The sequence below is a fragment of the Virgibacillus natechei genome (genome assembly GCF_026013645.1).
GTDB classification, from domain to species: Bacteria; Bacillota; Bacilli; order Bacillales; family Amphibacillaceae; genus Virgibacillus_L; species Virgibacillus_L natechei.
Window position 1 is genome coordinate 922745 of record NZ_CP110224.1, and the last position, 57671, is coordinate 980415.

The 57671-nt window shown below is 39.2% G+C and carries 52 protein-coding genes, 1 pseudogene and 2 riboswitches (1 of these 55 cut by a window edge); of the genes and pseudogenes, 44 read left to right on the forward strand and 9 right to left on the reverse strand.

Going from position 1 to position 57671, the window contains the following annotated elements:
• Positions 1 to 744: the 3' end of a glutamine-hydrolyzing GMP synthase gene (guaA, locus tag OLD84_RS05035; protein WP_209463608.1), read on the forward strand. It extends 792 nt beyond the left edge of the window; only the last 744 of its 1536 coding nucleotides appear in the window; its start codon lies off the left edge, out of view; the stop codon is at positions 742 to 744.
• Between the two features lie 96 nt (positions 745 to 840).
• Positions 841 to 942: riboswitch (purine riboswitch) on the forward strand.
• Positions 943 to 1073: 131 nt separating this feature from the next.
• Complete coding sequence (locus OLD84_RS05040; RefSeq protein WP_209463572.1) at positions 1074 to 2408, forward strand: NCS2 family permease; 1335 nt, start codon at positions 1074 to 1076, stop codon at positions 2406 to 2408.
• A 40-nt stretch (positions 2409 to 2448) separates the two neighbouring features.
• Here the strand turns inward: OLD84_RS05040 and OLD84_RS05045 are convergent, their stop codons facing one another.
• A complete protein-coding gene (locus OLD84_RS05045) occupies positions 2449 to 2892 on the reverse strand; it encodes a YndM family protein (RefSeq protein ID WP_209463571.1) in 444 nt (147 codons plus the stop codon).
• Positions 2893 to 3155: 263 nt separating this feature from the next.
• Here OLD84_RS05045 and OLD84_RS05050 point away from each other — a divergent pair, with 263 nt between their 5' ends.
• Together OLD84_RS05050 and OLD84_RS05055 are read left to right on the forward strand one after the other, a co-directional pair.
• On the forward strand, positions 3156 to 3773 hold the full coding sequence (locus OLD84_RS05050; protein ID WP_209463570.1) for an NUDIX hydrolase: 618 nt from the start codon (positions 3156 to 3158) through the stop codon (positions 3771 to 3773).
• A 78-nt stretch (positions 3774 to 3851) separates the two neighbouring features.
• Positions 3852 to 4289, forward strand: a complete 438-nt coding sequence (locus OLD84_RS05055; RefSeq protein WP_209463569.1) for a GNAT family N-acetyltransferase — start codon at positions 3852 to 3854, stop codon at positions 4287 to 4289.
• A gap of 119 nt (positions 4290 to 4408) precedes the next feature.
• Here the strand turns inward: OLD84_RS05055 and OLD84_RS05060 are convergent, their stop codons facing one another.
• A complete protein-coding gene (locus tag OLD84_RS05060; RefSeq protein ID WP_209463568.1) occupies positions 4409 to 5581 on the reverse strand; it encodes an MFS transporter in 1173 nt (390 codons plus the stop codon).
• Positions 5582 to 5759: 178 nt separating this feature from the next.
• On the opposite strand from OLD84_RS05060, the gene OLD84_RS05065 reads away from it, so the two are divergent.
• Entirely contained in the window at positions 5760 to 6470 is a 711-nt protein-coding gene (locus tag OLD84_RS05065; protein WP_209463567.1) for a gamma-glutamyl-gamma-aminobutyrate hydrolase family protein, read from the forward strand.
• 46 nt (positions 6471 to 6516) lie between these two features.
• On the opposite strand, the gene msrA is transcribed toward OLD84_RS05065, so the two are convergent.
• Positions 6517 to 7044: a peptide-methionine (S)-S-oxide reductase MsrA gene (gene msrA, locus OLD84_RS05070; protein WP_245301603.1), complete on the reverse strand. Its 528-nt coding sequence runs from the start codon at positions 7042 to 7044 to the stop codon at positions 6517 to 6519.
• Positions 7045 to 7126: 82 nt separating this feature from the next.
• Between msrA and OLD84_RS05075 the strand changes: the two genes are divergently transcribed.
• Together OLD84_RS05075 and OLD84_RS05080 are read left to right on the forward strand one after the other, a co-directional pair.
• A complete protein-coding gene (locus tag OLD84_RS05075; protein ID WP_245301602.1) occupies positions 7127 to 7726 on the forward strand; it encodes an MOSC domain-containing protein in 600 nt (199 codons plus the stop codon).
• 136 nt (positions 7727 to 7862) lie between these two features.
• Positions 7863 to 8513 carry a DUF2179 domain-containing protein gene (locus OLD84_RS05080; protein WP_209463565.1) on the forward strand — a complete coding sequence of 217 codons (651 nt, stop codon included), beginning with the start codon at positions 7863 to 7865 and terminating at the stop codon, positions 8511 to 8513.
• 144 nt (positions 8514 to 8657) lie between these two features.
• Here OLD84_RS05080 and OLD84_RS05085 read toward each other — a convergent pair whose 3' ends face one another.
• Both OLD84_RS05085 and OLD84_RS05090 read right to left on the reverse strand, forming a co-directional pair.
• Complete coding sequence (locus OLD84_RS05085) at positions 8658 to 9482, reverse strand: aldo/keto reductase (protein ID WP_209463564.1); 825 nt, start codon at positions 9480 to 9482, stop codon at positions 8658 to 8660.
• A gap of 133 nt (positions 9483 to 9615) precedes the next feature.
• A complete protein-coding gene (locus OLD84_RS05090; RefSeq protein WP_209463563.1) occupies positions 9616 to 11112 on the reverse strand; it encodes a BCCT family transporter in 1497 nt (498 codons plus the stop codon).
• Positions 11113 to 11301: 189 nt separating this feature from the next.
• Here OLD84_RS05090 and OLD84_RS05095 point away from each other — a divergent pair.
• The 34 genes and pseudogenes from OLD84_RS05095 to OLD84_RS05260 all read left to right on the forward strand — a co-directional run.
• A pseudogene (locus OLD84_RS05095) lies at positions 11302 to 11637 on the forward strand (SDR family oxidoreductase); the annotation flags it as partial.
• A gap of 108 nt (positions 11638 to 11745) precedes the next feature.
• A riboswitch (purine riboswitch) is annotated at positions 11746 to 11846 on the forward strand.
• Between the two features lie 119 nt (positions 11847 to 11965).
• Positions 11966 to 12457 carry a 5-(carboxyamino)imidazole ribonucleotide mutase gene (gene purE / locus OLD84_RS05100; protein WP_209463562.1) on the forward strand — a complete coding sequence of 164 codons (492 nt, stop codon included), beginning with the start codon at positions 11966 to 11968 and terminating at the stop codon, positions 12455 to 12457.
• Entirely contained in the window at positions 12444 to 13577 is a 1134-nt protein-coding gene (purK, locus tag OLD84_RS05105) for a 5-(carboxyamino)imidazole ribonucleotide synthase (RefSeq protein WP_245301601.1), read from the forward strand. Before purE ends, purK begins: the two co-directional genes overlap by 14 nt.
• On the forward strand, positions 13574 to 14866 hold the full coding sequence (purB, locus tag OLD84_RS05110) for an adenylosuccinate lyase (RefSeq protein ID WP_209463560.1): 1293 nt from the start codon (positions 13574 to 13576) through the stop codon (positions 14864 to 14866). Before purK ends, purB begins: the two co-directional genes overlap by 4 nt.
• 173 nt (positions 14867 to 15039) lie before the next feature.
• The gene (purC, locus tag OLD84_RS05115) at positions 15040 to 15753 is read left to right on the forward strand and encodes a phosphoribosylaminoimidazolesuccinocarboxamide synthase (protein WP_209463559.1); all 714 of its coding nucleotides are present in this window, start codon (positions 15040 to 15042) and stop codon (positions 15751 to 15753) included.
• A gap of 27 nt (positions 15754 to 15780) precedes the next feature.
• Positions 15781 to 18006, forward strand: coding sequence for a phosphoribosylformylglycinamidine synthase subunit PurL (gene purL / locus OLD84_RS05120; RefSeq protein WP_390336810.1), 2226 nt, complete (start codon positions 15781 to 15783; stop codon positions 18004 to 18006).
• Positions 18007 to 18024: 18 nt separating this feature from the next.
• Positions 18025 to 19395: an amidophosphoribosyltransferase gene (gene purF, locus OLD84_RS05125; RefSeq protein ID WP_209463558.1), complete on the forward strand. Its 1371-nt coding sequence runs from the start codon at positions 18025 to 18027 to the stop codon at positions 19393 to 19395.
• 26 nt (positions 19396 to 19421) lie between these two features.
• The gene (gene purM, locus OLD84_RS05130) at positions 19422 to 20441 is read left to right on the forward strand and encodes a phosphoribosylformylglycinamidine cyclo-ligase (protein ID WP_209463557.1); all 1020 of its coding nucleotides are present in this window, start codon (positions 19422 to 19424) and stop codon (positions 20439 to 20441) included.
• Entirely contained in the window at positions 20438 to 21007 is a 570-nt protein-coding gene (purN, locus tag OLD84_RS05135; protein ID WP_209463556.1) for a phosphoribosylglycinamide formyltransferase, read from the forward strand. The genes purM and purN overlap by 4 nt, the downstream gene beginning before the upstream one ends.
• A 33-nt stretch (positions 21008 to 21040) precedes the next feature.
• Positions 21041 to 22576 (forward strand): bifunctional phosphoribosylaminoimidazolecarboxamide formyltransferase/IMP cyclohydrolase, encoded by a 1536-nt coding sequence (gene purH / locus OLD84_RS05140; RefSeq protein WP_209463555.1) that lies wholly within the window; start codon positions 21041 to 21043, stop codon positions 22574 to 22576.
• Positions 22577 to 22593: 17 nt separating this feature from the next.
• Positions 22594 to 23841 (forward strand): phosphoribosylamine--glycine ligase, encoded by a 1248-nt coding sequence (gene purD, locus OLD84_RS05145; protein ID WP_209463554.1) that lies wholly within the window; start codon positions 22594 to 22596, stop codon positions 23839 to 23841.
• Between the two features lie 1113 nt (positions 23842 to 24954).
• Complete coding sequence (locus OLD84_RS05150; protein WP_209463553.1) at positions 24955 to 26697, forward strand: adenine deaminase C-terminal domain-containing protein; 1743 nt, start codon at positions 24955 to 24957, stop codon at positions 26695 to 26697.
• A 58-nt stretch (positions 26698 to 26755) separates the two neighbouring features.
• Positions 26756 to 27820, forward strand: a complete 1065-nt coding sequence (locus OLD84_RS05155; protein ID WP_209463552.1) for a DUF3048 domain-containing protein — start codon at positions 26756 to 26758, stop codon at positions 27818 to 27820.
• A gap of 21 nt (positions 27821 to 27841) precedes the next feature.
• Complete coding sequence (locus OLD84_RS05160; RefSeq protein ID WP_209463551.1) at positions 27842 to 28138, forward strand: YerC/YecD family TrpR-related protein; 297 nt, start codon at positions 27842 to 27844, stop codon at positions 28136 to 28138.
• 532 nt (positions 28139 to 28670) lie between these two features.
• Complete coding sequence (locus OLD84_RS05165) at positions 28671 to 29348, forward strand: heptaprenylglyceryl phosphate synthase (RefSeq protein ID WP_209463604.1); 678 nt, start codon at positions 28671 to 28673, stop codon at positions 29346 to 29348.
• Between the two features lie 18 nt (positions 29349 to 29366).
• Entirely contained in the window at positions 29367 to 31586 is a 2220-nt protein-coding gene (pcrA, locus tag OLD84_RS05170; RefSeq protein ID WP_209463550.1) for a DNA helicase PcrA, read from the forward strand.
• Positions 31587 to 31600: 14 nt separating this feature from the next.
• A complete protein-coding gene (ligA, locus tag OLD84_RS05175; RefSeq protein WP_209463549.1) occupies positions 31601 to 33595 on the forward strand; it encodes an NAD-dependent DNA ligase LigA in 1995 nt (664 codons plus the stop codon).
• 13 nt (positions 33596 to 33608) lie between these two features.
• Positions 33609 to 34844: a CamS family sex pheromone protein gene (locus OLD84_RS05180; RefSeq protein ID WP_209463548.1), complete on the forward strand. Its 1236-nt coding sequence runs from the start codon at positions 33609 to 33611 to the stop codon at positions 34842 to 34844.
• Positions 34845 to 35216: 372 nt separating this feature from the next.
• Positions 35217 to 36767: an L-glutamate gamma-semialdehyde dehydrogenase gene (gene pruA / locus OLD84_RS05185; RefSeq protein WP_209463547.1), complete on the forward strand. Its 1551-nt coding sequence runs from the start codon at positions 35217 to 35219 to the stop codon at positions 36765 to 36767.
• A gap of 212 nt (positions 36768 to 36979) precedes the next feature.
• Complete coding sequence (locus tag OLD84_RS05190; RefSeq protein WP_319961974.1) at positions 36980 to 38257, forward strand: helix-turn-helix domain-containing protein; 1278 nt, start codon at positions 36980 to 36982, stop codon at positions 38255 to 38257.
• A gap of 13 nt (positions 38258 to 38270) precedes the next feature.
• Positions 38271 to 38414 (forward strand): hypothetical protein, encoded by a 144-nt coding sequence (locus OLD84_RS05195; protein WP_264917288.1) that lies wholly within the window; start codon positions 38271 to 38273, stop codon positions 38412 to 38414.
• Between the two features lie 604 nt (positions 38415 to 39018).
• Positions 39019 to 39309, forward strand: coding sequence for an Asp-tRNA(Asn)/Glu-tRNA(Gln) amidotransferase subunit GatC (gatC, locus tag OLD84_RS05200; RefSeq protein ID WP_209463545.1), 291 nt, complete (start codon positions 39019 to 39021; stop codon positions 39307 to 39309).
• Between the two features lie 12 nt (positions 39310 to 39321).
• Entirely contained in the window at positions 39322 to 40797 is a 1476-nt protein-coding gene (gatA, locus tag OLD84_RS05205) for an Asp-tRNA(Asn)/Glu-tRNA(Gln) amidotransferase subunit GatA (protein WP_209463544.1), read from the forward strand.
• The gene (gene gatB / locus OLD84_RS05210; protein ID WP_209463543.1) at positions 40794 to 42224 is read left to right on the forward strand and encodes an Asp-tRNA(Asn)/Glu-tRNA(Gln) amidotransferase subunit GatB; all 1431 of its coding nucleotides are present in this window, start codon (positions 40794 to 40796) and stop codon (positions 42222 to 42224) included. The genes gatA and gatB overlap by 4 nt, the downstream gene beginning before the upstream one ends.
• Before the next feature lie 173 nt (positions 42225 to 42397).
• Complete coding sequence (locus OLD84_RS05215) at positions 42398 to 43315, forward strand: diacylglycerol kinase (RefSeq protein WP_209463542.1); 918 nt, start codon at positions 42398 to 42400, stop codon at positions 43313 to 43315.
• Positions 43316 to 43444: 129 nt separating this feature from the next.
• A complete protein-coding gene (gene rlmD, locus OLD84_RS05220; RefSeq protein ID WP_209463541.1) occupies positions 43445 to 44830 on the forward strand; it encodes a 23S rRNA (uracil(1939)-C(5))-methyltransferase RlmD in 1386 nt (461 codons plus the stop codon).
• Between the two features lie 227 nt (positions 44831 to 45057).
• Positions 45058 to 45489, forward strand: a complete 432-nt coding sequence (gene tnpA / locus OLD84_RS05225) for an IS200/IS605 family transposase (RefSeq protein WP_209463540.1) — start codon at positions 45058 to 45060, stop codon at positions 45487 to 45489.
• A gap of 820 nt (positions 45490 to 46309) precedes the next feature.
• Positions 46310 to 46852 (forward strand): DinB family protein, encoded by a 543-nt coding sequence (locus OLD84_RS05230; RefSeq protein WP_209463539.1) that lies wholly within the window; start codon positions 46310 to 46312, stop codon positions 46850 to 46852.
• A 152-nt stretch (positions 46853 to 47004) separates the two neighbouring features.
• Positions 47005 to 47403 (forward strand): hypothetical protein, encoded by a 399-nt coding sequence (locus OLD84_RS05235; RefSeq protein WP_209463538.1) that lies wholly within the window; start codon positions 47005 to 47007, stop codon positions 47401 to 47403.
• Positions 47404 to 47589: 186 nt separating this feature from the next.
• On the forward strand, positions 47590 to 48051 hold the full coding sequence (locus tag OLD84_RS05240) for an NUDIX hydrolase (protein ID WP_209463537.1): 462 nt from the start codon (positions 47590 to 47592) through the stop codon (positions 48049 to 48051).
• Positions 48052 to 48247: 196 nt separating this feature from the next.
• Positions 48248 to 48580 (forward strand): MazG nucleotide pyrophosphohydrolase domain-containing protein, encoded by a 333-nt coding sequence (locus tag OLD84_RS05245; RefSeq protein ID WP_209463536.1) that lies wholly within the window; start codon positions 48248 to 48250, stop codon positions 48578 to 48580.
• Positions 48581 to 49803: 1223 nt separating this feature from the next.
• On the forward strand, positions 49804 to 50031 hold the full coding sequence (locus OLD84_RS05250) for a hypothetical protein (protein ID WP_209463535.1): 228 nt from the start codon (positions 49804 to 49806) through the stop codon (positions 50029 to 50031).
• Positions 50032 to 50287: 256 nt separating this feature from the next.
• Positions 50288 to 50500, forward strand: coding sequence for a hypothetical protein (locus OLD84_RS05255; protein ID WP_209463534.1), 213 nt, complete (start codon positions 50288 to 50290; stop codon positions 50498 to 50500).
• A gap of 447 nt (positions 50501 to 50947) precedes the next feature.
• Positions 50948 to 52177, forward strand: a complete 1230-nt coding sequence (locus OLD84_RS05260) for an IS4 family transposase (protein WP_264917289.1) — start codon at positions 50948 to 50950, stop codon at positions 52175 to 52177.
• A 350-nt stretch (positions 52178 to 52527) separates the two neighbouring features.
• Here OLD84_RS05260 and OLD84_RS05265 read toward each other — a convergent pair whose 3' ends face one another.
• The 4 genes from OLD84_RS05265 to OLD84_RS05280 form a co-directional block, all read right to left on the reverse strand.
• On the reverse strand, positions 52528 to 53295 hold the full coding sequence (locus OLD84_RS05265; RefSeq protein ID WP_209463777.1) for a hypothetical protein: 768 nt from the start codon (positions 53293 to 53295) through the stop codon (positions 52528 to 52530).
• On the reverse strand, positions 53295 to 54161 hold the full coding sequence (locus tag OLD84_RS05270) for an ATP-binding cassette domain-containing protein (protein WP_209463776.1): 867 nt from the start codon (positions 54159 to 54161) through the stop codon (positions 53295 to 53297). Before OLD84_RS05270 ends, OLD84_RS05265 begins: the two co-directional genes overlap by 1 nt.
• Positions 54161 to 54535, reverse strand: coding sequence for a GntR family transcriptional regulator (locus OLD84_RS05275; protein WP_209463775.1), 375 nt, complete (start codon positions 54533 to 54535; stop codon positions 54161 to 54163). The genes OLD84_RS05270 and OLD84_RS05275 overlap by 1 nt, the downstream gene beginning before the upstream one ends.
• A 125-nt stretch (positions 54536 to 54660) precedes the next feature.
• On the reverse strand, positions 54661 to 54906 hold the full coding sequence (locus tag OLD84_RS05280) for a hypothetical protein (protein ID WP_209463774.1): 246 nt from the start codon (positions 54904 to 54906) through the stop codon (positions 54661 to 54663).
• Between the two features lie 282 nt (positions 54907 to 55188).
• Here OLD84_RS05280 and OLD84_RS05285 point away from each other — a divergent pair, with 282 nt between their 5' ends.
• The 3 genes from OLD84_RS05285 (at position 55189) to OLD84_RS05295 (ending at position 57463) form a co-directional block, all read left to right on the forward strand.
• Positions 55189 to 55443, forward strand: a complete 255-nt coding sequence (locus OLD84_RS05285) for an HI0074 family nucleotidyltransferase substrate-binding subunit (protein ID WP_245301622.1) — start codon at positions 55189 to 55191, stop codon at positions 55441 to 55443.
• A gap of 331 nt (positions 55444 to 55774) precedes the next feature.
• Positions 55775 to 57025: a TraB/GumN family protein gene (locus OLD84_RS05290; RefSeq protein WP_209463773.1), complete on the forward strand. Its 1251-nt coding sequence runs from the start codon at positions 55775 to 55777 to the stop codon at positions 57023 to 57025.
• Positions 57026 to 57220: 195 nt separating this feature from the next.
• Positions 57221 to 57463 carry a hypothetical protein gene (locus tag OLD84_RS05295; protein WP_209463772.1) on the forward strand — a complete coding sequence of 81 codons (243 nt, stop codon included), beginning with the start codon at positions 57221 to 57223 and terminating at the stop codon, positions 57461 to 57463.
• Positions 57464 to 57671 lie beyond the last annotated feature (208 nt).

Below are 57671 nucleotides of genomic sequence, written 5' to 3' on the forward strand. Positions count from 1 at the left end.
ATATTTTCAGAAGACTTTAATATGAACATTATTATGGTTGATGCAAAAGACCGTTTTCTGTCCAAGCTAAAGGGAGTGGACGATCCGGAGAAGAAGCGTAAAATTATCGGCAATGAATTTATCTATGTATTTGATGATGAAGCGGATAAACTCAAAGATATTGACTTTCTGGCACAAGGAACATTGTACACAGACATAATTGAAAGTGGAACTGAAACAGCGCATACGATTAAGTCTCATCACAATGTTGGTGGACTGCCGGAAAACATGCAATTTGAGCTGATTGAGCCACTAAATACACTTTTCAAAGATGAAGTTCGCGAACTTGGATCCCAATTAGGGCTACCAGATCGTGTAGTGTGGCGCCAGCCTTTCCCAGGACCAGGTTTAGCCATTCGTGTACTAGGTGAGGTTACAGAAGAAAAGCTTGAAATTGTTCGTGAATCGGATGCCATTTTGCGTGAAGAGATTGCTGCTGCAGGATTAGATCGCGATATTTGGCAGTATTTCACCGTGCTACCAGATATTCGAAGTGTTGGCGTAATGGGAGATGCTCGAACATACGATTATACGATTGGCATACGAGCGGTTACATCAATCGACGGCATGACCTCAGACTGGGCACGTATTCCCTGGGAGATCCTAGAAAAGATATCAACTAGAATGGTAAATGATGTGGAGCATATTAACCGCGTTGTGTATGATGTTACGAGTAAACCGCCGGCTACGATTGAATGGGAATAGATAAGAAACGTATCGATAATAAACGAATTTTAATTATAAATAACGCGGTAATTATTCGTTTTTCATTGAATTCATAATATACGATCAGTAAAATAAGTCTACATTTTAATAAAAATGCGTATAATTTTTGGGGATATGGCCCAGAGTTTCTACCAGACTGCCGTAAATGGTCTGACTACGCAGGTTATAGTGATTTTAATAGTGATAGCCCATTGCTAGTAGTAAAATGGATGACGCTCTTTTGATTACTTTTCCTTGCATAGTTGGGGTAGCACGCTTTGTTCTAAACGAGGCGTGTTTTTTATTCAAACATCAAGGGGGAAGCAGCAATGAAGAAGTATTTTAATTTTAGAGAATTAGGTACAAACTATCGAACAGAATTTATGGCAGGATTAACGACATTTTTGGCTATGGCATATATTCTTTTTGTCATTCCATCAACCCTAGCATTGACCGGAGTAGAAGATCTGCCTGAAGGGGTAACTCGTATGGATCAGGATGCTGTATTTGTTGCTACAGCACTAGCTGCAGCTGTTGGCTCCTTATTCATGGGGATAATTGCAAAATATCCGATTGTGCTGGGTCCTGGTATGGGATTAAACGCGTTTTTTGCCTATACCGTTATGCTTGGTTATGGTATCCCGTGGGAAACGGCCTTATCAGGTGTGTTAGTATCTGGAATTATTTTTGTTATTCTAACGTTAACAGGGATTCGGGAAAAAATTATTAATGCCATCCCTGCAAATTTAAAGCTGGCAGTAGGCGCTGGAATCGGTTTATTTATCGCTTTTATCGGTCTGCAAAGTGCAGGTATTGTGGTTGGAGACCCCGATACGTTACTGGCTCTAGGTGATATAACATCACCAACTGTGTTACTAGCGATATTTGGGCTTATTGTTTCTGTGGTCTTGCTTACGCTTGGTATAAAAGCGGGGATATTTTATGGTATGATTCTAACAGTTGTAGTAGGTATTGCTTTTGGTTTAATTGCCGCGCCTTCAGGGGTTGATGGAATCGTCAGTGGTGTTCCGAGTATCGCACCAACATTTGGGCAGGCGTTTTTAAATTTAGGTGATATTTTCACCATGGAAATGCTTTTGGTTATTTTAACGTTCTTATTCGTTGACTTCTTTGATACTGCAGGAACGCTGGTTGCAGTAGCGAGGCAAGCTGGTTTGGTGAAAAACAATAAATTGCCTCGTGCCGGAAAGGCGTTATTCGCTGATTCTGCAGCAACAGTGGTTGGCGCAACGCTCGGTACATCGACAACAACAGCTTATGTAGATTCCGCTGCCGGCGTCGGTGTGGGAGGTCGAACCGGATTGACAGCCATAGTTGCAGCAGGTTTTTTCCTTTTGGCATTATTCTTCTCTCCATTATTAAGTGTTGTAACAGCAGAAGTAACCGCGCCTGCATTGATCATTGTCGGTATCATGATGTCATCCGCATTGAAAAATATTGACTGGGATCAATTCGAAATTGCAGTACCGGCATTTTTCACTGTGCTTACGATGCCATTAACCTACAGTATTGCGACAGGGATAGCGATTGGGTTTATTTTCTACCCGATAACAATGTTGTTGAAAAAACGTGCAAGCGAGATACACCCGATCATGTATGGAATGTTTGTTATCTTTGTGTTGTACTTTATTTTCTTAACTTAGATATAGAAAGGCTGATGCAGATTCGTGCATCAGCCTTTTCTTATTTTTTCTTACCTTTATGGATAGCTTTTTCCTGTGAAAACTCTGTCTGTAACTGATTCGTTCCGAGGCGGTATTGTTTATTTTCTTTCTCCTTCTCGATTAAAACTTTTCTTTTCATATAAATATGGAACACCCCTTCACAAATGGAAAGGAAGAACCCTGTAATAATAGCTGCCGTAAAAGCAGGGAAATTTGCTCCGATAAAAACGTAGGATAGAATCCAAATAGATATCGTAGCAAGGCCGAAATCAGCTATCGCAGCAATCGTATTTCCGAACTTGGGGAGGATCAACAAATCTCCGATGATATACGCCAGTCCCGTTGTCAGTAAACTAATCAATAACATATCTGTAAAAGTTGGCATATTAAAGGTTGACATAATGGCGAAGACTACAACTGCGGTTAGTAAAAATTTAATTACAATGGCTGTTACATGTCTCATGATTCAACGTCCTTTCCATACGGTTGTCTATATAGTATTTGAATTTTTTGGGGGAAGGGACAGAGGGACAGGAACACTGTCCCGTTCATCCTGGTGCTGGGACAATGAACCTGTCCCTCTGTCCCTGTTTTAACACGGTGGAAAAAATAATAATACGAATCTCGCGTCCACGTGGATTTAGTATTAAGTTCACATTTATAAGAATAAAACTGTTATTATAGAATAGTAGAAAAATTTACAGGATATAAAAGCAGGTGATCTTTATGAGTTATAAATGGTTGGAGTGGGCAAAGCGGATTCAATCTGTTTCTCAAGCAGGACTAGCCTTTTCAAAGGATGTATATGACAGGGAACGATTTGAAGAATTGCGGAGTATTAGTGCAGAGATAATGGAAGAATACACGGATTTGGAAATGGAAAAAATTAAAGAATTATTCACGAATGAAACGGGTTATCAAACGCCAAAGGTAGATGTTCGTGGGGCAGTTTTTAAAGATAATAAAATCCTATTGGTTAGAGAAAAAATGGATGATAAATGGGCGTTACCCGGTGGATTTTGTGATATCGGATTTTCACCTACTGAAAATGTTATAAAGGAAATAAAGGAAGAATCAGGTTATGATGTTGTATATAATAGGCTTCTAGCCGTGTTGGATACGAATAAACATGCCCATCCACCGCTGCCTTATCATTATTATAAACTATTTATTCATTGCGAAATTATTGGTGGACATGCAAGCAATGGTGTAGAAACGAAGGATGTTGAATTTTTTTCTGAAAGTAATTTGCCTATACTTTCTACTGGCAGAAACACAGAAGCACAAATTCAGATGCTTTTTGACTTTTTGCGAAATCCGGGTGAAGATACAATGATAGATTAAAGCATGTTCCATCTCGTAAAAGAAGCATTCGTAGATCATAGATAGGTGTCTAATTAAAAGTCAAAAGGAGACTTTATAATGGAAAAAGTAACAATCAAAGAACTTCAATCACAGGATGAAATCACTCAGGCATTTTCAGTCATGAATCAGCTTCGTACGCATCTTGATGAAAATAGCTACCTCAAGTTAGTGACCGAAGCTATGGAAAAAGATATGTACAGACTGTTTGCCTTATACGACCAGGATGAGGTTGTAGCAGTTATTGGATTCAAGCCTATGATAACACTCTATTATGGCCGTTTTGTCTGGGTCTGCGACTTAGTAACTAGCGAAAGCGAACGATCAAACGGACACGGTGAGAAACTTCTTTCATTTGTGCATGAATGGGCGAAGGAAAATGGGTATGAAAATGTAGCCCTATCATCTGGGCTAAAACGTACAGAAGCTCATCGTTTTTATGAAGAGAAAATGAATTATGATAAAGTGAGTTATGTGTTTAAGACAGCTTTGGAATAAATTTTTTCAGGGGGGACAGAGGGAGGGGGGACAGAGGGACAGGAACACTGTCCCGTTTATCCTGGTGCTGGGACAATGAACCTGTCCCTCTGTCCCCCCTCTGTCCCCACTCACTTTCCCTATGATCGCTCACCAGATGGAATTTCTTTTCCGTAAGGCAGCACGTGATAAACAATAAGAAATATCGTTCCAACCAATGCAAGGCTTCCCATTCCAAAATACAATGTTCCCCCGCCAAAGGAATCGAATATCGCACCACCCATAAGTGATCCTACAATTCCGGATACGCCGAAAAATGTTGCGAAGAATACAAGATGGCCGGTTGATTGTAGGAGACTAGGGATTAATCGTGTCACATAGCTAAATGCAGCTATGTAAAACACGCCAAATGTCAGTCCATGCAAGAATTGGAGTGCAATGATATATACTGGCTCCTCAACAGCTGCAAACATAAACCAACGCATACTATACAAAATACCTGCAGTGATAATAAAAATTAATGGATGGTATTTTTTGAACCAAAAGCCGGCAAAGGCAAACATAGCAGCTTCCGTAGCAACGCCCACAAACCACGCGACACCGACCAAGCCTTCACTACCGCCAAGCTGTTCGATATACAATCCTATAAAACTATCATTTGCACGATGTCCAATTGTTATAAACAGAATAAGTACTAAAAAGATAAGGAATGGTTTATTTTTAATAATTTGTCCGACATCTTTCAGCTGGACAGGCTCTGAATCCACCTTTACATCTTTTAAGCGAAACACGACGAGCAATGCCATTGTTCCAAAAAATAAATATGGGATGATCATATACTGAATACCAATATTTGCAAGCACTTCTCCAACGATAAGCGCTGATGTAGCAAAACCGATTGATCCCCATGTACGGATGCTTCCAAATGGTACCTTGAGATCGTCTGCACGCCGCTGTGCAAGGCTGTCACCAAGTGCACCAATTGGGGTGGTGAAAAAATAGAAAACGGCTCCCATCGATATGATCGAAATTAACGTATTCATTTGGAAAAAGAGCGTGCTTCCGATGAGAAGCCCAATAATACAAATTAATAGAACCCATTTTACAGTTTTATATTTATCACTTAAATAACCAAAAAATGGCTGGGCGAAAATAGAAGCAAGTGGGCCGACCGCGAGCACCCAGCCGATTTCAGTTCCATTTAATCCTTGATACTGCAAATATAATGGTAAAAAACTAAGAATAACCGTATTTGAAGCATGAAAGCTGAATAATAGCATTTTTAATGGTACCAATGATTCGCTTTTTGCCATGTCACTCACTCCTGACTTAATCGTTCCTATCTATGTTTATTTTAAACCCAGATTCTACAACTATACCATTTTTAGCAGTTAAAGTCTGTAAATGAATTGAATTAGAGAAAAACATCAAGTATAGGGAAACCATATCATAAGCTATGTATAAGTGAATAAATACCTGGAGGGATAACGTGTGAAACCGTTAATCGGAATAACATCATCTATGGAAGTGGACCAATCGCATTATGCAGTTGCCAATCGAAATGTGGAAGCTATTTTACGAGCAGGGGGAATGCCTGTCATGTTGCCTTATTTTTTAGAAGAAGGTGATGTGGATCAGATTGCCAATCAGATTGATGGCTTATACGCAACAGGTGGATATGATATTGATCCAACATTGTTCGGGGAAGAGCCGCATCCTAATCTTGGTACGATTATTCCCGCACGTGATCAATCTGAAATTATACTTATGACAAAGCTGATTGAAATGGGCAAACCGATTCTTGGTGTATGCCGGGGTGCCCAAACGTTGAACATTGCGGCGGGTGGGGATATGTATCAGGATATCTACGCCCAAATCAATCAAGAGCTACTTCAGCATTCGCAAAAAGCGCCACGGGATCATGGCTCTCATTTTGTGTATGTATCACAAGGATCACTGCTTCATAAACTTACTGGTTCAGAGAAGTTTCGTGTAAATAGTATGCATCATCAGGCAAACAGGGACGTATCTGGATCTTTTCAAATCAGTGGAAAAGCAAGTGATGGGGTTGTGGAAGCAGTTGAAAGCAAAAAGCATCCTTTCGCTCTTGGGTTGCAGTGGCACCCAGAAGCAATGGCGACAACGGATGACGTAGCTTCACTTAATATCTATGAAGGATTTATTGCGGCTTGTGGAAAGTAGCGGAGAGTTGAGAAAGCGTGCGTTGTTAGTAGCACGCTTTCTCAGATTACTTCTCCCAAACTGCTTCAATAAATTCATCCCTGCCTGATCTAGCACGGTCTTCCTTATATTCCTGTTCATTTTTTATATAAAAGTCCTGATGATATTCTTCCGCAGGGTAAAACACCGCAACTGGTAAAATTTGCGTAACAATTGGTTTGGGAAATTTCCCACTTTGCTCAAGCTCCTGCTTCGAAACTTCTGCTGCTCCCTGTTGTTTGTTATCATGGTAAAAAATCGCTGCACGGTATGAATCACCACGATCTTGGAACTGCCCACCATCATCTGTTGGATCAATTTGCTGCCAAAAGATTTTTAGAATTTCCTTGTAAGCAATGATACTTGGATCATAAGTAATTTCCACTGCTTCATAATGACCAGAATCTCCTTTTTTGACATCTTCATAAGTTGGATTTTCAAGGTGTCCGCCAGTATAACCAGAAACAACACCATGAACCCCATCCCATTGATCGAATGGTTTCACCATACACCAGAAACATCCGCCAGCGAATGTTGCCTTTTTAAGTTCAGTCAAATGATTTCCTCCTATATAGTTACATTTGCATAATTTTTCAAGTAGAATAAAGATACTATAACATAACGTAGGGGTAGGTGACATGATGGAAGAACCATATGTACATAAACTATTTATCGAAAAGGTGGAGCAAGATGCCAAAAAGAAAATCTGGTTAAGTAAAAATGGATTCGCAGGCGAAATTGCTGATCCAGACAGAGCAGTATTTGCTTATCCAATAAAACATTATACCGATTTGGAATCCATTGATATGGGAGCTATGGGTGAAAATTTTGCCGTTCTGGAAATGGATGAATTCACAATTTGCATTGGTGATACATTTCAAATAGGTGACGCGATTATACAAGTTTCACAGCCTTATCAACCGTACTGGAACCAGACGGATAGGGAATTCGCAAAAAACATTCAAGAAAGCGGACGCACTGGCTGGTATTTCCGGGTATTGCAGGAAGGCAACGTGAAGCCAGAAACTGATATGGAATTAATAGAACAACCATACCCACAATGGTCCATCGGTGCTTGCAATGAAGTCATGTTCGTATATAAGGAGGATCTACGATTAGCAGATGATCTCTTATCTTGTGACTTATTAGCTGAAATGTGGAAACGGCCCTTGCATAAGCGTCTAGGTGGCCGAGTTGCTTTGGAAGAGAAGATGATTTATGGTCAAAGTAAAGTTTGAATTGGCTACCGTTTCTTATTATGAAAATCGATTATGGCTGTAGATAAGTGATAGAACGAAAAAATCTATTCCTCATGTTTCTTATTTTTTTTCATATAATAAGTTATCTTGGGTAGGAAATGAGGAGGGTGTCACGTTGTTAGAAAATGCATTTGTCATGGTTGCGATCATACTTATAATAAATATTGTTTATGTCACGTTATCTACAATTCGTATGATACTTACATTAAAAGGCCGCAGGTATATAGCTGCATTAGTTAGTATGTTCGAAATCGTGATGTATGTTATAGGTCTTGGGCTTGTACTTGATAATCTAGACCAGATTCAGAACGTTATCGCTTATGCAGTCGGTTTTGCTGCTGGTGTAGTAATTGGTACGAAAATAGAAGAAAAACTGGCATTAGGATATATTACCGTGAATGTGATTTCATCTAATCCAGACCTTGAATTTACACGAAAGTTACGAGATAAAGGGTATGGTGTGACGAGCTCGTTTGCTTATGGGATGGATGGGGATCGCCTGACAATGCAAATTTTAACACCAAGAAAATATGAGCTCAGGTTATATGAAGCAATAAAAACAATTGATTCAAAAGCGTTTATTATTTCCTACGAACCGAAGCAAATCCATGGTGGCTTCTGGGTGAAGCAGGTGCGTAAAGGGAAATTAATGAATCCAAAGAAGGGTAATGAAAGTAACCCTGGTAACGTGGCAGCCAGTACAAAACCTTCTGCACAGACAACAGAAATAGGGGTGGATAACGAAAGTGAAACGAAGAATGATTAAAAAAATAAAAGTTACGCTATAGTAATGAAGTAGAACGAGCTGGGAAACAGCCCAAAAAAATCCCCCTTTCCTGATACGGTCTAAGGGAGGATTTTTTTATCGCAGTTTAAGGGGGCAGCAAACCCCACTAAAAGAAGTTTTACTTTATCGATTGTTATTTTCACTTGGTACTTGATTATTTCGTTCGTTCCGGTCTAAGGTTGCGATCTGATCCATGTCTGCTTTCCTAAGCTCAAAATCAAAAACATCATAGTTTTCCTGCATGCGCGAAGGTGTCACCGTTTTGGGAATCACAACGACGTCTGATTGTAGATGCCAGCGAAGAATGACTTGTGCTGGTGTCTTCCCATATTTATCGGCTATTTCTTGAATCACGTCATTCTGCATAACCTTGGTACCATTCATTAATGGACTATATGCTTCCAGTTGAATGTCATGGTCTTTACAAAATTGCCTTAACTCTTTTTGTTGTAAATAAGGGTGAAACTCGACCTGGTTAACAGCTGGCTTGACTTCACACTCATCCATGATCCGGTTTAGGTGTTCGATATCAAAGTTACAAACTCCAATTGCCTTTGCACGTCCATCTTTATAGATTTTTTCCAGAGCTTTGTATGTTTCTACATACGTGTCAAACTTCGGTGTAGGCCAATGGATAAGATACAGGTCAACATAATCGAGCCCTAGTTTTTCGAGACTTGCATCAAATGCTTTTAATGTATTTTCATAACCTTGATCTGCATTCGCTAACTTGGTCGTAATGAATAAGTCCTCGCGTGATACATTACTGTTGGCTAAGGCCTCTCCTACACCATGCTCATTTCCATAAACCTTAGCAGTATCTATTAAGCGATAGTCAGCTGCCAGTGCTTGTTCTACTGCCTCGGTTGCTTCTTCATTCGGTACTTTCCATACCCCATAGCCCAACTGTGGTATACGAAGTCCGTTGTTTAGTGTTTTGTATTGCATGTAATCGCCCCTTTTCTACTATTAGGTTCATTTTACCAAAGTTATAAGGCTCTGTCCCTTGGTACGCTAAAATGATCACGCTGTAGAGTAGTGCCGGTCAGACCCATTAGCCATCACTTATATCCCTATTCATTCAAACCTTTTTTCTTTTTTTCATCGACCTAAGTTCCGTATGCAGTCCTTTTAACAAAGATATGGCCATGAGTATCACGATAAAAGAAAACGGGAGTGCAACGGCAATAACTGTGTTCTGCAGTGCGGTTAACCCTCCCACGTACAATAGGACGATGGCTACGGAGGACAGCGCCAGTCCCCAGACGATTTTTACGCTTTTAGCCGGGTTCAGAGATCCCTTGGTTGTCTGGATTCCCAAAACAAAAGTGGCCGAATCGGCTGAAGTGATAAAGAATGTCAAAATCAGTAATATAGAGATCAGTGACAGTAGAAAAGAAAATGGTAAATTGGCAAACATGTGGAAGTTCATAACCTCGATGGCGTACTGTGTCAGATCTACGCCGCTTTGTTGTACACCGATCGCTGTAGTGCCAAAGGTGGAGAACCATATGCCGCAAAGTACGGTTGGCGCAATCATTACACCAGTCATAAATTCTCTAATTGTTCTACCGCGGGATACTCTGGCGATAAACATTCCAACAAATGGCGACCAGGAAATCCACCACGCCCAATAGAAAATAGTCCAGGCATCAAGCCATCCACGATTATCCGTTCCTAAAGGGGCAGTACGGAAGCTCATTTGAATGATGTTCTGCAGATAATACCCGAAGCTCTCCGTGAATAAATCCAGAATTAATAAGGTTGGGCCAATAAATAATAGGCTGACAAATAATAAGACTGCCAGCGCCATGTTGGTATTTGATAAATATTTAATTCCTTTGCTTAAGCCAGACCAGGCGGATATTAAAAATAACACCGTAATAATAGCGATGATGATAAATTGGGTGGCGAAATTTGTTTCCAATCCAAATAGGTGTTCAAGCCCAGCATTAATCTGTGCAGCACCAAGCCCAAGTGAGGTTGCCACTCCGAATATGGTTGCAAATGTAGCCAGAACGTCAATTGCTTTTCCAAGCGGTCCTTTCATCCTGTCACCGAATAACGGCTTCAGTGTGGAGGAAATTAAACCGGGCTCTCCTTTCCGAAACTGGAAGAAAGCCAGGCAGAGTACGACTAATCCGTACATAGCCCAGCCATGCAGCCCATAATGGAAAAGGGAGAACATAAGTCCTTCTTTTATTGCTTGATCCGTACCAGGCTCTGATAATGGAGCCTCTGAAAAAGAATGAAGCAGTGGTTCGGCTGCACCATAGAATACAAGACCGATACCTAGCCCTGCAGAGAAAAGCATGGCAATCCATGTCGGGGTGGAGAATTCAGGTCTTTCCTTATCTTTACCCAGTCGGATTTTACCGTAAGGGCTAAATGCGATAAAGACTGATACAGCGATAAATCCCAGCATAATCCACATGTAATACCAACCAAAAGTTCTGGACAGGAACGCATTCAGATCTGTTGTAATTCTTTCCGCCTCTATAGGAAAGAAAGCTCCCAGTAATACCGCAATTAATATTAAGGCAGCGGTTATGTAAAAGACACTCGAGACTCTTTTCATTCAGATTCCCCCCGTGAAGTTGAATTATCTTTAATAAATGATGAGATTAGTATGGCTGTTTATTGGGGGAGGTATACAAATGCCTGTACCGGTTAAACAGAAGATTAATAACGTTTGGGGACCAAGATGTTTCATCAATAAGGGGTACGCTTACAGACCCGAGGACGACCTGACTGTTAAACTGCACCAACATCCATCACTGCTTATGAAGGTGAAGTGCAATTGATCGATTATTCGGCGACAAACGGTGCGATCGTCTCTTTTACAAGGTCTTTATCACAAAGTGTTGTGGATAAAGGAATTCGTGTAAATGCTGTGGCACCAGGTCCGATATGGACGCCATTAATTCCGGCTAGTTTTTCTGCGGAACGGATTGCAAATGAATTTGGCAAAGATGTACCAATGAATCGTGCAGGGCAGCCGTTTGAGCTTGCGCCGGCCTATGTTTATCTTGCTTCGACTGATTCTTCTTATGTTACGGGGCAGGTTATTCATGTGAATGGTGGGGCACCAGTAAGTTCTTAAAGTACGGAGATCTGATTATGAGTAAAAACCGAACATTAAATATAAATACACTTAAAACGTTCGATATTTATTGACACTAACTTGTTTTATTTGTTATGATGAAGCCAACAAATAAATACGGTTATACCTCATATATTTACTGAGAATAGGGCTCAGGAGTTTCTACCCGGCACCGTAAATGCTGGACTATGAGGGAGGATGAATTGTTGTGATATAGCAATGATAGTTTTAATGGTTGAATAAAGTCTGTTCATCTTCTCTCATACTATGAGGGGAGACGAATAGACTTTTTTATTGAAAAATTATTTCCTATAGAAAGAGGGATCGTGTGGCACAAGTTGGTGTAATAATGGGAAGTATTTCAGATTGGGAAACAATGCAGTATACATGCAATGCACTTGATGAATTGCAAATTCCGTATGAAAAAGATGTTATTTCAGCACATCGTACGCCTGATGAAATGTTCGCTTATGCGAAATCTGCTCGGGATCGTGGGCTAAAGGTAATCATCGCCGGTGCTGGAGGGGCTGCGCATTTACCTGGAATGGTAGCATCTCAAACAACCTTGCCGGTAATAGGTGTGCCCGTTCAAAGTAAAGCATTAGATGGAATGGATTCCCTTTTATCCATCGTCCAAATGCCAGGTGGTATACCAACAGCAACGGTAGCCATCGGCAAAGCTGGTGCAACCAATGCAGGAATTCTCGCAGCACAAATGATCGGTGCTTTTGACGAAGCTGTAGCAGCGAAACTAGTAACCTATCGTGAAAACATGCAGGTAAAAGTTAAAGAAATGAGGGATGATCTTGCAGAAAAATAAACATACGATTCTTCCATCCCAAACAATTGGGATTATTGGTGGTGGCCAACTTGGACGCATGATGGCAATTGCTGCTAAATACATGGGGTATACGGTTGCAGTTCTAGACCCAACGCCGAACTGTCCAACTGCTCAAGTGGCAGATAAACAGATTACGGCTGCCTATGATGACATGGAAGCAATCAAAGAATTAACAGAGATTAGCGAGATCATTACATATGAATTTGAGAATGTGGACCTAACAGCAGCGGCTTATATAGAAGAAAAAGGGAAATTACCACAGGGTGCGTATGCGCTGGAAATCACCCAAAATCGTGAAAAGGAAAAGCAAGTAATGCAGGACTTACAATTACCGATCCCTGCATTTACCATTGTCACAAATGCCAAGGAATGTGAGGAGACCTTAGCGTCTATTACCTATCCAGCTGTCATTAAGACATGTCGTGGTGGTTATGATGGAAAAGGCCAACTGAAATTAGAATCACAGTCAGATCATCAACAAGCCATTGATTTTGCCGAAAGAAATGATCGTTGCATTATCGAAGAATGGGTATCCTTTGATAAAGAAATTTCGGTTGTTTTCACCCGTTCCCAAACGGGAGAGATCACATTTTTCCCGATTGCAGAAAATGATCATAAGGACCATATTCTTCATCAAACGGTGGTTCCAGCGCTTATTAGTGAAGGTGTTCAGGAAAACGTATACGATGCTACTGCAAAATTAGCTGCGAAGATGGATGTTGTTGGAACGTTTGCAATTGAATTGTTTGTTAAAGGCGAGGAAATTTTCTTGAATGAAATGGCGCCCCGTCCACATAATTCCGGTCATTATACGATTGAAGCATGTAATATTTCACAATTTACACAACATATTCGTGCGATTTGTGGACTCCCGTTAACGCCTATCAAATTATTGCAGCCCGCTACAATGGTCAATATTTTGGGTGAGGATCTGGATGGTGTACAAAAAGCAATGGCAAAAAACGGGGATGGATTTGTTCATTTATATGGAAAAGAGGAAGCCAAAGAGAAGCGGAAAATGGGACATATTACGTTTATCGCAGAAACAAAAGAAGAACTAACCCAGCAAATAACTAGATTCGAGGAGGGGAAACAATGATTGAACGGTATAGTCGAGAGGAAATGGCGTCCATATGGACAGAAGAAAACAAATTCAAAGCATGGCTAGAGGTTGAAATTCTTGCTTGTGAGGCGTGGAGTGAGCTTGGAATAATCCCAGCTGAAGACGTGAAAGAACTTCGTGACAAGGCTTCTTTTGACCTTAATCGAATTTATGAAATCGAAGAAGAAACGAGGCATGACGTTGTGGCGTTTACACGTGCAGTGTCTGAAACATTGGGCGAGGAACGAAAATGGGTGCATTATGGGTTAACTTCCACAGATGTGGTCGATACGGCCCTCTCTTATCAATTGAAACAAGCAAACGAAATTATTCGTAAAGACCTCACAAGTTTCATTGAAATTTTAAAAAACAAAGCAATGGAACATCAGCATACTGTTATGATGGGGCGTACACACGGCGTACATGCTGAACCGACAACATTCGGATTAAAGCTTGCATTATGGTATGAAGAAATGAAACGGAATTTGGATCGATTTGAAGCAGCTGCGAAAAATGTAGAATTTGGCAAGCTTTCTGGAGCGGTGGGTACCTATGCCAACATCGACCCATTTGTTGAACAATATGTTTGTGAAAAGCTTGGAACAACACCAGCACCAGTATCTACGCAGACACTACAGCGTGACCGTCACGCCGCATATGTGTCAGCTCTGGCATTAATCGCAACATCCGTTGAAAAATTTGCAACAGAAATTCGCAACCTGCAAAAAACAGAAACCCGTGAAGTAGAGGAACAATTCGCGAAAGGGCAAAAAGGTTCATCAGCCATGCCGCATAAACGCAATCCGATCGGCTCAGAGAATATGACCGGAATGGCGCGTGTAATCCGTGGATACATGATGACAGCTTATGAAAATGTTTCTCTATGGCATGAACGTGATATCTCGCATTCATCAGCTGAGCGGATTATTTTACCAGATGCGACGATTGCGTTGAACTACATGTTGAACCGGTTTAGCAGGATTGTCGATAATCTTACTGTTTTCCCGGAAAATATGAAACGGAATATGGACAGAACACATGGCGTGATTTTCTCACAACGTGTATTACTTACATTAATTGATAACGGAATGGCTCGAGAAGATGCATACGATATTGTTCAGCCAAAAGCGATGGAAGCATGGGAGACAGCAACGCATTTCAAACAGCTGGTGGAAGCAGATGAACAAATTACGGCAAAACTCACGCAAGAAGCGATTGATGAATGCTTCGACTATACGTATCATTTAAAAAATGTGGACGAAATCTTTAACCGAATCGGACTATAATAAGTGTTTAAAAAGGAGGATAAAAAGGACCGAGAAGTTCAAGGCGGCGTAGTTTCGAGCAACGGAATGTATGCATTTAGATACATGAGTAGCGGAGAAACAAGCCAACGAAGAAATTCGAAGTGTCATTTTTACCGGACTTTTTGAACAACTACTAACGCGAGGTGAATAATATGAAGGAAGCCCTTTTGTACGAAGGCAAGGCGAAACAGGTTTACGAGGCGAAAAATAAACCCGGACAACTGGTTTTATCCTATAAAAATGATGCTACCGCTTTTAATGGTGAGAAAAAGGAAGTATTTTCTGGAAAAGGAAGACTGAATAACGAAATAGCTGCACGTATTTTTCCGTTTCTTCATGAGAAAGGGATTGATACCCACTTCATTGAGCGGTTGAATGAAACAGAGCAGCTGGTTCATCAAACAGAGATTATACCAATTGAAGTGGTTGTTCGTAATCTTGCAACTGGAAGTATTACAAAGCGATTAGGAATTGAAGAAAAAACATCCTTCAATCCTCCCTTAATCGAGTTGTTTTACAAGGATGATGCCCTTGATGACCCGCTAATCAATGATGAACATGCACTATTTCTAAGTAATGTTACGCCATCGGAACTGGGTGAGATTAAAGCACAAGCGATGGAGATCAATAAAAGCCTAAGCGCACTATTTGAAACGATAGCTATTACCTTGGTCGATTTCAAGCTGGAATTTGGACGTAAGGCAAACGGATGCCTTGTCCTCGCTGATGAGATTTCCCCAGATACATGCAGATTGTGGGATGTCAACACACAGGAAAAATTGGATAAGGATGTTTTCCGTCAAGGGACAGGCGACTTAATCGAGGTATATGAGGAAATTCTGCAACGATTACAAGACGTAAAATAATCAATCAAAATCGAGGGGGAACCAGGTTTGATGAAGAATAATAATGTGCAGCCAGAACAGATCGAGCGTGAAAAGTTATACGAGGACATGGGGCTGAGTGATCAAGAATATAGCAAGGTAAAAGATGTGTTAAAACGTCTTCCTAATTATACGGAAACAGGTATATTTTCAGTAATGTGGTCAGAGCATTGTAGTTATAAAACGTCGAAACCGCTATTAAAAAAGTTCCCCACAACAGCACCACATGTGTTACAAGGGCCTGGAGAGGGCGCAGGTGTCATTGATATCGGTGATAACCAAGCGGTTGTATTTAAACTTGAGAGTCATAATAGTCCGTCGGCAGTGGAACCGTTTGAAGGTGCTGCAACCGGTGTTGGCGGGATTCTCCGCGATGTGTTTTCAATGGGAGCGAAGCCAATAGCTGCACTGAATTCCTTACGATTTGGTAATTTAACAACAGATCGTACGCGGATGCTACTGTCAGAGGTTGTTCGAGGAATAGCTAGCTATGGGAACGTTATTGGGGTACCTACAGTTGGCGGGGAAGTTCAATTTGATGATAGCTATGAAGAAAATCCGCTCGTAAATGCGATGATAGTCGGACTCGTCGATCATGATAATGTCCAAAAAGGAATAGCGGCAGGCGTTGGTAATACGGTGATTTATGCTGGAGGATCAACGGGAAGAGACGGGATCCATGGAGCAACATTTTCATCCGATGTGATTGATGAAGAAGCGGAAAATACGTCAGCAGTGGCAATTGGTGATCCAGAGGTTGGAAAGAAATTAATTGATGCCTGTTTAGAAGTCACGTATTCCGATGCTTTAGTAGGCATACAGGATATGGGGGCAGCAGGCTTAACATCTTCTGCGAGCGAAATGGCAAGTAAAGCTGGAACGGGTATTGAAATGAACCTTAATTTGATTCCACAGCGTGAGAAAGATATGAATGCTTATGAATTAATGCTTTCCGAATCACAGGAGCGGATGCTTCTGGTCGTGAAAAAGGGTCAGGAGCAAGAGATACTAGATATTTTTGCTAAACATGAAGTGAACGCAACAGCGGTTGGGGAAGTAATTGAAGAAAAAACATTCCGTATTAAACAGCATGACGAAGTAGTAGCTGACATTCCGGTTGATGCATTAACAGAGGATGCTCCTGTCTATCATATGCCATCAGAAGAAGCTGTCTATTATAAAGCATTTCAGCAAGAGGAAAATCGTATTCCAGAGGTGCAGGATCATGGATCGACGTTAAGAGATTTGCTTCAACAGCCAACGATTGCAAGCAAGGAATGGGTATACGAACAATATGATTCGGACGCTCAGTCTAACACCATTACAGGGCCAGGGTCAGATGCTGCGGTCGTGCAGATTGACGGAATGGATAAAGCGATTGCCATCACAACAGATTGTAATTCCCGTTATATCTATTTAGATCCTGAAATGGGTGGGAGGATTGCAGTTGCTGAAGCTGCTCGAAATATCGTATGTTCCGGCGCGAAACCGTTAGCGTTAACAGATGGCTTGAACTATGGCAATCCCACAAATCCGCAAATCTTTTGGCAAATGGAGAAGAGTATTGATGGGATCAGTGAGGCATCGCGTCTCTTGGAAACACCGGTTATTAGCGGAAATGTTTCCATGTATAACCAGTCACACGGGGAATCGATTTTTCCGACTCCGATTATTGGGATGGTCGGTTTGCACCAATCACTCGATCACGTAACACCGAATCATTTTCAAGCAGCGGACGATATTATCTATCTAATTGGTGATACGTATGTCGAGTTTGGTGGTAGTGAATTACAAAATGTTTTAGAAAAAACGTATTCCGGAAAAGCACCGGCTATTGATTTACAGGTTGAAACAAAACGCCAAGACCAATTATTAGCTGCAATTCGTCAGGGGACGGTTCAATCTGCGCATGACGTAGCAGAGGGTGGACTAGCTGTCGCACTAGCTGAAAGTGTTTTTAATGGAAAAGGGTTCGGTGTAAAAATAGACCTGACCGGGGACGCGACTACGGCATTATTCAGTGAGTCCCAATCGCGGTTTGTCGTAAGTGTTAAGGCTGAAAATAAAGAGCGTTTTGAAGCAATGATGGATGATGCTAAACAAATTGGTGTCGTTACAGAAGATAGTACATTTAATGTAAACATCAACAACAATAACGTAATTCAGGAAGATGTTGATACACTTAACAAATTGTGGAAAGAAGCTATTCCACAAATGTTGAAATCAAAAGTCTAACTAAAAGAGGAATGCGCTATGTTTGGAATTTGGGGTCATGAAAAAGCAGCTGAAATTACGTATTATGGGTTACACGCATTGCAGCACCGTGGTCAAGAGGGCGCTGGTATCGTTGTTAGTGATGGAGAAACCTTAAAACTTCACCGGGATTTAGGCTTAGTAAATGATGTGTTTAAGCGGACAAGTTTTTCCGAATTAGCAGGGCATGCGGCAATCGGTCATGTTCGTTATACGACACAGGAAGACAGAGGAATAGACAGTGTTCAACCATTACTATTTCGCTCGCAAACGAACAGCATGGCCTTGGCGGAAGTGGGTAATATCATGAATTCCCACAAGCTTCGTGGAGAACTGGAAGATGAGGGGAGTATTTTACAAACCCAATCCGATACGGAGCTGCTTGCACACTTGATGAAACGAAATGGAAAAGATGTAACCCAGGAATCAATTATTGAAGCACTACAGCAATTTACCGGTGCCTATGCTTACTTAATTCTGCAAGAAGATAAAATGCATGTGGCACTTGACCCCCGTGGTATTCGTCCTTTATCGATCGGCAAGCTAGGTAATGCTTATATCGTTGCATCGGAGACATGTGCCATTGACCTTGTAGGGGGGACATTCGAGCGTGAGGTTCTGCCTGGTGAACTAATTACGATTAGTGATAAGGCAATAGAATCTACACGATTTACACTTAGAGAACAGCGTAAAGTATGTGCGATGGAATATGTTTATTTATCCAGACCAGATAGTGATCTGAACCATGTAAATGTGCACGCATCCCGTAAAAAAATGGGGAAGGAATTGGCGAAGGAAGCTCCGATTGAAGCAGATGTGGTAACAGGTGTGCCAGATTCCAGTATTTCTGCGGCAATTGGCTATGCGGAACAAAGCGGCTTACCTTATGAAATGGGGATCATTAAAAATCGGTATGTTGGCAGGACGTTCATCCAACCTTCTCAAACTTTAAGGGAACAAGGTGTAAAACTGAAATTAGCCCCAGTCCGCGGAATCGTGGAAGGAAAACGGATCGTGATGATTGATGATTCGATTGTTCGCGGGACGACCAGTAAACGAATTGTCCGAATGCTGAAAGAAGCTGGTGCCAAAGAGGTGCATGTACGGATTGCCTCTCCTGCGATAGAAAACCCGTGCTTCTACGGTATTGATATGTCAACGAAAAAAGAATTAATTGCAGCGAACCATTCCATTAAGGAAATAGGTGACATAATTGAAGCTGACAGTGTGGCATTTTTATCTGCGGAAGGGTTAGAGCAAGCGATTATTAAAGATAAAACGATCCATCAAGGGATTTGTAATGCATGCATGACAGGGGATTACCCAGTCGTAGATAATGAGCAAACAAACCGCTCCTATATGAAAAGTTAAAATGAATTGGTTAGGATGTGTGAAGTATGTCAGACGTGTATAAAGAAGCTGGAGTAGACGTAGGTAAGGGCTACGAAGCGGTCGAACGAATGAAGAAACATATTGCGAAAACGACTCGGCCTGAGGTATTGGGTGGAATTGGAGCTTTTGCGGGATTATTCGAATTAACGTCCTTTACCTACAAAGAACCGGTATTGGTTTCTGGAACAGATGGCGTCGGAACAAAACTGAAGCTCGCTTTTCAATTAGATAAGCATGATTCTGTTGGGATGGATCTAGTCGCAATGTGTGTCAATGATATTGTGGCACAAGGGGCTAGACCCCTGTTTTTCCTTGATTATATCGCTTGTGGGAAGAATGAACCGAAGATGATTGAACAGATTGTTGCTGGAATAGCGGATGGTTGTACGGATGCAGGTGCTGCTCTAATTGGTGGCGAAACAGCTGAGATGCCAGGAATGTACGGAGAAAATGAGTATGACCTTGCTGGATTTACTGTCGGCATTGCAGAAAAATCACAGCTTGTTACAGGTAATTCCATTCAAGCAGGGGATGTCGTTATCGGATTGCCATCTAGTGGGATTCATTCGAATGGCTATTCGCTTGTGCGAAAAGTCGTGGACGGCATGGATTTATCACGTAGTTACGATGGATTGTCCCAGCCACTTGGAGAAGCACTATTAACACCAACGAAAATCTATGCAAAAGCCGTAACAGCAGTATTGGATAAGTTTTCTGTTAAAGGGATTTCTCACATAACAGGCGGTGGGTTTTATGAAAATTTTCCGAGGATGCTACCTGAAGGCCTAGGTGTTGAACTTGCCCCTGCTAACTGGGAAGTACCTGAAATATTTTCCTTTATCCAGAAGACAGGCAATGTTTCAGACAAAGATATGTATGGTGTTTTTAATATGGGCATCGGCATGGCACTAGTTGTTGAGGAAAAGCATGCAGCTAGTATTGTCTCTATACTGCAGGAAAACGGGGAGCAAGCATCGATTATAGGAAATGTAATTGCAAGCGAAGGCGTACATTTTACATCATGAGTAGAGTAAAGGCGGCTGTATTTGCTTCAGGTACAGGAAGTAATTTCGAGGCAATAATCGAAGCAGACGATCTAGCTTGCGATATCGCATTACTTGTTTGTAATAAACCAGGTGCAGTTGTTATTGATAAAGCTGTGAAACACGGAATTCCCACCTTAATTCTTGATCCAAAAGCGTATGCATCGAAAGAGGATTATGAACAAAAAATTGTTGAAAAACTGCATGAGTCAGGAATAACATGGGTCTTTCTAGCAGGTTATATGCGAATTGTTGGCAAAACATTATTGCATGCTTTTGACAGGAAGATTATTAATATTCATCCTTCTTTATTACCGAATTTTCCTGGTAAAGATGCAATTGAACAAGCGTATCAGGCTGGCGCTGAACAGACAGGTGTAACGGTGCATTTTATTGATGAAGGAATTGATACAGGACCGATTCTTGCGCAGGAATCACTTACTATTTATCCAGATGATACTAAGGAGACCCTACAAACAAGAGTCCAGGCAATCGAGCACAGGTTATACCCACAAGTTATTAATCAGCTAGTTCTTAAAAACTTATGAATGACCTTATAAGAGGTAAGTGGAGGGATATTTATGAATAAACGCGCGCTAATTAGTGTGTCCAATAAAGATAGCATAACCGATTTTGCGAAAGGACTAGTGGAACTGGGCTATGAGATCATTTCTACTGGTGGAACATTACGTGTCATGCAAGAAGAAGGGATCGAAGCAAAGGCAATCGATAAAATAACTGGATTCCCTGAGATTATGGATGGACGGGTTAAAACACTCCACCCAACTGTTCATGGTGGCTTGCTTGGAAAACGTTCAAGTCGTATACATAGAAAACAGATGGAACAAAATAAAATTCAACCGATTGATATGGTTGTGGTTAACCTATATCCGTTTAAAGAGACGCTTCAAAAAGAAGGTGTTACGGATGATGAAATTATTGAAAATATCGACATTGGCGGGCCAGCTATGCTTCGCTCAGCAGCAAAGAACTTTCAGGACGTTACCGTGGTTGTAGACCCAGATGATTATGAACAGGTGTTGGAGGATCTTCGCGAAGAAAAGCAAACAGCTGAAATACGCAAAGGATTGGCTGCGAAAGTATTCCGTCATACAGCAAATTACGATACCACGATCGCAAGTTATTTCACAAAAGAAATGGAGCAAGAATTTCCGGAAACCTATACCGTTACCTATGAAAAATCGCAGGACTTACGTTACGGGGAAAATCCGCATCAGCAGGCTGCATTTTATAGAGATCCTTTACATACTGACATGAGTCTAGCAACGGCAAAACAGCTACATGGGAAAGAGCTCTCCTATAATAATATTCAAGACGTGAATGCAGCTCTTGAGAGTTTGGTAGAATACCGAGATCCAGCAACTGTTGCCGTGAAGCACATGAATCCGTGCGGAATTGGTGTTTCAGACGATCTATTCCAAGCTTTTCAAAAAGCGTATGATGCAGATCCGGTATCAATATTCGGTGGTATTGTTGCTTGTAATAGAGAAATAGATCTACAAACAGCTAAAACACTAAGTGAAATTTTCCTAGAAATTGTGATTGCGCCTCGTTTCACGGAAGAAGCTTTAGAAATTTTAACACAAAAGAAAAATATTCGTTTGTTGGAAATGAAAATGAATGAAGCTAGTGCCACGTCGTATCATAAATTGACAACGGTGAAAGGCGGCGTGCTCGTTCAACATAATGATGCTGGTAAAATCACGGAAGAGCAGTTAACAGTTGCAACCAAACGCCAACCAACGGAACAAGAATTAGTTGATTTGCAATTTGCTTGGAAGGCAGTGAAACATGTGAAGTCCAATGCGATTGTTTTAGGAAAAGATAATCAAACCGTCGGGATAGGTGCTGGACAAATGAATCGAATTGGATCAGCGACTATCGCTATTGAACAAGCAGGTGAGAAAGCTAAGGGGTCCGCATTAGCGTCCGATGCATTCTTCCCAATGCCAGACACGGTGGAAGCTGCGGTGAGAGCAGGGGTAACGGCAATTATTCAACCAGGTGGCTCCAAGCGTGATCAGGATTCAATCGATATATGTGATAAGCACGGAATAACGATGGTTTACACAGGAATGCGCCATTTCAAACACTAATCGAGGGGAGCTTTTCTATGAATATATTAGTAATCGGTCGAGGTGGACGTGAACATAGTATTGTCATGAAGTTAGCCGAAAGTGAAAAGGTTACAACCATATACGCGGCTCCCGGTAATGGTGGGATACAGCAACAGGCTACCTGCATTGCTATTGATGAGATGGATATGGATGGGCTTGTGGATTTTGCAAGAAAGAAAGCTATTGATTTAACGATAGTTGGTCCAGAAAGTCCGTTGAACGAAGGCATTACCGATCGGTTTCAAGAGGCTGGATTGGCGGTTTTTGCACCAACTAGTGAAGCGGCGCTGTTGGAAGGCAGTAAAAGTTTTGCGAAAGAATTTATGAAAAAACATGAGATACCAACTGCATCTTATGCAACGTTTACGAATGCGGAAGAAGCAAAACAGTATATAGAGGAAAAAGGCGCGCCGATCGTTATCAAGGCGGATGGTTTGGCTGCTGGTAAGGGTGTGATTGTTGCTGAGACAAAAGAACTTGCGCTACAGGCAGTTGATGAAATGCTCGTCTCAAAAAACTTTGCTGAAGCAGGAGCTACAATTGTGATTGAGGAATTTTTAGCAGGGAAAGAATTCTCCTTGATGGCATTTGTTCATGAAAATAATGTCTATCCAATGGTAACAGCTAGAGATCATAAGCGCGCCTATGACAATGATGAAGGTCCCAACACTGGCGGTATGGGGGCCTATGCTCCAGTGGAAGATGTTACGAACGAACACCTGGCTTTTGCTACTGAGGAAATTCTACAAAAGACAGCTGATTCGTTAATGAAGGAAGGACGTCCGTTTACAGGAATTTTATATGCCGGTCTTATTATGACGGCGGATGGTCCTAAAGTAATCGAGTTCAATACCCGCTTTGGTGATCCAGAAACCCAGGTTGTATTGCCATTACTGAAAAATGATCTCGTACAAGTACTGGTAGATGTAATGGATGGAAACAATCCTGAATTAGAATGGGAAGACAGCTCCTGTACAGGGGTGGTTGTGGCTTCAGATGGGTACCCGGGCTCTTACCATAAAGGTATTCTTCTTCCTAAAATGAAAGCAGCAGGAAGCTCTTTCACGATCCATGGAGGAACGAAGCTTGAAGGTGATACACTCGTATCTGATGGCGGGCGTGTCCTGTTGGTTGGAGCAAAGGATACGACATTAGAAGAAGCGACAGATAATGTGTATGGTGCTTTAGCGTCTGCAGGGGATATGGACGGATTTATTTATCGGAGGGATATAGGGAAGGTGTAGTAAGGGTCTGTTTCTTGCTAGGTTAGTGTGCTAACGTAGCAAAGGGAAGCCTCGCCCTTGTAGCTATCGCGCTAAGTAGTTCACTTACCGTGGAGAAAACTTTAAATATCAATGTTTTTAGACCGTTATTAACAGGCTAATTAACAAGAACACATTAAAAACATTGCTTTATGATATAAGATTTTTGGCATAAAAATAAAACAGCTCAGTTCAAACTTTATTGAGCTGTTTCTTATATTTATTTTCATTATTCCGCAATTGTACCCTATTCTCGACATATAGGCTTTTACACCATAAAGTTAGTTTCTTTTCCTTATTGTTCGTGCTATGCCCCAAAATAGAAAGCGGTATACAAGTGCAATAAGAAAAAACATATAAACAAATTCGAAAAGGGAGAAGGGCTCATAATCGATTAAATATGAATTAATGAAAATTAACATTAAAGACAATAGCTCCATTAAAGAGTCTTTAAATCCGTTTTTTTCGTACAAGTACTTCGTTTTTTTGAAATTAAAGACATCTTTTAATTCCTCGCTAAAAAATCCTTTGACAAGGCCTAAACCTATTAAATAAATTCCTAGAGCAGGTACTAAGGCCATATTCAAAACCTGTGTTATTACACAATAAATCATGGTAAGTAAAAGTAAATACACTTTACTATTCTCCTCATTTTTATTCCATTAAAATGCCCCGTTAACGAACGTTTGAAACTCAAAATATTCAATTTAAGACCATTTTATTACAATCTTTAGATTTATTTTAACATAATTATTCAGAATACCTGGTTAAAATGTTCAAAATGCATCTCTCTATATGCTAAAATAGCACTTAAATTAAAAGGTGTTTTAGCAAAGCAATTATAACTCGTATTAACAATACTTTTAGGGAAATGACAATAAATATTGTCATATTGCTATTAGATTAAAAATTCAAGCATTACATAAATGAGAACAGACATTTAAATATATGTAAGATTTTTATCAAAAGTTTGTCGTAATCCCCCCTTTTCCTTCTGTCATAAAAATTTCACTTTATTTAACAAAAACTTCACAGTGTTAAAGCGTAAAGTATGATACCATAGAGAAAATGAATATTATTGGAGAGTTGAGTATTATGATCGAAAATGAATATTACTGGAGAAGCCGCGAGCTTAGGCACCATGTAAGGGTAATTGACGGAACGGAAGCACCTACGCTCATTTTAAAAAATAGTACGTATTTAAATACATATACCAAACAATGGTTACAAGCCAATATTTGGATTGCCAATGATCGAATTGTTTATGTAGGAGAAGAATTACCTGTAAAACAAGATGGAACGGAAATAATAGATTGCGAGGGGAAATATCTGGTCCCAGGGTATATTGAACCACATGCCCACCCATTTCAATTGTATAATCCAGAAGAATTGGCGTACCATGCTGCAAAAACTGGAACGACTACACTGATAAATGATAACTTAGCATGGCATTTTTTATTGGATAAAAAGAAAGCGTTTTCTTTATTAGAGGATTTTGACAAATTACCAATTTCAATGTATTGGTGGTCACGATTCGATTCACAAACAGCCCTTAAAGATGAAGAGGCGCTATTTAATACAGAAGAAATACTAGCATGGTTATCGCATCCATCTGTCGTTCAAGGCGGCGAGTTGACCTCCTGGCCAAGTTTACTAGATGGGGGAGACAGACTCCTTTATTGGATTCAGGAAACGAAACGGAATGGAAAGCCTGTCGAAGGACACTTTCCAGGAGCATCGGAAAAAACGTTAACGAAGATGAAATTATTTGGCGTGAATGCGGATCATGAATCGATGACGGGGGAAGATGTCATTAAACGCTTGCAATTAGGGTATCAGGTAGGGCTACGTTATTCTTCTATTAGACCCGATTTACCGAAGCTTATCGACGAAATAGTAGCAGCAAAACTGCCAACCTATGAAAACTTGACCATGAATACGGACGGTTCCACACCTGCCTTTTACGAGCAAGGATTGTTGAATGTTTGTATTGAAATCGCCATTGCTAAAGGGATTCCACTTGAGGATGCATATATGATGGCAAGCTACAACGCTGCAAAGCATCTCCGGCTGGAAGAGCAGCTTGGAAGTATCGCTCCTGGGCGCATTGCACATATTAATATTTTACGAGAAAAAAGCAATCCACATCCGGAGAGTGTATTGGCAAAAGGACAGTGGATCGTGAAAGAAGATGAAATTCAGGAAGTTGATCAGATGATTGATTGGGCGAAGTATGATATAGAGCCCCTTAGCTGTGATTGGGATGTAACAAAAGCAGATCTGCAATTTTCTGTACCGGTTGGGCTTGATCTGATTAATGATGTTATAATAAAACCATATGTAATCGAAATGGATATTACATTGGATGAGTTACCAACAAATAGAGAAGATGCCTTTCTTCTATTAATAGATCGGAATGGGAAGTGGCGCGTAAACTCTACGATTCGGGGGGTTACCGATCGATTGGGCGCTCTAGCAAGTTCTTATTCAACGACAGGGGATCTTGTCTTCATTGGAAAAAGTAAATCCGATATCTTGCTTGCATCGAAAAGACTGAAAGAAATCGGTGGTGGTATCGTGCTCGTACACCAGGGTGAAGTGTTATTTGAGTTGCCTCTCAACCTTAGTGGAATCATGTTTAATGGGAAAATGAGTACGCTAATCGAAAAAGAAAAGCAACTTAAAACGATACTCTCCGAATTTGGCTATAAACATTCCGACCTAATCTATACTATATTCTTTTTATCATCTACCCATTTGCCTTATGTGCGCATAACGCAGCAAGGAATAGTAGATGTGAAGAAAAAAGAGGTACTATTCCCAGCTACAATGCGCTAAACTATAATAAGGGTTTATTTCGTATGGATAGGAACTTCTAAAAAGGTGTTGGGAGATTATGAGAAAGTTAGTTTATATGCTGTTGGTGTTGTTTGTGCTTTTAGTCGGTTGTTCCAATGAAGAAGATCAAGCACAAGCAAATGAATCAAAAGGAAATAACATAAAAGAAAAAACAGAACCCCCAGAGGTAGAAGGCGAAGCAGAGGAGTTTGAAAATGTTTTTCCGTTAACTGGGATTGGAACAAATACGAATGCTGATAATCGGATGGTTAGTGTAATGGTGAATAATCACACAACAGCAAGACCGCAAACTGGTTTAACACAAGCAGATATGGTATTTGAAATTCTCGCAGAAGGTGATATCACACGCTTTTTGGCGCTTTATCAAAGTGATATGCCAGATGTGGTAGGGCCAGTTCGTAGTGCGAGGGAGTATTATTTTGATTTGGCAACGAATTATAATGCCCTTTATGTTTATCACGGGGCCGCAAATTTTGTGAATGAAATGATTCAAAATAGAGGTATTGAACACTTAGATGGATCTATCCATGATAATAATGGTCACTTGTTTAAACGTGAGTCGTTTCGTCCTGCACCGCATAATTCTTATCTGCAATTTGACGGGGTTTATGATGCAGCTGAGCGTCAGGGGTATGATACTACTGCCTCTGATGAACCGTTAGAATTTTTAACGGAGGATGAAGAGCAGGAATTGTCAGGTGATTCAGCAGAATATGTGGAAATTGCGTATTCCGATAACGCAAGGGATATTGTAGAATTTAACTATGACGTTAACAGTGAAAAATATACAAGATATAACGATCAGACAGAAACAGTCGATTTAGCTACGGGTGATCCTATTCAGGTGGATAATGTTTTCATTGTAGAAACCCATCATCAAGTGATTGATGATGAAGCTCGTAGATCAATTGATTTTGAGTCTGGCGGGAATGCCTATCTGATCCAAAAGGGAAAAATTCAGGAAGTCGAATGGACAAACCAAAATGGAAGAATAATTCCCGTTAAAGATGGTGTACCTTTAGGTTTTGCTCCAGGTAAAACATGGATTAATGTTGTTCCATCAAGTCCAGGAATAGGACAAGACGTAACGGTGTCAAGCTAGTTATCACAGGAGGTTGAGGACGTGCAGATTGATAAATTAAGAGGGGAACAATTGGATCAGTTGTTTGATGCAATATTATCGTTAAATGACCGGGAAGAATGCTATCGTTTTTTTGATGATATTGCCACAATGTCAGAAATACATTCGATATCCCAACGCCTACAAGTGGCGAAAATGCTAACAGAAGGACATACGTATAACGTTATTGAAAAAGAAGCGAATGCATCAACAGCTACCATTTCACGTGTGCGTAGGTCCCTTAATTACGGTAGTGATGGCTACCAAATTGTGCTGGATCGTATACTGGAGGATAAATAGATAATTGCACCGCTGCCTGCTAGGGTAGCGGTTTCTACATTATTGGGCAAGGAAGAATTAACCAGAGATCTAGTTAATCCACACCAGAAAATATCAACTATAGCAACAAATTCCTCATTATAACAGGCTTTTTTCTAAAAGATTGGGACTACGGTTACTCGTCCCACCGGAAAAGAATTGTTGTTTTTGACACACAATCTATAAAAGACGACGCAGTAACAATTCTTTTGCAAACGCTGGTTGAGAGCAGGGATTCGCTACGGAAACACATTTCGCTTTCCGCGGGTGGCTGAGGCCGTGCCCGCGGAAGGCATCCGCCCGGAGCGATCCCGAACGGCGTTTATAGCAAATACTTATAGCAAACAGAACTTACGTCGTCTTTTATGTCAACTGCGACATAGTTAAAAGCAACAACACTTATTAAAAGAGCCTCATAAAAAAGATTCTACATTTCCCTAAATTCCGAGCATGATTTTTGGTATAATAAATTAATGGATTATTATATTGGAGGATTAGATCATTGCCTATTACAATGAATGAATGGAAACATGTATTTAAGTTGGATCCTGCTAAGGAAATATCGGATGAGCATCTAGAAATGATCTGTGAATCAGGAACCGATGCTGTTATTGTCGGCGGAACAGATAATGTGACAATGGATGGTGTACTGGATTTACTCGTACGAATTCGCCGTTACAGCATACCATGCATTCTAGAAATTTCTGCAATGGAGGCCATTACTCCAGGGTTTGACTATTATTTTATACCGATGGTCATGAATTCCACTGAGAAAAAATGGATGATGGATATACAGCATCGAGCGATTAAACAATATAAGGAATGGATGAACTGGGATCAAATTCTTATGGAAGGGTATTGTATTTTAAATGAAGACGCAAAAGCCTTCACGCATACGAATAGCTATATGCCGGATGATGAAGACGTGACGGCATATGCATATATGGCAGAACGTGTATTTCATTTGCCAGTATTTTATATGGAATACAGTGGAAAATACGGAGATCCAAAACTAGTTGAACAAGTAAAAAGACAGCTTAACAACACATTGCTTTTTTATGGCGGAGGGATCGAGAACGATAGCCAGGCACGTGAAATGAACGAGCATGCAGATGTTATTGTAGTAGGAAATAGTATTTATACAGGAATAGAGGAAGCAATTAAAACCGTACATGCAGTTAAAGATTATTGATTTAGGGGTGGAGTAAACATGAGTCAGACAATAGATGACTTATTAAAGGGATTAAATAAAGAACAACGTGAAGCGGTTAAACATACGGATGGGCCACTGCTAATTATGGCAGGTGCTGGAAGCGGGAAAACGCGAGTGCTTACCCATCGCATCGCGTATTTACTTGCAGAAAAAGACGTAGCTGCAAGAAATGTCTTGGCTATTACATTTACGAATAAAGCAGCACGGGAGATGAAGGAAAGGGTACGTAAATTAGTTGGCCCGGAGAGTGGACAGATGTGGGTTTCTACATTCCACTCGATGTGTGTGCGTATTTTGCGACGGGATATTGACCGAATCGGATACAGTAGTAACTTTACGATTTTAGATGGTAGCGATCAACTGTCGGTAATTAAACAGGTTTTAAAAAATTTGAACATTGATCCGAAAAAATTTGATCCACGAGCAATGCTCGGCCAAATTAGTGGTGCGAAGAATGAGCTGATTACACCGGAGGAATATAGCAACAAGGTCGGCAATTTTTATGAGAGGCAAGTTGCGCAGATTTATGAAGCCTACCAAAAAATGCTACGAAAAAACCAGTCACTGGATTTTGATGATTTGATTATGCAAACCATTCACTTGTTCCAACGTATTCCAGAAGTGCTAGAGTACTATCAACGCCGTTTTCAGTATATTCATGTGGATGAGTATCAGGATACGAATCATGCCCAGTACTACTTGGTAAAGCAGCTGGCAAGCCGTTATCAAAACCTTTGTGTCGTTGGTGATTCTGACCAGTCGATATACGGATGGCGCGGGGCGGATATTGCGAATATCCTTTCCTTTGAAAAGGACTATCCATCGTCACGGGCTGTATTCTTAGAGCAGAATTACCGTTCCACAAAGTCGATTCTGTCTGCGGCAAATACAGTAATTGGCAATAACACAGGCAGAAAACCGAAAAATCTTTGGACGGAAAATCCAGATGGAAAGAATATTCATTATTACCAGGGTGGGACAGAGCAAGAAGAGGCATTATTTATCACGGACAAACTTCAGGAACTCACAAGAGAAAAAGGGTATTCACCAAATGACTTGGCAATCTTGTATCGGACAAACGCACAATCACGTGCCATTGAGGACACGTTAATGAAATCGGGTGTCGCTTATCAAATGGTTGGCGGAACCAAGTTCTATGACCGTAAAGAAATCAAAGATATGGTTGCCTATTTACGCTTGATTACAAATCCAGATGACGATTTAAGCTTTGAACGTGTGGTGAATGTACCGAAGCGTGGTATTGGCAAAACATCGATTGAGCGATTGCGGGAACATGCTGCTAGCAATGATCTATCCTTTAACGAAGCTGTAAAAGAAGTTGATTTTACCGGGGTATCGAAGAAAGCTGCTAATGCTTTGGCGAAATTCGGAGATTTAATTCAAACCTTATATCAGCAACAGGAATTCCTAACCGCAACGGATATGGTGGAAGCTATTCTTGATCGCACGGGCTATAAAGAAATGCTGAAAAGCGAGCAATCACTTGAAGCGCAGAGCCGTCTGGAAAACCTGGAAGAGTTCATGACCGTTACGACTGATTTTGAAAAAACAACCGAGGACAAAACACTTGTCGCTTTCTTAACAGACCTTGCATTGATTGCAGACCTTGATCGTGTCGATGAAGAAGATACAGAGAATGAACCCAAAATTACTCTCATGACCTTACATGCAGCAAAAGGCCTGGAGTTCCCGGTAGTCTTTTTAATCGGTTTGGAGGAAAATGTCTTTCCACATAGTCGTTCCATGTTCGATGAGGATGAGATGGAAGAAGAACGAAGACTGGCCTATGTAGGTATTACGCGCGCTGAGCAGGAACTGTATTTAACCCATGCTAAAATGCGAACATTATATGGAAGAACCAATATGAATCCAATCAGCCGATTCATCAATGAAATTCCAGAAGAATTAGTCGATGGAATAGAACAAGCAAAAGCTGTCATGTTTGGTGGGGGATTCGGACAATCTAAAGATACAGCTTCACCAGCGAAACGAAAAGCAGAAAAAATACAACCAACAACTGGTGCAGAAAGTGAATCATGGATGCCAGGTGATAAAGCAAACCATAAGCTATGGGGCTTAGGTACCGTCGTTAAAGTTGAAGGAGAAGGGGAAGGGATAGAACTTGACGTCGCTTTTCCAGCGCCGACCGGCATCAAGCGTGTACTGGCTAAATTTGCCCCAATAACGAAACAATAGGAGGTGCTTGGTACGTGGAGAAACAACAAGCACAGGAAAAAATAGAGAATTTAAGTAAGCTGCTTACTACCTATAATTATGAATACCATGTCCTTGATAAACCAAGCGTTCCCGATGCGGAATATGACGAGAAGCTGCAAGAACTCTTGCGGTTGGAAGAAAAATTTCCGACCTTAATTACATCCGATTCTCCGACGCAGCGTGTTGGGGGTGAACCATTAGGATCCTTTCAAAAGGTGCAGCACAATGTATCAATGCTAAGTTTAGGCAATGCATTTAATGAAGGAGATTTACGAGATTTTGCAAGGCGTGCGGGTGACGGTACGGATAACCCGATTTCGTATATTTGTGAATTGAAAATAGACGGTTTGGCAGTATCGCTAACATATCAAAATGGGAAATTTGTTCGTGGAGCAACTCGAGGAGATGGGGAGGTAGGTGAAGATATAACGAGTAATTTGCGAACGATCCGCAGCATCCCTTTATCGATAGAGGAAACAGGAACAATTGAGATACGTGGAGAAGCATTTATGCCACATAAATCTTTCCTAGCTTTGAATGAAGCAAGACATGCAAATGAAGAAGAGCCGTTTGCCAATCCAAGAAATGCTGCGGCAGGATCGTTAAGGCAGCTCGACCCCAGAATTGCAGCAAAACGTAACTTGGACATATTTTTATATGGAGTAGGTGAATGGGAAGACAGCCAATTAACGTCACACAGTGAAAGGCTTGTAACATTACAGGAGTTAGGTTTTAAAACAAATCCGGAATGGAAAAAGTGCTCAACGATTGAGGAAGTCATTGAGTATGTTGACTATTGGACAGCCCAGCGGCCTCATTTACATTATGAAATAGACGGGATTGTTGTAAAAGTAGATGATCTTGACCAGCAAGAGGAGTTGGGATTCACCGCAAAAAGTCCACGGTGGGCGATTGCGTATAAATTTCCTGCAGAAGAAGCCGTTACAAAACTAATAGATATTGAACTGAGCGTCGGTAGGACAGGTGTTATTACACCAACTGCTATTTTGGAACCTGTTCAAGTAGCGGGTACAACCGTAAAACGTGCTTCCTTGCATAATGAGGATTTAATTCGTGAAAGAGACATTCGAATAGGGGATACGGTAGTCATCAAAAAAGCGGGAGATATTATTCCAGAAGTGGTTCGTGTCGTAGAAGATAAGCGGCATGATACAGTGGTAGAATATCATATGCCTGAAATATGTCCAGCTTGTGAGAGTGAATTGGTGCGACTAGAGGAAGAAGTGGCACTACGCTGTCTAAATCCGAATTGTCCTGCCCAATTGAAGGAAGGTCTTATTCACTTTGTCTCCCGTAATGCGATGAACATCGATGGTTTAGGTGAAAAAGTCATTATTCAACTCTTTCAGGAAGAATTAATTCATACAATGGCAGATTTATATCGACTTAAGCGAGAGGATCTGCTTCAATTGGAACGTATGGGTGAAAAATCAGTTACTAATTTATTGACAGCCATTGAAGCATCAAAAGAAAACTCATTGGAAAAGCTCTTATTCGGCTTAGGTATTCGGTTTATCGGTGCCAAAGCTGCTAAAACGATAGCTGTTGAATTTGAAACATTAGAGAATCTTCAAAACGCTACCTATGAGGAGCTTATCGCTGTTGATGAAATTGGCGAAAAGATGGCTGATGCTATTGTGCAGTATTTTTCCGAGCAAAAGGTAATAGATCTCTTGAATGAATTACGAGAGCTGAACCTTAATCTGGAATACAAAGGGCCGAAGCAAGAAAGAAATGGTATCTTTGCTGGTAAAACAGTCGTAATAACAGGAAGAATGGATAATTACACGCGAGGGGAAGCAAAAGCATTCATTGAAACGATGGGTGGCTCTGTGACAGGAAGTGTAAGTAAAAATACAGATATACTTATTGCGGGTGAAGATGCAGGTTCCAAGTATGATAAAGCAAAAAAGCTTGAGGTAACGATTTGGGACGAAAAGCAGCTTCAAGAAGCAATGGAAAGTTAGGATTGATAATACGATGAAAAAAGCGAGTATAGCATTAATGGGTGTCGTCCTGTTGCTTGCAAGTTGTGCACCAGACATGAATAACGAGGAAGAAATTGTGCAAGACGACGAATCGGAAGAAGAGACGGCTATTGTTCCGAGTAATCAATTATCTGAAGAAAATTATCGGATGATCCTACCCTATCAACCAAGTGAAGCTAGAGGGATTATCGTGGATCAAGTGGCAAATCGATTGGATATAGATGAAATGGAGCAAGGGATGAGACGTCATTCAATGGAGGTATATGATCCTAGCGATCATTATTTTCAAGAAGGGCAATATATAACAGAAAGCATGGTTTACGATTGGCTTGGTAGAGAGTTAACAGGGGAGCAATTTGAAACAGAACTCCAGGAGGAAATTGACCGACTTGAAGCAGCTGAAATGACCATTAACGATGAAGTGATCCAGAATATAGAGGACGATTTGCAGAAAGGCCATAATCCTCCTATAGAAGATGATGAAGATCAGGAAATGCATGAAGAAAATCCGCGTTATTTATCACATATTTTAGAACAAAATTACCTAACACAAGGTGAGGGTGAGGATGATTCTGTTCAACTAGCAGGTATTTCTATTGGGCTCGCATTAAAGTCAGTTTATCGTTTTCAAACAGAGATTGGTGGACCTTATTATTATGAAGATATCCCTGAGAACGAAATGATGGAGCAAGGACAAGAAATTGCGCAATCGGTACTTGAGGAAGTAAGGCAACTTGAAGGGCTGGAAAATGTACCCGTAATGTTTTCTCTGTACCGTGAAGAAGAGCAGTCGTCACCAGTACCGGGGAACTTTGTTGCCAAAACGAATGTTAGCGGCGGAGAAACATCCATTGATGATTGGGAATCAATTGACGAAGAAACGGTTCTTTTTCCATCAGATGAAGGAAGGGATAAATACTTCGAAGACCATGAGATTGTGTCTAACTTTGGTGATGAAATTGCCGAATTCTTTCCGAACTATACGGGTATAATTGGGGAGGGATTCTATATAGATGGTCAACTACAAAAGCTGACGATAGAAATTCCGCTTCAATTTTTTGGCAGTGCAGAGGTTACTGGATTCACGCAATTTGCCTACGGTTTAGTTCAGGAGATGTTCGCAGATTACTATGATTTAGAAATAAATATTACATCCAGTGATAAAGTGGAAAGTCTTATTTACCGGGAAGCTGGCGAGGACATGCCAAATGTTCATATTTATCATTAAGCTTTTTTTGACATAAAATTTATAGAATGCGACGTAATACCGCTACGGAAATACACTACGCTTTCCGCGGGCGGCTGGTGAGCCTCCTCGTGCTATCGCACTTCGGGGTCTCACCGATGCCTTTCCTCCCGCCGGAGTCTCCGTGTATTTCCTTCGCTGGTATAACATTGCAACATACTTCATTCAATCACATAATAGCTATGCACTCTAATGTTGGTTGATTGGAGCGGAGGACCGTTAAGAGAATTTCAGGGATGGTAACAATGTGGTTTGTTTAGTTTGTCATGACCTAGGTTAAAATATGGGGTGAGATGATGATTTCACCCTGTGATTTATGAAAGCGCATTCAATGATAGAGTGAGGAGGATTCCCATGGTAGTAGCGTACAAGCATGAACCTTTTACAGATTTCTCAGTAGAAGCGAATAAAAATGAACTGTTAGAAGCGTTAAAGCATATTGAATCTGATCTGGGAAAGGAGTATCCACTTATAATCGGTGGAGAACGTATTACGACAGAAGATAAAATTGTTTCAAAAAATCCTGCTAATAAAGAAGAAGTCATTGGTTATGTATCGAAGGCGGATAATGAATTGGCAGAGCAAGCAATGAAAGTTGCTGATGAAACCTTCTCAACATGGAGAAAATCGGATCCAGGGTTTCGTGCGGGTATCTTATTCCGCGCAGCAGCAATCGTTCGTCGCCGTAAGTTCGAATTCATAGCACATTTAATTAAGGAAGGCGGAAAGCCCTGGAAAGAATCGGATGCAGACGTTGCAGAAGGGATTGACTTCTTGGAATATTATGGTCGTCAAATCCTGGAATTGGGTCAAGGTGCTGAGGTTACCAGCAGGCCTATTGAATATAATCAATTTCATTACATTCCACTAGGTGTAGGGATTGTTATTTCACCATGGAATTTCTTATTTGCCATTATGGCCGGGACAACGACAGCTGCAATGGTATCCGGTAATACGGTGTTGCTGAAGCCAGCAAGTTCAACACCAATAATTGCCTATAAATTAATGGAAGTACTCGAAGAATCGGGTATGCCGGCAGGAGTTGTTAATTATATTCCTGGACCGGGTAGTGAAGTTGGGGATTACCTTGTCGATCATCCAAGAACGCGTTTTGTAAGTTTTACAGGCTCACGTGATGTGGGGACAGGTATCTTCGAACGCGCTGCAAAAGTACAGGACGGTCAACAATGGCTGAAGCGCACCATCATTGAAATGGGTGGTAAAGATACCATTGTCGTAGATCGTGATGCAGACCTAGAATTAGCCGCAGAATCAATTGTCCATTCAGCATTTGGGTTCTCTGGACAAAAATGTTCCGCGTGTTCCCGTGCTGTGATTCATGAAGATGTATATGAAGACGTGAAAGATCGTGTTGTTGAACTGACAAAAGAATTAACAGTTGGCAATCCATCCGAAGCATCCAACAAATATATGGGACCCGTTATCGACCAGCATGCCTTTGAAAAAATTATGGACTATATCGAACTAGGTAAAAAGGAAGGCAACCTACTTGTTGGTGGGGATGGCGATGATAGCAAAGGCTATTTTATTAATCCAACCGTTTTTGCAGATGTCGATCCTGAGGCGCGCATTATGCAAGAAGAAATATTCGGGCCAGTAGTAGGATTAACAAAGGCACAAGATTTTGATCAAGCGATTGACATTGCAAATAATACAGATTATGGACTAACTGGTGCCGTTATATCCAATAATCGAACACATATAGAAAAAGCCCGCGAAGACTTTCATGTAGGAAATCTTTACTTCAATAGAGGGTGTACGGCAGCAATTGTTGGATATCATCCATTTGGTGGATTTAATATGTCCGGAACAGACTCCAAAGCAGGTGGCCCGGATTACCTAATTCACCATATGCAAGGAAAGACAACCTCAGAAATGTTTTAAGTATAAAGTCTTACATTAATAATCAGTCCCTAAGAAGCAATTTCTACTCAAAAAGGGGCTGATTTTCCTCGTTTAGGAAAATTGTTCATTTTTCAGGGTGCTTTTTGCACCGAAATAGCGTAAAATCGATGTAATTTTCCCAATATGAATTTTCAGAATCTGTGTTATAATATAAATATAAGCAAAAGAAATAAAACTTATTTGATGTTAGGGTGGGTACATTGATAGAAATAGGATCCTTTATCAAACTACAACGACAAAAACAAGAAATGACACAGGGAGATTTAGCTAAAGGCATCGTTTCATTATCCTATTTATCAAAGATTGAAAACAAAAAGACGGAAGCAAGTCGGGAAATTATTCAATTAATATGTACGCGTTTAGGTATCCAGTTAGACAATGAATTAGATACAACCATCCAGGAAAAATGTAAGCAATGGTACAGCATGCTTTTTGAAGTTCATGACAAGGAACAAATCATTACGACATACCGCGAAGTGCAGGGACTAATGGATACCAATCTTACGAATAACTTACTGATGTTCGAGATTCATAAGATAAGATACTATCTGGTTCTCGGGAAGTTTGATAATGCGCTGGATAAGATTAATGAACTAAAAGATGTATCCAACACCTTTGATAACCTGCATCAATTCTATTGGTATAAGTTTCGAGGGAATTACAGTTCTTTAAATGGAGATTTTAACGAAGCCATGAGACTATACAAAATAGCAGAAGATAAAATCAGTCAGATTGAATTAGAAGATAAAGAAATTGCTGATCTACAATATATCATTGCGGTAACACATAGTAAGTTGCGAAATACATTGGAATCTATAGATTATGCAGAGAAAGCACTAGATATATACATGAAGGAATATAACTTTATGCGCTGTGCTCAATCCCATATCGTCTTAGGTATTTCGTATAGAAGAATTAAGATGTATGAAAAAGCTATTAAAAATTATAATCTGGCCAGACATTTAGGTGAGCTTAATAATGATAAACAAGTAATACAATTAACAAATTTAAATTTAGGATATCTGTATTCTGCTAAAGGAAATAAGAAAGATGCAATTCATTACTATTTAGAGGTTGCAGATGATTTAGACGTTGAAATGAATGCAAGATTAACTGCGGTCACAGCGTTAATTAAAGATTATTATTCCATTAATAATTTTGATGAAACCAAACAAATGATAGATAAGGGTTTTGAACTAATAGACATGGATAATAGTAGCGAAGCATATAAAAGTCATTATTATGTTCTAAATACATTCAGTTTTGCTATTAATCAAGAAAAAAGTAAATTTGAATCGATAGTAATTGATGAATTTATTCCGTATCTAAAAAAACATAAAGACCATGCTAATTTAGTTATTTATGCCAATATGTTAGGAGTTCATTTTGAAGAATTAAACAGGTATAAAGAATCTGTTAAATACTATAAACTCGCAAATTTAACATATGAAGAGTTAATAAATATTTAAAGGGGGGGAGAAGATGAAGAAAATGGTTACTACTATAGCGTTGAGTGCAATACTTGTAACAGGATTTATATTTGCAACAGACAATAGTCCAACAGATTTAGCTTCTGAATTAGAACCTAGTATTTTATCAATTGAACAACCTATCTCTTTTATCTAACTTTAAGAGCTAGTCGTACTTTTTTACCCTATTACTAATATGATGGATTGCCTGAAATAGCGTGGAACCTATTTCAGGCATTTTTTTGGGGAAATAGGAGTGGAAACCTTTTAAAGCAGGCCAAGTTTTCTAACATTAGATACAAAGCATTATCTAAATAGTTTTAAACTGGGTAAACTAGATAGTAATAGGAGTGTCTCTATTTTCTTTTTTAAGAGGGGGTTTAAAACGTCCGTTAAAATGACACATCGAGATAGGGGATCTTCGACTAAGTACCGACACGTCAATAGCCAACATCGAAGTCACTTTTATGAAGGTTGATTGGAGCGGAGTACAGTCGACTCCTGCGGGAACAGCACGAGTCTGAAGACCCCACAGCGGCGGTTTCCCGCGAGGAGGCTGAAGCCGTGCCCGCGGAAAGCGACTGTACGCAGCGGAAATCAACCTGGTAGTTACGTCGCATCATATAGATCTTGTTCCAAAACATCAATCTTTTAGAAAACAGCCTTCTTTAAACTTACCAATTAGTTGCCAATAGATGACTAATTCTGCTATTATCAATAGTATTGTGAGAGTTATTAAACCTTTGTTGGAGGTGTATGATATGACAGATATTACGAAGGATCAAGTGAAGCATGTTGCACACTTGGCACGACTTGCAGTTAGTGAAGAAGAAGCGGAAAAGCTGACGAAGGAATTGGGTGCGATTATGGATTTTTCGGATCAATTAAGTGAACTAGATACGGAAGGCATAGAGCCAACCGTGCATGATCAACATGTGTTAAATGTACTACGTAAGGACAAGCCAAAACAATGGGATAAGAAAGAAGAAGCTTTGAAAAATGCTCCCGATAAAGAGGCTGGTCAATTCAGAGTGCCATCGATATTGGAGTAGGGAGGGAAAACTATGTCGCTATTTGATTACAGTATAAAAGAGTTGGAACAAAAGATACATAATAAGGAAATTTCGGTTAAAGACCTGGTAAATACTTCCTATGATCGCATTGAAGAAGTGGATGATCAGGTGAAGGCATTTTTAACATTGGATAAAGAAAATGCACTTGAACAGGCAAACGAACTGGATAATGATACGACTGATCGTCAAACAAGTCGTTTATTCGGCATGCCGATTGGTATTAAGGACAATATCGTTACAATGGGGCTACGGACAACCTGTGGGAGTCAATTTTTAAGAAACTTCGATGACCCTTTATATAATGCTACTGTGATGAATAAGTTGAATGCGCAAAAAGCAGTAACGATTGGGAAATTGAATATGGATGAATTTGCGATGGGATCTTCCAATGAGAACTCTGGCTTCTATCCGACACGAAACCCTTGGAATACGGACTATGTACCAGGTGGATCCAGTGGCGGTTCAGCAGCATCTGTAGCAGCAGGAGAGGTGCTTTTTAGCTTAGGATCTGATACTGGTGGATCTATTCGTGAACCTGCAGCCTTTTGCGGTGTGGTAGGCATGAAGCCAACTTATGGTCGCGTATCGCGTTTTGGATTGGTTGCATTTGCTTCGTCACTCGATCAAATCGGTCCAATCACTCGTACGGTAGAGGATAATGCAAGAGTACTTGAAGTGATTTCAGGTCTGGATGAAAATGATTCAACTAGTGCAGATGTAGAAGTACCTGCTTTTACTGAATCGTTAACAAATGATGTTAAAGGATTAAAGATTGCAGTGCCAAAAGAATACCTCGGTGAAGGCGTATCGGAAGAAGTGAAAGCATCTATTCAACAAGTATTGAAAGTATATGAATCATTGGGTGCTACGTGGGAAGAGGTTTCGTTGCCACACTCCAAGTATGCCATTTCAACCTACTATATTATCGCATCATCGGAAGCATCAGCTAATCTTGCTCGCTTTGATGGAGTACGTTATGGCGTGCGTTCCGAAAATGCTACGAATATGATGGACATGTTCAAGCTTTCCCGTAGTGAAGGTTTTGGAGATGAAGTTAAACGTCGTATTATGCTCGGCACATTTGCGCTTAGCTCTGGTTATTATGACGCCTATTATAAAAAAGCACAAAAAGCACGAACATTAATCAAGAATGATTTCGAAGCTATTTTTAATGACTATGATATCGTGATTGGACCAACAGCGCCAACGCCGGCATTTAAAATTGGTGAAAAAACGGATGACCCATTAACGATGTATGCAAGTGATATTATCACTATTCCAGTGAACTTAGCAGGTTTGCCAGGAATTTCAGTACCTTGTGGATTTTCTGAAGAAGGACTTCCATTCGGTTTACAAATTATTGGCAAGCATTTTGATGAGGGCACTATTTATCGTGCTGCTCATGCTTATGAACAGGCAACAGATCATCATAAAAAACGACCTCAATTAGGAGGTGCAGGCAAATGAATTTTGAAACGATTATTGGACTAGAAGTTCATGTTGAATTAAAAACGAACTCAAAAATCTTCAGCTCTAGCCCAAATAAATTTGGTGCGGAACCAAACAGTAATGTGGATCCAATCGACTTAGGTTATCCAGGGACGCTACCTGTCTTGAACGAAGAAGCGGTCAATTTTGCGATGAAAGCTGCAATGGCATTGAACTGTGAAATTGCCGAAGATACAAAATTTGATCGTAAGAATTATTTCTATCCAGATAACCCAAAGGCCTATCAGATTTCACAATTCGATAAACCAATTGGCGAAAATGGTTGGATTGAAATTGAAGTAAACGGCAAGACGAAGCGCATCGGCATAACGCGTCTACACCTGGAGGAAGATGCAGGAAAACTGACCCACGGGGATGATGGTTATTCCTTGGTCGATTTTAACAGGCAAGGAACTCCATTAGTTGAGATCGTATCAGAACCGGATTTGCGCTCCCCAGAAGAAGCATATGCATATCTAGAAAAACTGAAAAATATTATACAATATACAGGTGTTTCGGACGTGAAAATGGAAGAAGGATCCTTGCGTTGTGATGCCAATATTTCATTAAGACCGATTGGACAAGAGGAGTTTGGAGCAAAAGCTGAATTAAAAAACTTGAATTCCTTTGCATATGTACAAAAAGGACTTGAATTTGAAGAAAAAAGACAGGAAAAAGAATTATTAGCTGGTGGCGAAATTCTTCAAGAAACGCGTCGTTATGACGAGAAAACAAAAGAAACCGTACTAATGCGTATTAAAGAAGGTTCTGATGATTATCGTTATTTCCCTGAACCGGATCTTTTGCCACTATTTATTGATGAGGCATGGAAAGAACGAATTCGAAACGAGATCCCGGAACTGCCTGACGCAAGGAAAAAGCGTTATATAGATGAGCTAGAACTGTCTGAATATGATGCAGCTGTTTTAACAGATTCGAAGCAGATGGCTGACTTCTTTGAAGAAACCGTCCAACATGGAGCGGCTATCAAACAGGCAACGAACTGGTTAATGGGCGAAGTTTCCGCCTATATGAACAAACATCAAAAAGAATTAGATGACCTGTCGATTACACCAGAATCATTAGGGAAGATGATTCAGTTAATCGAGGATGGAACATTATCTTCTAAAATGGGTAAAAAGGTATTCGCTGAATTAGTTGAAAATGGCGGTGATCCTGAGAAAATTATTAAGGATAAAGGGCTTGTACAAATTTCTGATGAAGGTCAGTTGAAAGAAATAATTACCGGAATTTTGGATGAGAATGAGCAATCCGTTACCGATTACAAAAATGGGAAGGAACAAGCTGTGAAATTCCTGGTTGGTCAGGTTATGAAAGCGACAAAAGGCCAAGCCAACCCTCCGATGGTTAATAAGATTCTTTTAGAAGAAATAAATAATAGATAGTTGGAATGCTACCACCCTTTTGAGGTGGTAGTATGAATTTTTGTAAGTAGATAAACCACGTTTCAATAACCCCTTCAAGTTAGATGAATGAGGGTTATGGTATTATTTCGGACGAATTAGAATAGCACAACAGTGTCCCTGCATAATAGAAATAACAGGGGGGAGGAAACGTAATGAGGAATGCACGGATCATCTATAATCCGACATCTGGTCGAGAGTCATTTAAAAAGGAATTACCAACTGTTTTGGAGCGTTTTGAAGTGGCAGGGTATGAAACATCGACACATGCAACGACTAGCGAAGGGGATGCCACAGAGGCCGCGAAAGTAGCTGTTGATAGAAGGTATGACCTGATCGTTGTTGCAGGTGGGGATGGCACAATTAATGAAGTTATTAATGGAATGGCAGAGCAGGAACATCGCCCTAAACTTGGCATTATACCAGGAGGTACGACGAATGATTTTGCTCGTGCATTAAATATCCCGCGCGACATCAACAAAGCAGTTGATATTATTTTAGCTGATCAATCGAAGTTTTTGGATATTGGTAAAGTGAATAATCATTACTTCATGAATATAGCGGGTGGTGGTAAACTTACCGAGCTCACCTATGAGGTCCCAAGTAAGTTAAAGACAATGCTTGGTCATCTTGCTTATTATATGAAAGGGATCGAAATGCTTCCCTCCTTAAAACCAATACGTGCACAAATCGAATATGATGGAAACGTAATCGATGAAGAAATCATGTTATTTTTAGTAGCGAACACGAATTCAGTTGGTGGTTTTGAGAAACTTGCACCAAATGCTAGAATGGACGATGGTTACTTTGATTTACTGATCTTACGCAAAATAAATTTAGCTGAGTTTATTCGAATTGCGACACTTGCACAGCGTGGTCTCCACTTGGAGAGTGAGAATATTATCTATGCACAGGCAAAAGATATAAAAGTATCGACTGATGAAAAGATGCAATTGAATATAGATGGTGAATATGGCGGATTATTGCCTGGGGAATTTTTGAATCTACAACAGCATATTGAAATTCTATTACCAGATATATTTATCGAAAAAGAAACATTCGAATTGAAGTAGTGTTTCATTAAGTAAAAAAATGCACCGTATTTCGCGGTGCATTTTTTCATTTAAACGCGTAGGAATGCTATTATGGTAAAAGATATGATAAGATAATAATCACTTGTCAACGTAAAGGAAGATTAAAAAATGGCTAAACAATCAGCACCGGTTAAAAAGAATGAAACAATTACGCTTAGCTTTGAAGATCTCACACATGAAGGAAATGGTGTGGGAAAGATTGATGGCTATCCATTATTCGTACCCTATGGTTTGCCTGGTGAGGAAGCGCAAGTGAAGGTTATTAAAGTAAATAAAAATTTTGGCTTTGGGAAATTGCTTGAAGTGAAAAATCCAAGTCCTGAGCGCGTAGAGCCTCCTTGCGACGTTTTTTATAAATGTGGTGGCTGTCAAATCCAGCATATGAGCTATGACCTGCAGCTTGATATGAAACAAAATCAGGTGAAAAGCGTGATGCGCAAGATCGCACATCTGGATCATGTACCTGTCCATTCGACTATTGGCATGGAAGATCCGTGGCGCTATCGTAATAAGGTACAAATTCCTGTAGGTGAAAAGGACGGCGAACTGATAACCGGTTTTTATCAGAAACGAAGTCATGCGATTATTGAAGATCAGGATACATGTGTGGTTCAAGACGAAGTGAATGATCGAATGGTGGAGGCCGTTCGTCGTATAGCGAGTCGGTTAGGCATTCGGGCATATGATGAAAAAGGGCATCGTGGTGTATTGCGTCACATTATGGTCCGAACAGGAAGAGAAACAAATGATACGATGATCGTTCTCATTACACGCACGGAAAAGTTACCACATAAGGAGCAATTGATCAAAGAAATTACAGAAACCTATCCACATGTGAAATCGATCATGCATAACGTCAATAACAAACAAACGAATGTAATCTTCGGTCAAGAAATAAAACGTTTATGGGGAGAGGATTATATTTACGACACGATTGGTGATATCCGTTTTGCAATCTCAGCAAAATCATTTTACCAAGTTAATCCCCCACAGACGAAAATTCTATATGATAAAGCATTGGAATACGCGAAGATCGATAGCAATGATACCGTAATCGATGCTTACTGCGGGATTGGAAGTATTTCTTTATTTCTAGCTCAAAAAGCCAAAAAGGTCTATGGTGTCGAAGTCGTTCCTGAAGCAATAAATGATGCAAAGATGAATGCAGAATTAAACGACATCACAAATGCGGAATTCCACGTTGGAGAAGCAGAAAAAGTCATGCCAAAGTGGAAAGCACAAGGACTAAACCCAGACGTCATTGTAGTGGACCCGCCACGTAAGGGCTGTGATGAAGAGCTGTTAAAAGCGATGACTGATATGCAACCGAAGCGGATCGTTTACGTATCATGTAACCCATCAACATTAGCTAGAGACTTGCGCATATTGGAAGACGGTGGATATGAGACCCAAGAAGTCCAGCCAGTTGATATGTTTCCACAGACGAATCACGTAGAGTGTATCTCGCAACTCATTTTAAAAGAAGGCAACTAACCCTTACGGGTGTTGCCTTTTATGTTTTTTGGAAGGGATTTACGAAGTTATAGTAAATCCGAATATTTCCATCTGTGCTGCAGGTAATCTTCTCAACTAATGAATGTAAAATTTGAGGAGTTAGATCTTTAACTTACAAATACGTGGTCTAACTCCACCGTCTTTAGACGGTATCCGCTTTTAGCCCTATCCTTAAATGTCCATACTTGAAGTGTGAGGTGAATAGTATGGACGGATATCGAAAAAGTGGTCATGCAGTGTATGATATCAAGTATCACGTAATATGGGTAACAAAATATAGATATAAGATATTACGGGGGCACATAGCAGTAAGGACAAGGGAATTGATTAGACAGGGTTGTGAAGCAAGAGGAATTACAATTTTGCAAGGAAGTGTCGGTAAAGACCATATTCACTTATTGTTATCCTGCCCACCGAGTATTGCTCCAAGTAAAGTTTTGCAGTATCTAAAAGGCAGGTCATCAAGATTATTACAGGATGAATTTCCAGAACTGAAGAAGCGCTATTGGGGTCAGCATTTGTGGGCAAGAGGATACTTTTGTGCCACAGTTGGAACGGTAACAGATGAGATAATAAGAAATTATATAGCCAATCAATTCAATGAAGGCAAGGACGACATATTCAAGATTGAAGAATGAGTTTAGTCATATTTTGAATATGCTTCAGCTTAAGGACTTTGAGCAGGACTTCAGCCTGAATAGCGACTTTAGTCGCCGACATTTATGTCCAAATCCACCTGCTTTAGCAGGTGGTCGTTTAAGTAAGAAAAACTCCTTTAACTTATTTTCTAAATCTATAACATAGTCTTCATTTGTACATTCTTCAATATTGTGTTGAAGTTGAGTTTTCTCCAAATTCAATTTCGTAAGAGTTTGATCGGTTAACTCTCTATAATCAATTAACTCTTCCTTGGTTATTACTTTATCAGTGTATAAATTAACATACTCTAATTTTTTCTCACGTAAATCTTTAATTTTGTTGTCTAAATTAGCAGCGCTTTTAGACCATTTTTAACAGGTTAATTAACAGGAAATTTATGCATTAAAAAACATTACTTTGTGGTGAGGTTTTAGCACAAAAATAAAACAGCTCAGTTAATGTGAACAACGGGTTCACTTCAGAGGTGCAAACATTAAAAACACATTATAAAACACACGGATTTTCACAAGGGAAATCTCGTGTGTTTTTTATTGGTATATCAAGGATTAGAAGAGTTTTATTATCTATTCACAGAATAATTCACAACAGTGAAATATTTATTGTAGTGTGTGTGATTTTATTTTGATTTATGGTGTGAATTTAAATGTTAATTGCAATATTTAGTAAATACATTTAAAGGAATATAGGTATTTATGTTAGAATAAATACAGAGATTGTGAGCGATTACACTTAAACTAACGGTGCAGGTTAGTTGAACAAGAAAGTATGTTTTATGTAGTGATTAGGGGGATAACGAATATGGACGTACTTAATAAATTCAAAGAACTTAAGACATTTAAAATTGAGGAAATTCAAGGATATTCACCACAAATTGGGCAGTTGGTTTCTATGATGGAATATGCTAGATTTACAACATTAAATGAGGTTAGAGGGTTAACTGTTGAGCAGTTAGATTTTTTGCCAAATAAAGGGGGTAATTCAATTGGGGCATTATTGCTACATATAGCTGCTGTTGAGTTTGGATTTCAAGTTGAGTTATTCGATAGGAGAAAGCCTAATACTCAAGAGATTGAAGAATGGGGAGCTGCCTATCAACTTGATGATTTAGGAAGAAATGAGATTAAAGGTAATCCTTTAGAGTTTTATATCGAGAAATTGGAAAAGGTTCGTAACAGAACCTTAGAAGAGTTTAAAAAAAGAAATGACAAGTGGTTATACGAAGAAGCGGTTTGGGATAACAATTCATCCAATAATTATTTTATTTGGTTCCATACCTTCGAAGACGAAATCAACCATAGGGGACAAATTAGGATATTAAAAAAGATGCTACCTAATCTATAAATTGATTATGGTGATGATGGAACAATGTGAATTCTTCAACAAACGGGTGCTTTTCTTAAAGAACGATAATACTTCTTGCTTATTCAAGCGAACGGTAAAGTGGTTAAATATTAGAAATCAATTCATAATTATTTTAAAAGTGAGGTATATCAATGAAAAAGAAGTTGTTAATTGTTCTTGTCATTATCCTTTCCTTTAGCTTGATATTAAATGTTTATTTTGGAGTTTCCAGTTTTATAGAAAGCACCTATACCCCCGATTCAGAAGACAGAGATATTTTAGCTGAGATGACAAAAATGGTAATTGATAATGAGGAATATCAAGAGATTGCTACAAGAGAAACGGTTTATGCTATTGAACAAGGTGTTAGTCGATTTAATGTAAGTAATCCATCTTCTATTCATCATTACGAGATTCAAGTTCAAACGGAGAAGGAAACATATATATTTACTTGTATTGATGAGAAGTGTACAGATGTAAGTAATAAAGGTTGGACCTATTCCAGATATAGCGAAGAAGAGCCTATATTACCTTTGAACAAAAAGAATTGATTTTTTACTAATATTAGCTTTGTTCAATTAAGAAACTAATAAAAGTTGTCCCTTATTGTGCTAACGGGTGCTTTCCTTGAAGAAGGAATCGCATCCTTGTTCAACTATAGCCCAAGAGAGTTGAAGAACAAGTATAAAAAAAGGATTGCAAAAGAATGTTATTAACAAACTTTGGGGGAATGTATAATGGATACGACACCAAAACATATAATTGCAGTTTCTGCTAATGTTACTAACGAAAATGAAGAAACTCTATTAGTCAAGACACATTGGCGGTCTGATACTTGGGAAGCTCCAGGAGGACAGGTGGAAGAGGGAGAACCTCTTGATAAAGCTGTATGTAGAGAAATATTAGAGGAAACAGGAATAGTTATCGCACCTATTGGAATAACAGGATTGTATTACAATACTACGAAACATTTATTATCTGTGGTTTTTAAGGCGAAATATGTTAGTGGAGACATAAAAATTCAACCAGAAGAAATTAAAGAGGCTAAATTCATTAAACTAACTGAGGAAAATATTGATAGTTACATAACTCGCCCGCATATGAAGTCTCGCACAATTGATTGTATGAAAGCCAAAAATTTCATTCCTTATGAAACTTGGGAGGTAAATCCTTATAACTTAGTAGGTAGATTATTTTAATTCAACTATAGGGTGCAATTGTTGAACAAGGAAATTTGCACTTTGATTAACTAATGGGGAAGAATAGTGAAATTATAGCATTATAAATGCTGTAATTTAAGGCAATGGCAATCTGCACTATATAAAAAGAAAAGGTAATATGCTACTTTGTGTTGAATTTTTAATGAGAAAAATAATATTAAAAGTGAGGGTTCTTATGAAACAATTAACATTCCAAGAGTTCCAGAACTACCTAGCATTAAAATATAAAGAAGGACGCTCTTCATCTGCTTTATTTATGAAACTTGTAGAAGAAGTTGGCGAGGTAGCAGAGGTGCTAAACCAGCTAGAAGGTCGAAAGGAAATTTCTGGGGATACTCCTTTAGAAAAAGAGTTAGTTGATGTCATACATTACGCAATGGCAATTGCCAGTATAAATCACATTGATTTAACAAAAGCCATCATTAAAAAGGATAGTCAAGCTTCAATTAAATATAATCAATCTCCAAATTTAGAAGCGTTTTTAGTATTACAAGATAAAGAACATTAGAATTGAAAGTATTTCACTATTCAACTAACGGGTGCCGCTCGACAAGTTCTGTTATAAACGCTTTGTAGCGTGAAAAACAGGAAATAAAATAATTTCAACTTTACAACGGAGGATGGGAATGATGGAACCACGTTTCCCGAAACCAACCCGTCAAAACTCCTGCATGCGTTATGGCTGACAGGTCATAGGGTTTGAAGTACAGGTAGATTCGGCAGAACGAAGGCTGAAGCCATTCTGAAAAGAAAAGGTATGCCAACGGATATGCCGCACGGCTGAAAAACTAGATAAGGTGAGAATGTTCCGCTGAAAAGGGACTGACAAACTTCTGAATTTAAGGGTCTAAAGTTTGAACATAAGGAAACTTATGGGTCATCCAACGATGACGTGAGTGGTGTAAAGTAAAAATGCGCCCTCTGAAATACGCTATACCGAACAAAGGCGGTATCCAGCTCACAGGCTTACAGGAAGCACCTACGTTTAGAACGTATAGCTACGTTGTAAGGGACTTGGAAAGCAAGGAACGTTGAAACAAGGACTGTTATCCGAAACGGTTGCCATAAGGCAAAAGCTGAAAGGCATTTATCCTTGTGAGGGTAAGGGCATGACTCAGGAATCTCTTGTAATGGGAGTGGAGGAACAGCCCCAAGTCTAGCGAATGGAACGATGGTTTTCCAAGCGTGCATCGCACCGATCGGGTAGGAACGTGGGATTTTCCACAGTGCGAGCTTTCAAGCAAAAGGCATTTAGGCGATGGCCTTCTTGCTTGAAGGTAACGAGGAACTTATCATCTAGTAGATTCAGTTAGATGGAGCGCGGAATGCGGGGAAACTTGCACGTTCCGTGTGGAGCAGGGGAAAAGCTGGAGATAACTTCAAACGCTTACCTATTGCTGACGATAACCGAATAAATATGTTGTGCCGCAATAGGGCCATTATATGTAGTATACCAGAGCAATGAAAGAAGGGAGGAGTTTGGCTTGGAAGAAAATAGTATGAAACCAAAAAAATCAACTGTAATAAGTCTATTGGCTGGTGCCGTGTTTGGAGCAATCTTAGGAGTTATGGCTTATTATGGCCAATGGTTAGGGTGAGGGAAAGAATTATTATTACTAATTAAAATTATTGCGCTAACGGGCGCAAATCTGGAATAAAGCTGCGCCTGATAATGCTTTAAAGGGCCATTCAACGGAATAATATTTTCTTAAAAGGAGGAGGATACAATTAATGCTTATTATTGGTGCATTGGTACTACCAATCTTTATATATGCTCTTGTAATGTATTTTAAATTTTCTAGAAGTGATGAATCTAAGGATGAAAAAGAACAAATATTAGCTTATTCATCTAAATATGCACTTGGTGCATTTCCAATCGGATGGCTTATTCTCCATTTATATCACAATTTCATAGCGAGCATACCGTATGATACATACAGGGATCAATGTGGGTATTAGTATTACTGTTATTCACCATTCAAGAATTTGCGATCAATTATTATAAAAAAGAATGCAGCAATCGGAGGTCAGTCAGGAATAAGCATTGTGCCTCAATCGGGCCATATTGTTGAATAAATTGCTAAGGCAAGGTGCTTAAAATGCAATGTGTGGGCTTAGTAGTTAAATTTGAAAACATTTAAAATGCCGTAACAAGCAAATATCAGCCTTTAAGTAGGTTTTTCGTGTTATTGAAAAGCAATAAGGAGGTTTTAAGATGAGCAAAAAAACTATTTTGATTTTAGGGATTGTTTATGCGGTTGCGACTCTTATCTTGAATAATGTCCTGCAAACTGCTATTGGGGGATTTATGATGACGTTAAGTTTCGTAGCATTAGTAGTGGCAATTGTAGGTGCTATCTATTACTTAATTAAGTTTTCCATCAAACAATTTATTTATAATCGAAAGAATCGGAAAAGCATTGAATAATTCATACTATAAACTTTAACAGAATCTAATAAAAAACAAAGTAAAAATTGCTACAAACGGGCGCTTTCGCGGAATAAGAAATGAGGCAACTATTACTTTATCGGGCCAGATTATCGAGAAAAATTGACAGAGAGCAGGATTCAATTTGATCATAGAAACAATTACTTCTTCTTTGATTACAGGGATATTTTATACCATAATTATGGGATTGTTCTTCAAGAAGAAAGGAGAAAAATCTTCAAGAATATTATTGAGCGGTGTATTATTTACTGTTATTTTTTTTATTTTATCTTCACTAGCGTTGCATAAACTTTTCATACAAAAGTCAAGCGATTTATCTAGTTGAAAATTAAGAATAATGGTAATTTTCACTTTAAAAATGCATAAAAAAACCTTATAATTAGGGTATGGTAGTCCTGTCCAAATCCCTAATTATAAGGAGCAACCATGGACAATAATACCATAAAAACTGTATTCAAGGAATACATTCATCCATTAGATTCAAAAGTAATTCAAAAAATGATTGACCACGTTGGGCTTGATAAGTATGTCAAAAAGTTCGATGTACTGGCATATACGAAAACTTTTATCTATGCACAACTAAAAGAACTAGATAATCTTCAGCGAGTAAGTGACACGATTAAACGTCAGAAAACAGTTCAAAGATTAGTGGGCATAGAAAGTATTAGTAAATCACAACTTTCTCGAAAAAATAGGGAGATCCCACACGAAATGTTTGAGGTAATCCTCCATCATTTAATTCAAAAACTGCACCATACACTTGGACCGAGAATGGTAAGCAAAGAACTTGGAAAGCTTCATCTGATTGATTCATCAACCATTTCAATGTGTCTGAGTCAATATGAGTGGGCAGATTTTCGAGATACAAAAGCTGGGGTGAAGATGCATACCTCCATTTCCTTTTGCGATGATCTTTCTTACCCAAATAAAGTTATTCTTACACCGGCAAGACCTGCAGATGAAACACAGCTGGATGCATTGATTGTGCCGGATAAAAACGTGCTTCATGTATGGGATCGAGGCTATTTCAACTTTGATAAATTTGACGATTACTCGAAAAATAATATTCGTTTTGCTACACGCATTAAAAAGAATACGGTGGTACATGTAATCGAAGAATTACCCGTTGACAGTTCTTCTCCAATCACCCGTCATGCCATCGTGAAAATGGGAAACATGAAAAAACCAGTTCAATTAGTAGAAACACGAGACAGTGAAGGAAATCAAATTAGAATTGTGTGTAATGATGCGAAACTGAGTGCACAGGAAATCAGTGATATTTATCGTAATCGCTGGCAAATTGAACTTTTTTTCAAATGGGTAAAGCAACATCTCATTATCAAAAAGTTGTATGGAAAAAGTGAAAATGCCGTATATAACCAACTATACTTAGCTATGATTGTGTTCTGCTTAACGCTTTTGATGAAAAACAAAATAGGCTATAAAGGTACACTTATGCAAATGCTTCACTGGATTAGTGATTGCTGGTCTAAATCAATGACAACTTTTATTTCCAACGTATTCAAGGCACCTGAACGCACATCCAGTGGAAGACGACGGCAAGAGCACGAAAAAATCTTTGAAGAAACCTTAGCACAATACGAATCTGGAGATGTTTTGCACTTAGATGATCAACTATATGATCCAATTATTTAATGAATAGTATATAAAATTCAGAAAATTGATGAAGGGCTACCTTTAGCGCCTATTGTCTTTTTTTCATAAATAAAACAAAGTATATATCAGAAAATTGAGACATCCGTTATTGGGCCTGAAATTTAATAGTTGACTTTTTCAAAACTTTTTTATGCAACGCTAGTGGGAAACTATAGAATTTAAATGCTGTGGATAACTTATATATTGGAATAGCCACGTCCAGCTCCAGCGCCTTTGTTCAAAGATACTTATTCCCTAGATAGCGAAATCGGCTATTTCGCCGATTTCTACCAATCCGACCCCTGGCTTCCACCCTCTGGAAAGACGAGGTGGTAGCTGAGTTTTTCTTATTATATATCTATTGGTGCTCGTTTAGTTAATAGACGTATCATCATAAACGTTGCTACAATGACTACAAAAACTAACGGAAGAGCTAATGCTTCTGGGACAATATCTAAAAAGGCAAAGCTTTCAAATAGTGGTATATCCATTGCTAATCGTATCATGGAATCTTTAACTGCAATAAGGGCAATACCAATTGCAATAAATAATATTCCACCAATAACACCTAAACGTTTAAAAGCCGCTCCAATCAACCAGCCAATAATATAAAACACCAATATATTCAGGCTAAATAAAGCAAGTGATAGTAGTAGATTTGATTCTGGACTAATAAACGGTGAAAGGATCATAGCCTGAATGATCTCTCCGATGATATTTCCATCAACATCAACCACAACATCTTCCAGTGTATTTTCATTTAAAACAATGTTGGTAAATTGATTTACTATAAACTTTTCTATAAGGCTAAGAACATAGAGTATAATCGGGATAATAATGGATAAACCAATACTTGCAATCACATTTCCATAAAAATAATTTGTCCTTGTGATTCCATTTTCCACAAAGTAGGTAAGGAAACTAATTACAATAATCCCAATAACAAGCATATAAATGTTACTTGCGATATAGCCAGAACTATAAAGCAAATCTACATTTGACTGAAAGATCATTTTTACAACATCTATGAGAAGGAAAATCCCAAGAGCCCAAAGTGTCCATGTAAATTGTATGAACAATAAATCCAAGCCGGTTTTAGTAAAAGATACTGGTTTCATTAATGCTCCTCCTTTGTTAGTTGAATAAATAAATCCTGGAGTGAGACAGGACCAATATTAAGCCCTTGCTCTTTTGCAGAAGCTTTATCAGCTTCACTTAAGGCACCGTAAAGTGTTATTGATCTTGTATCACCTAATTGTTCTTCATTTAATACTTCTTTATCTTTAGCAAATGCATCAACTGCCAGTTTATTTCCAACCACGGTCACTCCACGAGATACTAAGTCATCGTATGATTCGTGAAGGAGTAGATTCCCTTCGTTAATAATGATTACCTCATCAAATAAATAATCCATTTCAGAAACGAGATGTGTAGATAAAATCATGATTCGTGGATGGATTTCTTGTTCTTTTAATAGTTCTTTATAAAATAAATCTCGAGCTGGTGCATCCATTCCAAGATATACTTCATCAAAAATGGTAATCGGTGATCTGCTCGCTAATCCGACAACGACGTTAAAAGCAGATTGCTTCCCTGTAGATAGTTTTTGAAGTGGCTTTTTTTCTTCAAGCTTGAATTTTTTTAATAGCTCTTCTGCATAATCTAAATTAAAATTTGGACGGTAGCGTTTTATATGTTTTATGACACTTGATGGAGGATCAGTTTCTCCAGTAAAGTCCTTGTTGTACATAAAAGTTACCTGTTGCATGATCCCGGCATTTTCAAATGGTTCCTCGCCATCCATCAATAATTTACCGGACGTAGGTTCACGAAATGAACCAAATAGGGAAAGGAGGGATGTTTTACCTGCGCCATTTCTACCGAGTAAGCCATAGATTTTTGGTTCGGTTATTTCAACGTTTATATCATGCAAGATTTGATCGCTCCCATATGCGAGATGAAGGTTCTTTGCCTCAATATGCATTATTTTTCACTTCCTTTAACTTTTTTAATAAACTTAAGGATTTCCTCATTTGTAATTTCTAATTTGTTGGCTTCTTGAACGAGTGTGACGATGTAATCTTCAATAAATAATTCGCGTCGTTTATCGAGTAATTTTTCTCTGGATCCTTCAGTGACAAACATACCAATTCCCCTTTTCTTATAAAGTATTTCCTCTTCTATCAGTTGATTGATCCCCTTAGAAACTGTGGCATGGTTGATTTTATAGAAACTTACTAACTGATTTGTAGAAGGTGCCTGATCGTTGGGGTGCAATTGTTTATTAATAATCTGATCTTCAATTTGTTCACGAACTTGCTTATAGATAGGTTTGTCTTCATTGAAAAGATTTTTCATGACGGCCCTCCTTTAGGTTATCTGCTAATACAGTTATATACCTATGTGTATAACCATAACAGTGTGACTTTTAGTTGTCAATATTGTGGTGAATTTATAAGCTACTAAAATGGTGAGCAGTTGGTTTATTCATTGAATAGAGATCTAAAAATGTTAGAGGTGTAGATGTCAGCACGAATTGTTTCTTCCCTATTATCTTCTACTTTTTCAACCCAATGTGGATCAACTACGATAGCTCGTCCAATTGCAGCAAAGTCCGTTTTCCCTTTTTCCAATACAAGTGTTGCATCATCAGGTGTATGACTGCTTAATTCAACATAATTCTGGATTTGATCCAATATAACTTGAGATTTTTTCTTTCGTTTTGACATGAGAATGTATCAAAATAATGATATAATATCGGTACTATAATCAGGAGATGTAAGTTATACCCATCAATAAGATCAAATTCAGATTTAAGAAATAACTATAGTGAAATATCGGAATTTTGCCATAGGTATGCCAGTTTATATCACTAAAAATGGGCAGGGAGATTTAGATACACACTGGAGACAAAGATTTAGTAGCTTCTCTAAGTCATACAAACTCTTAGATAAATATTCAAAACAGCCTATAGCAAACGAAATAGAAAAAGCAGGCTTGAATTTTTTGAAATGACATTTGAACTAGCTTGTAAAGTTTTAAAGGACTACTTGGAGGCGAAGGGGTATGTTATAAAAAGCCCTAGAGAAACGTTAAAGCAGGCATTTCAAAATGGTTTGATAGAGGATGGTCATGCTTGGATAGATGCTCTGTCGAAACGGAATTTAACAACCCACACGTATGACGAAGCACTAGCTGATAAATTTATTCTTGAAATCAAACAAATATACGCCCCTCTATCATTACATAAAAAGCTTTCAGAGTAATGATAGTTATGTGTGGATTATTAGAGAGGGATATTGAATTTTTCTATAGAGCATTAGTGCAGTTCACGGAAATTGAAAAGACTATTATTTTTGGAAGCCGCGCTAATTGAAGTTATAAAAAAGGATCTGATGTTGATATTTCAATGACGATCAACAAAAAAGAAGAATCACTAAAAATGAATAACTCCAGTCTGGATTTCCAAGTGGTTCATGCAGAAGGTAATTTTATCTGCTAAATTAGAGGAGTCTCATTAGGAGATTCCTCTTTCATATTGTAAAATTTTTCAGTAAAATAATAAATGCAGTATATAAAAATGGAGGAGAACTTAATATGACGTTCAAAAAAATTAATCTGATAGGTATGTTTTTTCTTTTGCTACTGGTGAGTGCATGTAGTAGTGAAACGATCTCATTTGAAGACGAGTCTTTGGAGGAAGTTGTTTTAGAAGAACTTGGAATGGAGTCTGAAGATGTTACAGAAGAAAACTTGGCAACGATTGATAGTTTGGACGCCGACAATTCGAACATTACCAACTTAGAAGGTATTCAATCTTTACAAACACTAGAGAGTCTAAACCTTGCTGGAAACGAAATAGAGGATCTATCTCCATTATCATCATTGGATCAACTCGAGAATGTACATCTGGGGACTGTTTATATCACAGCTGATGAGAATGATACAAATTGGCAAACAATCGAAGAACTTGAGGAGCAAGGGTTGGAATTGGATGCTAGCGTACGTCTTTCTTTTGACGAACATGAAGGTCCTTCTGAAGGTGTTTTCTATCAAGTCGAAGAAGGCGATCGAACAGCGTACTTATTGGGCTCTATTCATGCTGGTGATGAGGACCTCTATCCACTTCATGAGGATATTGAAACAGCTTTTGATAGCGCGGACCACTTAGCCGTTGAAATAGATATTTCAGATATAAATGAAATTGAGTCTTCTCAGACGATCATGCAGCAAGGGATGTATATGGACGGATCCGCTTTGTCAGATCAAATCAGTGAGGAAAGCTATGAGGAAATAGTAGCGTATTTATCCGCCTTTGGTATTCCTGAGCAGATGATCGATCAATTCAAACCTTGGTTTGTATCGATGATGTTAGCTGAAGTGGCTATGGATCAGACCAATTTTACAGCTGAATATGGAATTGACATGTACTTTATGGACAAAGCAAATGAAGAGGACATGCCCATTACTAGTCTAGAATCGCTTGAAAAGCAGATAGAATTTTTAAGTTCTTCTCCAGAAGAAGAACAAGTTGATAGTTTAGAAGCAACAATAGCTGAACTTGATAATTATGGAGAAGAATTAACACAAATGATGCGACTTTGGCGTTCGGGTAATGAAGAGGTATTTACGGAGTTGCGAAACTTTGACGATGGCTACGATCAAATAGCAATGGATGAACGTGACTTAGATATGGCAGATCAAATTGAAGACTTCTTAACCGAGCCTTCCAATGACGAAGAAACGTATTTCATCGTTGTTGGTGCCCTGCATCTAGTCGGAGATGAGAGTATTGTAGGGCTTTTAGAGGAACGAGGATATGACGTTGTAGACGGAATTTCAAATTAAAGAATTAACGCGCTTTCCTACCACCCCAAGTCCAGTCGGAGGACTTGGGTAATTTACGTATTTTTCCTGTGCAGAAAGGACCGTATATTTGATAGAATAATAGAGTACCAGTATTGGAAATATAGCGAGGGTGATTTCCTTGGCAAAAGCCAGGTTTTCTAAAAATGGAATTATAGAACGAGGGAGTTGCTATATATGGAATTTATGATATATGTAATAATTATAGCAATAGGCGTCGGATTGTTATTTATTGTCTTAAAAAAAATTAGTGATTTTTTCAAAGAGCAGGATGCAGGCTACCATAACAATCATTCTATGGATGATGAAAAAGCCTTGCAGCAACGAAAAGAAATGATTGCAAACCAACGGGAGATATTGCGCGAGCTTAGAGAATTGAACCATAAAATGGATAAAGAGAATAACAAAGAGTTGATGTGAATTAGAGGCCTTGGCATTCGCCAAGGTCTTAGGTGGATTGCCTTATTTGCATTTATCTGATAGGAATCTTTATTCTTTGTGCATCTGCTAAGAAAGAATTTTTTTAAATTCCATGATATAATTAGGATACAATTTTACAGTAATATTCATTATATACTCCCTTTTTTATTTGGTAAGAAAGGTGAAATAGAATTTTAAAAAATTTGGA

Excerpts from the sequence above, each read along its gene's own strand:
- OLD84_RS05040 (WP_209463572.1), top strand. The coding sequence starts at position 1,074 with ATGAAGAAGTATTTTAATTTTAGAGAATTAGGTACAAACTATCGAACA.
- OLD84_RS05045 (WP_209463571.1), bottom strand. The coding sequence starts at position 2,892 with ATGAGACATGTAACAGCCATTGTAATTAAATTTTTACTAACCGCAGTT.
- OLD84_RS05050 (WP_209463570.1), top strand. The coding sequence starts at position 3,156 with ATGAGTTATAAATGGTTGGAGTGGGCAAAGCGGATTCAATCTGTTTCT.
- OLD84_RS05055 (WP_209463569.1), top strand. The coding sequence starts at position 3,852 with ATGGAAAAAGTAACAATCAAAGAACTTCAATCACAGGATGAAATCACT.
- OLD84_RS05060 (WP_209463568.1), bottom strand. The coding sequence starts at position 5,581 with ATGGCAAAAAGCGAATCATTGGTACCATTAAAAATGCTATTATTCAGC.
- OLD84_RS05075 (WP_245301602.1), top strand. The coding sequence starts at position 7,127 with ATGATGGAAGAACCATATGTACATAAACTATTTATCGAAAAGGTGGAG.
- OLD84_RS05085 (WP_209463564.1), bottom strand. The coding sequence starts at position 9,482 with ATGCAATACAAAACACTAAACAACGGACTTCGTATACCACAGTTGGGC.
- OLD84_RS05090 (WP_209463563.1), bottom strand. The coding sequence starts at position 11,112 with ATGAAAAGAGTCTCGAGTGTCTTTTACATAACCGCTGCCTTAATATTA.
- purB (WP_209463560.1), top strand. The coding sequence starts at position 13,574 with ATGATTGAACGGTATAGTCGAGAGGAAATGGCGTCCATATGGACAGAA.
- purC (WP_209463559.1), top strand. The coding sequence starts at position 15,040 with ATGAAGGAAGCCCTTTTGTACGAAGGCAAGGCGAAACAGGTTTACGAG.
- purF (WP_209463558.1), top strand. The coding sequence starts at position 18,025 with ATGTTTGGAATTTGGGGTCATGAAAAAGCAGCTGAAATTACGTATTAT.
- purM (WP_209463557.1), top strand. The coding sequence starts at position 19,422 with ATGTCAGACGTGTATAAAGAAGCTGGAGTAGACGTAGGTAAGGGCTAC.
- purN (WP_209463556.1), top strand. The coding sequence starts at position 20,438 with ATGAGTAGAGTAAAGGCGGCTGTATTTGCTTCAGGTACAGGAAGTAAT.
- purH (WP_209463555.1), top strand. The coding sequence starts at position 21,041 with ATGAATAAACGCGCGCTAATTAGTGTGTCCAATAAAGATAGCATAACC.
- purD (WP_209463554.1), top strand. The coding sequence starts at position 22,594 with ATGAATATATTAGTAATCGGTCGAGGTGGACGTGAACATAGTATTGTC.
- OLD84_RS05150 (WP_209463553.1), top strand. The coding sequence starts at position 24,955 with ATGATCGAAAATGAATATTACTGGAGAAGCCGCGAGCTTAGGCACCAT.
- OLD84_RS05155 (WP_209463552.1), top strand. The coding sequence starts at position 26,756 with ATGAGAAAGTTAGTTTATATGCTGTTGGTGTTGTTTGTGCTTTTAGTC.
- OLD84_RS05165 (WP_209463604.1), top strand. The coding sequence starts at position 28,671 with ATGAATGAATGGAAACATGTATTTAAGTTGGATCCTGCTAAGGAAATA.
- pcrA (WP_209463550.1), top strand. The coding sequence starts at position 29,367 with ATGAGTCAGACAATAGATGACTTATTAAAGGGATTAAATAAAGAACAA.
- OLD84_RS05180 (WP_209463548.1), top strand. The coding sequence starts at position 33,609 with ATGAAAAAAGCGAGTATAGCATTAATGGGTGTCGTCCTGTTGCTTGCA.
- pruA (WP_209463547.1), top strand. The coding sequence starts at position 35,217 with ATGGTAGTAGCGTACAAGCATGAACCTTTTACAGATTTCTCAGTAGAA.
- OLD84_RS05195 (WP_264917288.1), top strand. The coding sequence starts at position 38,271 with ATGAAGAAAATGGTTACTACTATAGCGTTGAGTGCAATACTTGTAACA.
- gatC (WP_209463545.1), top strand. The coding sequence starts at position 39,019 with ATGACAGATATTACGAAGGATCAAGTGAAGCATGTTGCACACTTGGCA.
- gatA (WP_209463544.1), top strand. The coding sequence starts at position 39,322 with ATGTCGCTATTTGATTACAGTATAAAAGAGTTGGAACAAAAGATACAT.
- gatB (WP_209463543.1), top strand. The coding sequence starts at position 40,794 with ATGAATTTTGAAACGATTATTGGACTAGAAGTTCATGTTGAATTAAAA.
- OLD84_RS05215 (WP_209463542.1), top strand. The coding sequence starts at position 42,398 with ATGAGGAATGCACGGATCATCTATAATCCGACATCTGGTCGAGAGTCA.
- rlmD (WP_209463541.1), top strand. The coding sequence starts at position 43,445 with ATGGCTAAACAATCAGCACCGGTTAAAAAGAATGAAACAATTACGCTT.
- tnpA (WP_209463540.1), top strand. The coding sequence starts at position 45,058 with ATGGACGGATATCGAAAAAGTGGTCATGCAGTGTATGATATCAAGTAT.
- OLD84_RS05230 (WP_209463539.1), top strand. The coding sequence starts at position 46,310 with ATGGACGTACTTAATAAATTCAAAGAACTTAAGACATTTAAAATTGAG.
- OLD84_RS05235 (WP_209463538.1), top strand. The coding sequence starts at position 47,005 with ATGAAAAAGAAGTTGTTAATTGTTCTTGTCATTATCCTTTCCTTTAGC.
- OLD84_RS05240 (WP_209463537.1), top strand. The coding sequence starts at position 47,590 with ATGGATACGACACCAAAACATATAATTGCAGTTTCTGCTAATGTTACT.
- OLD84_RS05245 (WP_209463536.1), top strand. The coding sequence starts at position 48,248 with ATGAAACAATTAACATTCCAAGAGTTCCAGAACTACCTAGCATTAAAA.
- OLD84_RS05250 (WP_209463535.1), top strand. The coding sequence starts at position 49,804 with ATGCTTATTATTGGTGCATTGGTACTACCAATCTTTATATATGCTCTT.
- OLD84_RS05255 (WP_209463534.1), top strand. The coding sequence starts at position 50,288 with ATGAGCAAAAAAACTATTTTGATTTTAGGGATTGTTTATGCGGTTGCG.
- OLD84_RS05260 (WP_264917289.1), top strand. The coding sequence starts at position 50,948 with ATGGACAATAATACCATAAAAACTGTATTCAAGGAATACATTCATCCA.
- OLD84_RS05265 (WP_209463777.1), bottom strand. The coding sequence starts at position 53,295 with ATGAAACCAGTATCTTTTACTAAAACCGGCTTGGATTTATTGTTCATA.
- OLD84_RS05270 (WP_209463776.1), bottom strand. The coding sequence starts at position 54,161 with ATGCATATTGAGGCAAAGAACCTTCATCTCGCATATGGGAGCGATCAA.
- OLD84_RS05275 (WP_209463775.1), bottom strand. The coding sequence starts at position 54,535 with ATGAAAAATCTTTTCAATGAAGACAAACCTATCTATAAGCAAGTTCGT.
- OLD84_RS05280 (WP_209463774.1), bottom strand. The coding sequence starts at position 54,906 with ATGTCAAAACGAAAGAAAAAATCTCAAGTTATATTGGATCAAATCCAG.
- OLD84_RS05285 (WP_245301622.1), top strand. The coding sequence starts at position 55,189 with ATGACATTTGAACTAGCTTGTAAAGTTTTAAAGGACTACTTGGAGGCG.
- OLD84_RS05290 (WP_209463773.1), top strand. The coding sequence starts at position 55,775 with ATGACGTTCAAAAAAATTAATCTGATAGGTATGTTTTTTCTTTTGCTA.
- OLD84_RS05295 (WP_209463772.1), top strand. The coding sequence starts at position 57,221 with ATGGAATTTATGATATATGTAATAATTATAGCAATAGGCGTCGGATTG.